The organism is Neochlamydia sp. EPS4, from assembly GCF_000813665.1.
GTDB lineage: Bacteria > Chlamydiota > Chlamydiia > Chlamydiales > Parachlamydiaceae > Neochlamydia.
The window spans coordinates 1-57,671 of record NZ_JSDQ01000028.1; the positions used below are offsets into that span (position 1 = coordinate 1).

Sequence of the window (57,671 nt, forward strand, 5' to 3'; positions counted from 1 at the left end):
TAGGCTTTCTTTTTTGCCATGGCGTTTAATTCCTCTATTGTATGATAAAAAGCTACAAACATGGTTTCCTCCTTTCCAAACCTTTTCTCTCCCTAAATTATCCTCCTTATTTGAATTTAGAAAAAGGCTGTTTGCAATTCTCAACAGCTGCTACTTACGGAGTTCGTTTAAATGGTATAAGGATACGAATTCGTTTGACTTGCTTTTTTAATTTTTTTATATTGCCTCTAATAAATAAAAATGCTGAAAAGTCATTACTACCCAAGGAAATAAAATGCATCCTATCTCTTCGACCTCTATTGAAAGCTTGCCCAATGAATTGCTGCTCCCTATCTTAGAGGCTTGCGCAGCTCCTTCCTTATTTAGCGTCTGTAAAAGATGGCATCATCTGCTGGCCTCTGAAGTGATGCCTTCTCTTTATAAACGAATAGGTAAAGTACATGTTTCTAAAGGGGATATTAACAAGCAGGCTTTTATTTTAGATAGAATTTATAAGCTAGAAAGTAGACTTTCTGAAGGAGAAAAAGCTATGACAATCTTCAAGGAGGCCTTTACTCTAGCTAAATCCCTTGCTCCTGCGGAGCTAGAATTTAAATGGAAAACCCAGGAAAAAAGGTGTTTTACTTTGGCTAACTATGCCTCTTATCTTATAAATATTAATCGTCTGTTAATGTGGAAAGCACTGCCTGGTGGAGCGGCATACTTAAGTCAAGAAAAAATCAAGTATTTACCTTTAGAAAAACAAGGAGAGCTTTTTAGAGATTGGATTGCAGAAAGTTGTGGAAACATCGTGGATTTAGATTTATCTAGAGTAGGCTTAACTTATTTACCCTCAGAAATATGCCAGTTATCTAAGCTGCAAACCCTTGACTTAAATCAAAACCAGCTCACTGCTCTACCTGCAGAAATATGTCTGTTGTCTCAGCTGCGAGCGCTTGTCTTAAGCCAAAACCAACTCACTGCTCTACCTGCAGAAATATGTCAGTTGTCTCAGCTGCAAAGGCTTTACTTAAACCAAAACCAACTCACCAGCCTTCCTGCAGAAATATGCCAGTTATCTCAGCTGCAAATGCTTGAATTAAATCAAAACCAGCTTACCAGCCTTCCTACAGAAATATGCCAGTTATCTCAGCTACAATGGCTTGATTTAAGCCAAAACCAGCTTACCAGCCTTCCTGCAGAAATCGGACAGCTGTCTAATCTGGTACGGCTTCGCTTAAATCAAAATCAGCTCACCAGCCTTCCTGCAGAAATCGGGCAGCTATATCAGCTGCAAGAGCTTGATTTAAGAGAAAACCAGCTCACCAGCCTGCCTGCAGAAATAGGGCAGCTGTCTGAACTGCTATGGCTTTACTTAAACCAAAACCAGCTCACCAGTCTGCCTGTAGAAATCGGGCAGCTGTCTCAGCTTACCAAGCTTGAATTAGCGGAAAATCCTTTGAAAGATATCGCCGAAAAAATAAGGCAGCGTTTTCGATTGTAGAATAACCGTAAGTACTTTTTAAATGTGGGTGGGCTAAAATGAAATAAAAAACTTTTAGCCATCTTATCTTTAAACAAGTAATCCGCTTTCCTTCCCGCAACTAAGTAAGCTTAAGCTAACCTATACATTTATAATGACAAGAAGTTTCTCTCTTTTTCTGCAGATTGCTAGGCTGGGAGAACAGCCTTTGTTGATAGGAAGAAGCTAGGCGTATTGTATTCCATCATTCGTTAGAAGAATTAAAACATCGCACCAAAAAGAGCCATTTTTCTCAAATAAGGCACAGAATCAATCTCATTCTTTTAGCCAAATCAAAATTGCCGCGTCACTTAATCCCTAAAACCTGTGGCTGCTCCTGAACGTTTGGAAGGCCCCCCTTTCCTTAAATCTATCCGGAAAAAAACCGCCGGTGGCAGATAATTAAGGAGCTGTTTTTTATTAATGAGGATACAAATTCGTTTGGCTTGCTTTTTTAATTTTTTTATTTTGTCTTTAAGGAGTAAAAATGATAAAAGGTCATTACTACTCAAGGAGATAAAATGCATCCTATCTCTTCAGCCTCTATTGAAAGTTTGCCCAATGAATTGCTGCTCCCTATCTTAGAGGCCTGCACAGTTCCTTCCTTATTTAGCGTCTGTAAAAGATGGCATCATCTGCTGGCTTCTGAAGTCATGTCTTCTCTTTATAAAAAAATAGCCCAGCTTCACTTCCCCAGGAGAAATGCTACTACCCAGCGAACTCTTATGTTAGCTAAAGTTTATCAACTCAATCCTATACTTACCTCTACTGAAAAAGCTTATCAAGTTTTTACCTTAGCTAAATCTATTTCTCCTTTGGAATTTAAAGAGAAAACAGAAGAAAAAAGAGGCTTAACTCTGGCTAATTACGCTTCTTATCTCTTAAATATTAATCGCCTTTTACTTTGGAAAAAACTTCCTGGTGAGGAAAAATACTTGAGCCGAGAAGAAATCAAGCATTTGCTTCTAGAAAAAAAAGGAGAGCTATTTAAAGGTTGGATTGAAGAAAATTGTAAAAACATCACGGCTTTAGATTTATCTCAAATAAATTTGACTTATTTACCTCCAGAAATATGCCAGCGCGCTTTTAAATTACTCCTTACGTAATTAGACATACGATACAGCACATAAACTTTTCATCCTTTTTGGTTCTAAACACACCTTTCTCCAGAAAGGTATTGCCATCTTTTCTAGTTCTTTATACCCCCGATAAATACGATTAGACCAAAAATGGCTAGGCAAGTAATGCCATAGGTTTTACACAGGATTAAGCTTAAGGACTATAAGGAGGTAGAAAGAGTAGGTGAATATTGGAAGGAACTTTAAGCGTTTTACTAGTATGATAGCTAGCTCGGTCTAAAGTTAGCAAAGCATGGGAAGAAGCAGGCAGCGATTGGCTAACTTGCTTAAGCAAGAATTTCCACTCCTTGGCTATTTAACGCGAGTTATCGGATAAGGAAATAGTGGAAAAAAGGCCTTCACATGGCTTAAAAGTATTTTGTATGAGAAAAAACTTAAAGCTGGAAGGTCAAAATGATTGAAAAAGATATCCATTTATTAATCTCCATTTTTTGCGATGTAGATGATTTTTGTAAACAATTTGAGGTTGAATTGCGTATAATATTGGCTGAAAGCCATCACTGAGCACTCACTGAAAAGAGCAATAGAAGAAATAGAGGGTCGAAATTATCATTAAGTGAAGCGATGACTATTGTCATCATGTTTCATAGAAGTGGCTATAGAACCTTTAAAGATTACTATGTCCGGCAAGTTATTCCCTCTCTAAAAAAATACTTTCCTAATGTCCTTTCCTATCATAAGTTTATCACTTTAATGAAAACATGCTTGTTTCCTATTTTTGTTTATTCACAGGCTTGCTTGGGAGAATGTACAGGCATTTCGCTTGTCGATTCTACTCTATTGACAGTATGCCATACTCGTCGCATCCACTCCCATAGAGTTTTTAAAAAAATAGCAATAAGAGGAAAAACCTCTACAGGGTACTTTTATGGATTCAAACTCCATCTAGTGATTAATGATAGAGGGGAAATTCTTGCTTATATGTTAACGCCAGGAAATGTGGATGATCGTATCCCTGTTCCTAATCTGTCTAAAAACATTTTTGGCAAAATGTTTGCCGATAAGGGATATATATCCCGCCAGTTATTTATCAAGCTCTACGACAAAGGCTTATAAATTATTACCAGGCTTAAAAAAAACATGAAAAACAAGTTAATGTCACTGGTAGATAAGATTTTATTAAGAAAACGGGGCATCATTGAAAGCGTTAACAATAAATTGAAAAACTCTTGTCAAATCGAACATCATCGTCATCACAGCCCTTGGAATTTTTTTGTCAATCTAATCAGCGGAATAGTGGCCTATGCTTACGAGCCCTGTAAGCCCTGCATGCAATTTACTCGCATGGAAAAGCAAAAGTTAATGAGTTGGCTTACAGCTTAAGGCATGATTTGAAGCAGCCTTAGATTGCTTTCTTATCCGATAACTCGCGTTGATTTAAGATAGCTACCCTTAAGGCTAATTCATTTCGCAGAACCTCAGCTTTCTCCAAATTATTATTCGGGCAGTTGAAGATAGCAATCTCCAAGTTGCAAGATATATTGCTTATTGCTAGCACGCACAATCTCCTGATTATTCATATAACTTCACATGAGCGAAAGAAAAAGCTCAGCAATCTTCTTGCCCAGCGGCTAATACAATATCTTTACCATTCTTAAGCTCTTCGCTGACGAACTGAAGTGCCAAGCCATTTTGCTTAACGGCAGCAAGCACAACTTCTTTATTTTCTTTTAGTTCCTGGCTGGCGAACTGAAGTGCCAAGCCATTTTGCTTAACAGCAGCAAGCACAACTTCTTTATCTTCTTTTAACTCCCGGCTTGCGAACTGAAGTGCTAAGCCATTTTGCTTAACAGCAGCAAGCATAATCTCCTTATAATTCTTAAATTCTTCCTGTGTCAGCTCCAAATAATCCATTTGTAGTGCTTCACCTGTTCGTATGCTTGCTATAGTAGCATCCTTTAAGGCGTTTGCAATTTTAAAGGCTAAAGAACTGTAAAGCTTATTCATCTTCATCGATTCATCATAAAATGAAGTTATATTTTCATCTATTTGCTTGCGCCAAGCCATTGTTTGGGTTAATTGCTCAGCTGAGCTAGCTTTTATTTTTTCTAGCATTTCCCTTTCTTCTTTAATACTCAGTGTTCCTTTTTTTAAAGATTGCATAACTAATTTTTGACAATCTCTAGAAGGAGCTTGAATGGCTGTTTCATGAAATACAGATGCAAGGCATGAGGGATTTAAAGCAGGCGGTGGACTTTGAAAATTTGATTGTCCATTAACTACCGGGCTAGGAGATGTAGAGGCGGATGTATAAGAGGTAGGACGAAAGCTGGTGGGTTGAAAAGGACGAGGCTGAAAAGGACGAGGCTGAAAAGGACGAGGTTGAAAAGAGGACGAGGGGCTCCAGGTACGAGCATTCCAACTGCTGCCAGATTGTTGAGGCTCTGAGCTAGATGCTGTCGAACTACTAGTTGCGCCCGATTGTTCGTTATTGGTAGGTTGCATAATATTTCTCCTTTAAAAGTAGGTATTATTTAATGTTAAAAAGGGTAAATTAGCTATATAAGAAAAATTCATTTTTTCTCACAAAGTAAAATTTTTTAAATAAAGGGTTTGTTTTTACTGTTATGTAATTGCTTATATACACTTTCTTTATCATCCCGTAGTCTTATCCCCTTGGCTTATAATCTGCTATATAACTCATAAGCCTCATCCAAAATTAGCTATAAAAAACTTGAAGCTATTTTCGAGTAGATCATCTGTTTTTTATAAAGGTTATTTTAAATTTGAAAATCTATAAAAAAAGTTGGCATTCAATTTTATAACCTTTAATTAAAGGAAATAAAACATCCATAAAAGGAGTCTTATGAAAATAGGTTACTATAAGTTCTAATAAAATTAAATGAAACTATTAATAAAAAATATCAATAAGAAAATAGATTAGGTTAGATGCGGCGTTGTTGCGTAAATGGTAAGAAGTGTATGCGATAAGATTGCTCTTTAACGCTTAAGAGCTATAAAATTAGTTTGCTAAAACAAAAATATAGGCAAGCTATGGAAAAAAAGCTTACTTACCGTATATGTAATTGGTCCGAGTATAACAAAGCTTTAGTGCAAAGAGGAAGCATAACTTTATGGTTCTCGGATGGAACCATTAAAGGATGGAGGGAAAATAAAAGCTTAAGGAAAGAAGGGGCGCCCAAGAATTTACTCCGCTGACGCTATCTTATGCGCGTTGATGATTAGGGCCGTTTATCATTTGCCCTTTCGCACTTTGCGAGGATTTCTCTTGTCTCTGATTACTTTGCTGGCTTTGGGACTGCCTGTTCGTTGTTATACGCGCATTTGCAGACATGCTAAGGAGCTTGGGCAAGAGCTTAAAAAGCTAAGCCGTAAGCGTCCGACAGACATAGTTTTTGACTCCACTGGGGTGAAAGTTTATGGCGAAGGAGAGTGGAAAGTACGCCAGCATGGCAAAGCAGAGGACTTGGAGAAAGATTCACTTATGCGTTTGCCCAGACTCACACGAGATTATCTTGAGTGAGTTAACCTCGAGTAATGAAGCCGATGATTTAATAACGAACCAGATGAGCTCCAAGCTGCCAAAAAGCGTAAAAATCGTTTGTGGAGATGGCGCTTATGATAGACAAGCTTTCTATCGATCATCTTATGTTCGAGGCATAGATCCTGTGGTACCTACCAGAAGAGGAGGAAGGCTAAGCCAAGAGAGGGACAAACCTTAGATGAAAAAAGAAATGATAACTTAAAAGTCATTCAAAGCTTGGGAGGCGATAATGAGGTTAGGCAGCTTTGGAAGAAGCTTTGTGGCTATCATAGAAGATCGCTTGCCGAAACGGCGATGTACCGCTTTAAAAGAAGCTTTGGAGGAGACTTTCGCTCTAGGAAATTAGCCTCAGCAAGCAGAATTATATGCTAAATCTTTGGCTATGAATAGGACGACAAAGCTTGGAATGCCCCAAAGGGCAGTGGGTGCTAACTTAGGGATAGTACTTAACAGACGAGCTATTAGATCATTTACGTAACAAGGCCTGCCAGTTAATGACACATATCCTTATTTAAGCTAGCACTAAAAGAAAATTCACGATTTTTTTAAATAGGTGCGGTAAAGAATTTTTTTAGGTTAAAACAGGTCAGCCTAAGTATCTGCTACAGCTATAGAAGGCTTTTAAACTGTCAGAGCAAATAGGCTAATATCATCATGATAACGCGGGCTGGCTACGTCAAAAGTATGATATTTAATATATCTAGATTGGTTAGCTGATTGTATGTCGTCTTCACGACGCATACTTGTATCGGATACTCTCTTTGTGAATTCTTTGCCCTTATCAATAATTTTATCTTTAAAATTTTCTAATAGATTAGATGGCATGCTGCTTGGGATAATTTCCGTGCATTCTTCTAAAGTTAAATATTCACCAATTCCATCGGAAAAGCCAATAATGGTATCCCCCGGACTAATGGGGGTAGTGTGCACATTAATTGTGCCGCTTCCTAAGCCAAAATCAGGCCTAGAGGTAGCTAAAGAGGTATCAAAGGTTCCATTTGCTTTTTTAATGACAATCATCGTGTCTGCTAGCTCTACGCTGAGTAAATAGTAACTGGAGCCAATTTTAATAGTTTGAGCAAAACTAATAGCGGGATGATAAGAGAGGTCTTCAAAAGTACTGGAATTTTTATGGATAGGCCGCGAATCTGAAGTTAAGGTCCGCGCCAATTGTCCAAGTTGATCTGTTAAGAATTGTTGTGCCGATTCAATTGTTTTGAACTTACGCGTCTCTAGAGCTTGCTCATAAGACTGGGTAAAGTTTCGCAATAACTCTTGTAATACGGGTTGCATATACGGATTATTATGCCCTGCGCCATCTACCACATAACCAAAGCCTAGTCTTCCATTCGAGTAGCTGAAATCCGCATTTCCATCTAATCCATCCTCCCGTGAATGATAAGTCGTTTCTTTTGAAAAGAAGGCATCACTACACATAGGCACATGCTTTTCAAAAGCATTTAAAACAGAATTTGGAACATGAGAGAAAGCGTGGATATAGTTACTATTGTAATGTAAGCATTTTCCAATGAGTTTTTGGTAAAAAAGTATCTGATTTGCAGGAGTTAACTTTTGATTGATTTCCTCGTTATGATGGCTGATGAAATTAGCTATATTATTAAGGTTAAGAGGCCCGCATCCAAACCATGCCGCTATTCTGTGGAAAATGGATGTTTGCCTTAAAGGAACAAATCGTAGTGAATTTTCATTCAAAGTCACCATATATTTTTCAGAAGAATCGTTCAAAAAATTTTCAATATGAGTGGTATCAAAGTTTATACGCATATCTTAGTCCTACAAGAGTAAATATAAACATTTCTTTCTTTATAATTAGGAAGAAAACTTAAAGTTATACACGCACATGTATTAAGTCGTTCTGGTCCTGTTCGTCTAAATAAACTCTCCATCCATAGGCAAGGCTTGCAAAGTCTTCCATTAAAAGTGCAAAACTTTGCGCATTCATTTGTTGTAATAAGCCTAAATAATTCAAATCGACATGATATTGGTTTTCATTGACGGAAAGGAAAGTTTTAATAGAGGCACGACTCCAAGGAGCTTTTCTTGCAATCCCATTCCTTACACTTTTTGGAATAAAATTATCTCCCTTATAAACCCTAGTAGTTAAAAATATTTTCGAAGCCCCATCAAAAACTTTTATTCCTAGCTCATTTTCATTTAACTGGAGATGTAAGACCTGATCGTGATCTAACTTTTGAAAAATCTTTTTTAGATCCTGCTCAATTATCATAAATTTACCCAAACTTTAAAAGATTAAGAAGCAGAAAAATTTACTACTAAGCGATAGAGCTCTTTAATATATTATAATAAATAACACATCTTTATTTCAATTAAACTATACACAAATTAATTTTTTATTAAAAAACTTTTCTTCAGCATTTTTGTTAAAACAAAGCATTCTTCTTTTTTTTCAAAACTTATTAAGTTTTCCCGTGAGATAGAGGAATCTTCTTGCCGTTTTTAAAAATAAAGCATTTAGCTACCTTAGGAGTTAGCAAAGATTTACTAGATTCTTTTATAAAATTTTTGATTTTATAGAAGAAATAATCAGCAACTTGCATGCCATTATTTTATGGTATAGCCCAATCAATAGGTTCTTGTTTTTTGGTGCGCAATATGTCATTGACTTTAGAAAAATGACGGCATCCAAAGAAACCTTGTTGAGCTGCATAAGGCGAGGGATGGGCTGCCATTAAAATGTGATGCTTTTTTTCCTCATGGCTAGCAATGATATGACGACATTTCTCTTGTGCCGACTTTCCCCATAAGATAAAAATTAAATTTTCCTTGCCATTTACTAAATGTTCAATGACCGCATCGGTAAAACGTTCCCAGCCCTTTCCGTGGTGCGACAGGGGCTCCCCTTGCCGAACAGTGAGAGTAGCATTCAATAATAAAACACCTTGTTCAGCCCAATGGATTAAGCATCCATGCTTAGGTATAGGTATTTGGACATCTGCATTAAGCTCCTTAATGATATTTTGCAAAGAGGGGGGAGGACGGACACCTTCAGGAACGCTAAAAGAAAGTCCATGCGCTTGGCGGGGTCCATGATAGGGATCTTGCCCCATAATAACTACTCTGACAGACTCATACGGCGTCATGCGAAAAGCATTAAAGACTAATTCACGTGGAGGAAAAACGTTGAAACCTTGAAATCTTTCTCGTTCTACAAATGCTTCTAATTCTTGTAAATAGGGCTTTTGTAATTCGTCTTTTAAAGCTTTTTGCCAAGACAATCCAAGTTCAAATCCTGTCATAATCTTCTCCTAATTTAAAAGAAATTAACAAACCTTTTCAAATGTCACTAGTAAAACTTATAAAGTTTCTTTCCTCTATGCTTTTGATGCTTATCCTAAGCACTAATCTTTTTGCTAAAAAGTTTTCCCGGCCCTCTATCATCTTTTTAAAAACATTGACGATAAAGGAAGAAGGTCTTTATCATATGGCCTTTTAAAGGATACATATGATGAATATAGCTGAAAACAATTTAATTCGTTTTATCAATATATCAAAGAAAAAAGATGGAATTTTTGCCAACTTTAAAGTAAAAGGATTGAGAGGGGGTACCTCCTTTAGCGCTTCTATTTCTGTAGATATAAGTGCCGCTGAAGTAGACCCAACTGATCCTTTGGAAAAAATTATCGAACATTGTGCTCGTATGGCTGTCAGAGATTTCAAAAAAACTGAAATGCAATTCGAAGGCATGACGGCAAATTAATCATTTCTTATCTGAGTGTAGCGCAGCTTGGCTAGCGCACTTGCATGGGGTGCAAGGGGTCGGAGGTTCGAATCCTCTCACTCAGATTCTTATTCCTCTTTACTAAAAATTTTTGTATTTAGAAGTAATGCAAGCGCATTAAAGCTTTATTTTTAAATTATTTCTTCCTTTATTACGCTGTTTAAGACATTTCATAGATAGGCAGCTTCGCTTAAAGATTTCTTCTTTAACTTTTACTGCAATATGCCTGAGCCCAAGAGGCTTATCAAGCTATAGAAATGATATTATCATTAAAAAGATGAGGCTTTTTGAACCACCCTTCATAGATTTATAAGTTAAAAAAATTACGACCTTGCGTGAAGAGATTCTGCGTATAAAGATTTGATTTTCCCCTTCATGGTAAAGTAGGTAGACTTTTCAAAGCATATAAGAATGCTTATATGGGGAAGATAAAAATTAAAAATTAAGAAGGGAATAAAGAGACATGTGCTACGACTGCAAAGCAGTGTAGATAAGTAAGGGCTTCTTCATATAGCCTTGCTTTATAAGCCTTTAAAACTAGCTTATCGCTACTCAAGAAAGAGCTTTGCACGTTAAAGTGTCAAAAAAGCTTAGTCACCACCCAGCCTTCGGAAAGCTGCCTCTCTACTTAATGAAAGCGATTTTATAAAGTACAAGGCTGCATAAGGAGTAGCTGGAAAGTGTATTATTTATTTTTTCTTAAATTTTGCTACGACTTCTAATTGGTTGGTACCAGGAAAAAATAAATAAGCTTGAGCACAGATAAGTTGCCAGCTCTTTGCTAGTTCTTTACAATCGTGTTTAAAAGAGTTCCAACCACAGCTAATGTAGTGCAGTTCCTGAGGAAATTCATTTTCAAGCAAAGCACTAAGCAAGGAGCGATCTAAGCCCTTACGCGGAGGATCTACAATGACTACATTTGCATGATTTAATAGTTCTGTATGAGAGGAAGAGGAACCTGAAACTAAAGAAATATGAGAAAAACCTTGGTGCTGACGAGCTTTTTCAAAAGAAATTTGGGCCCAAGGGTTAATTTCACAGCATTCAATCTTCTCAGCTTTCTTTGCTAATGAAAAACCTATCACCCCCACGCCAGCGTAGTATTCAACAATTTTTTCCTTAGCTATTAGGCTACTTTTCAAATCATTTAACAACCTTTCAAATACAGCTAAATTGGCTTGGGCGAAGTTGGCTGGATGAAAGCAAACCTTAGCGCCCGCAAGCGTTTCCCACAAGTCTTCTTCGCCTTCTACTAACACCCATTCTTTGCCAAATATTACATTTGTTCTCTGCTGATTCCAGTTAATCCATATTGAATGCCATCCATCGGGATTTAGCTCCCATAAAAGCTTGGCCGCTAAAAGCTCTTCTCTTCCACCAGAAGCATTTAGAACTAAAGAAAGCTGTACACGTCCGCTTGACCTATTAACAACACACTGGACATAACGCAACAGCCCTTCCTGTGTGATTTCATTATAAGGCTTGATTTTATTAGCTTTGATCCATGTTTTTAATTTTTCAACGGCTTGGTTAATTGAAGGATGATGCACTTGGCATAAGGGTATATCTACTACTTGATGGGTTCCATTTTCATAGAGGCCGATAAGAGGGTTTTCAGCAGAGCCTCTCACTGCCAGCTTAGCACGGTAACGCCATTTCACCACTTGCTCAGAATAGTAATTAAAAGGCACGCTGTGTTCAGAAAAAAAGTTCTGAACTTCTTCTAAAAGAGGGGGATGATCGACATCTTTATTGATCGTACAACCTGAACAGATAGCAAAATGAGGACAATGGATATCTTTATAAGTATTCATGAAAAAATTTGTAAAAAGTGTAAACTAGTGGGTCCTTAGAGCTTTTTAATAGCTATTCTCCAAAATTTGATATTCAAATACCTGAAGGGAGAATTAGCTACTTGAGGAAAAAGATTATAAGTCTCTTTAGTAGATTAGAGAAAGAAGATCCATCCATTAAGTCGTTAATTTTTTTTCTCTCCCTTATGGATAAGCCGCGCTCCAATGCCAAAAAAAAATTTTTTAGCTTGGAAAAAAGCAAAAAAATTTAATTTTTAAGAAATAAAGGAAAAAAATTTTCTGTTCATAAGTAGGGTGATTTAGGTTCATGAATTTGTGTATAGGCCTGTCGATAAGCTTAAATTGTTATTAACTGGCCGCTTTTCAACACTCTATCAACAACTTATCAACAGACTTAGAACAGAAGTAAATAGATAGGGTTATCTACATTTCCACACCTTAAGAGGAAGAAGAATAAATTTATTAAGAACTATATTCTTCTTTAGTTTAAAGATGCTTAAAATTATTATTTGCTTTTCTTGTCTACAAGAATAGTCTTGTATTCTTCGTTTTTTTTTATTATACCTTTAAGCTATGAATAATTTTTCGCCTGACTATTTTTTTTGATCTTACTACCTTTGCGCATGCTAGACTTTTTAAGAGTTGTACTTTTGTATGGAACGCTTTGTCTCTTATCCCCTCTTACCTGCAAACTCTTGCGTTAGGAGAAATTGAAGCTCCTGTTCCACAGGGAACTTATTTGGTAAATCCTCATTTAATTTCTATCGGTCACGGTACTATTATTGAACCTGGTGCTTATATTAAAGGTCCTTGTATCATTGGCCAAAATTGTAGTGTGCGTCATGGTGCCTACATTCGAGGCAACTTTATTGCTGGAAATGAATGTGTAATTGGCCATGCTACCGAGGTGAAAAATGCTATCATGTTTGACAAGGCTCAAGCTGGCCATTTTGCTTACCTTGGTGATACCATTTTGGGCTCGCGTGTAAATTTAGGTGCTGGAACAAAATGTGCTAATCTGAGATTAAATCGTCAAAATGTTTCTATCTATTTAGATGGAGACTTCATTGAAACAGACTTAAAAAAATTTGGTGCTATTATAGGCGATGATTCGCAAGTAGGTTGTAATTCTGTAACCAATCCCGGAACTTTATGGGGCAAACAGGTGATCTGTTATCCATGTGTAAATGCAGGAGGATATATAGCTTCCCATCAACTTATTCGCTCATCTCAAAAAGCGATCGTTACTCCACTTTAAAAGTCTTGCTATAAAATTTATTATTAAAATTACTTAAAGCTTACTGTCTATGATTAAAAATGATCCTTTTTCTTACATTTTAGCACCCTACCAGCTCTCTTTCGAATCAAGCTTGCGTCAAGCTATCCCTCTGCTAGGTCCTAAAACAAACTTGCGTGACGTCTGTGAGTATGCCTTAATGAATGGTGGTAAGCGTTTTCGCCCTTTTTTGGTACTAGTAATTGCTAAAGCTTTGAATGCCTCAGTAGATGTATCTTTTGCAGCTCTTGCTGTTGAGTTTTTCCATACCGCTTCTTTATTGGCGGACGATTTGCCCTGTATGGATAACGATGATGTGCGAAGGGATAAGCCTAGTGCTCATAAAGTCTATGGAGAATCTCTCGCATTATTAGCTAGTTATGCTTTAATTGCTTCGGGGTATGAGTTTCTTGCTAAGAATGCAAAAGTACTAAGCTTATCGCGAGCACTTCATTCTGCCCATAGTGATAGAATTTGCCTTCTTGCTCTAGAAAATTGCTCATTTAATACAGGTCTTTTGGGGGCTACAGGGGGGCAATTTTTAGATATCTATCCTCCTGATCTAAAAATAAATACCCTAAAAGAAATTATTCGGATGAAAACGGGCACTTTATTTGAGATTTCTTTTGTCTTAGGATGGTTGTATGGAGGAGGAGCTTTAGATAAACTTACAGATATAAAAAAAGCTGCTTATCATTTTGGCATGGCTTTTCAAATTGCTGATGATTTTGGAGATGTCGAGCAAGATGCTCATCAAGGGAAGTTAATCAACTTGGTAGCCAAGTGTGGTAGAGAAGATGCTTTTAAAATGTTTTTAGAGGAAATAGAGGCGTTTAAAGTGATAAGCCAGCAGCTTAATCTGGATGTCCCTGAGTTAAGCACTTTATGTGACTTGCTTACTTCACAAATCAATTCGGAAAAAGTTGAATAAAGCGCGGAAAATCCCGCGCTAGTTTGTTTAGGTGAAACGTAGAGCTTTTAATCTTCCTTCAGCAAGTTTGCATAGCGCTCATGAGTCGCTTTTAGCTTAACAAGAATAGTTTTTATTTCCTCTGAAGAGATAGAAGCTTCTTTTAAAAAACCTTCCGTAAGCTTAATCGCTTTTTTGGATTCTTTTTTTAATGCTTCGGGTTCTAGGTCATTAGCGATTGACTCTAATAACAGGTCCAAGTTATCCCTTGCCATGAGCGAACTCCTATTCTCTTCATCGCTACTTAAAGGGTTAATGTAGTTGCTTAGAGCTTCTCGTAGAGCTGTTAATTCTTCATGCAGCTTACCTGGTAGAATTTTCATCTCTTCTTCTCTATTAAAATCTCTAAGCTTTTTTTCTTGAGCTTGATTGATAAAATCTGTTTCGGCAATTAAAACATCTGCACAAATATTATTTAACTGATCTACATTAGTTCCAATCTCATTTAGATAGTTTGCATTTTCTGAATTAAACTTGGTGGTATCAATTTTTTCCAATATCTCATTTATTTTCATTGCATGGGTTTTAACCGCTAAGGTTAAAAGATAATTTGCCTGATGAAACGAGTAATTATCTATTTCCTGTTCAGAAGAATTTAATTGGATTTCTACATTAGATTCTTGCATCGCACCTTTAAGTTTTATAACACTAGTGCTAAGCAGTCTTAATGTCTCGGAAAACTTATCATTCCTATATTGCTCGCCAGAAATCCAATGTCCTGTTCTAATGCTCTTTATCAAGCTATTTAAACTATCCTTAATTATGTTCCATGTATGACCTTTCCAGGAGGCGCCTTGCTTAGGCATGCTATTTAAGCTCCCTAGGATTTTATTCATTTCAAGGTCTTTTACTTCTTCTACTCTGCGCATAGGACTACTCATCTCTTTCTCCTTAAATTAATAGATTACTAATAAAAATATATAATTACATTGTATAATAAACTATCAATTATATGATACATTTATTATTAAATGTTTTGTTTAGTTTTGTTTGAGATAAGCTAATTAATTAAATAAGGTAGGGGTTTTAAAATAATAAAAATTAAAAAGATTTGGCAATTGGGATTAATGGCTGTGCCTCGAAATGATGTAACCCTCCTTCTGTCTAAAGTGTAGTCTCCTATTATGCTTTGTCATCTAAGTTAGTACCCGTTGGCCAGGAGGCATTTTAATTTTTGCCAGCTTATTTATAATCGCTGTTCTGAATATATAAGGTTCGTCTCTGACGAGCTAGTCTCCCTGTGCGAGGAGCTTCTGCCGAGAATTTTTTGCCATGTTTTTTAAAGCGAAGGCATTCCTGCTCCAGCAAGCAATCTGCTAGGATAGCAGCAGAGCTTTTTCTAAAGCTGCCTAGCTTTATCGCCTACTCCTAAGCCTTTAACAACTTTTAAAGCATCACTTCTCTTGTTTTTGTTGGGCTTGCCCGTCTTCTGGCTTTAACCTTCCTCGTCCTGAAGGCACTAAAGAGTCTATATACCTCGCCTATAAGATAAAGGGAACGAAGGTTGCTTGTAAGCAGCATCTCCATGAACATTCTTTGGTAGCTTAAAGGATCATCTCGTTAGCCACTCAATCATCCGTTTTGTTGCTATCTGCTGCTGGTAATTTACTTGATAAATAATCTCATGCAGGTCTAGGTAAATAAGTAGCCCTTCGTCTAAATTCTCCATTTGCCATTATCAGGCTGATGCATTTTCCACTCTTTCTTCGCTTTACCCTTAGAAGAATCACAGGCTACATCCTGTTGGACGCTTATGATCTAAATTCTTCCAAGCTATTGTCCAAGCTCTTTAGCGCGCCTACAGATGCAAGTATGGGCTCAGCAAGTAACAAATAGCTCAACGTCGGCAAGGCAATCTATTAAGAAGGACGCATGCGCTTGTAGATGCAAGAAAAGAGCTGACAAGCCCTCTAGGCATTTTAGGTAATAGGTAATCCATGCCATCATTTACATTTTAAGCGCAGACTGTCAATAAACTGATTTGCGATCTTTCCCCTTATAAACCGGTTTATTTTTTAAATAGGGCTGGAAATAGATAATTTACTCGAGCAAATTGTTCGCTTTTAATACTCTTTCAATTACCTCTTTCTGCAATTGAGCATACGATACAACACATCATCCTCTTTTCGTTTAGGCAATCCTTCTCCCCAAAGCTATCGCCATCTTTTATAGCCTTTTGTAATTCTGATGGGCACCATTCAACCATTAACGGCTAAGTAAATTGCGCCACAGTTTTCAATCGGTTCAAGCTTAAGGGCTATATAAGGAGGCTGGAAGAAAAGGTGAATGGTAAGAGGAAGTTTAATGGCTTTGCTAATAGGATAATTGGCTCGGCCTAAAATTAGTAAGCCATGAAGAGAAGATGGTAGCGATTGACACCTCTGCTCAAGAAGAAACCCTATTTTTTGGCTATTTAGGAATTGCAGAATCATTTCTTTGGCTCTCCCTTAACGTAGGTAAACAGCCCTAGCTACATCTATGATTGTTATACTCTCTTTACTTTAACAGCTTCTAGCCATGTTTCTTTTTTGCCATGGCGCTTTAAGAGGTTACAAATATAATTCCTTCTTTTCCCAACTCTTCTATCTCTATCGATCTCTTTTTTATTTGGAGTTAGGAAAAGGCTGTTTGTAATCTCAATAATTACACCTTACGTAGTTTTTCTATACGGATATTAACATTTATTTAGGACGATCGCTTCGCCAGAAATTTGGACAAGCTAGCAAACTCTAATGCAGCTGTAGCCTATAAATAAAGTATTAAGGCAGCTGAAAAAATGGCTAGGGCAATAAGAAAATAATAAAGCTACAGGCTAGAGGATCAATAGGGACGGTTAATGGATGCCTTGGTAAGCCATGAAGCCTGCATTGATGGAGACGAATCAAAAGCTTTGTTTTATTTTTCCAACGTAAAGTCGGTAGGCCAAAGTAAATATTTACCGATAGGATATAGCGCGAAATAGGTAAAGTTAGAAGCAGCCTTACATTCTCTTAACTTAACATTTATATGCTTAAAAAAACTATAGACGCTTGAAAAATTAAGGCAGTATACCCAACCCTCTGAAAGCTGTTCTATCAGCTAAGGAGCTTTCACTTATAAAACATGCGACTGCAGAAGGAGCTTCTTAAGAACGTACTATTAAAAATTGAAGGGGGAAGATTTTATTTGAAAAAGGTGAAATGCAAAAAGGACTTTTGCCAAAGTAGGCAAAAGTCCTAAATGAAAAGGGCCCTAAGCCTTGCGGCTTAAAGATTACAATTAAACTTCCATAAGCTCTGCTAAAGATTCTTCAGATTCGGAGGCTTTACTTGTTTTGGCTGCAATCTTATTATTAAGATGCTCTAATACTAAAGTTTCCAGCTCTTCTAGCAACTTGGTATTATTCTTAAGCTCTTCTCTAACGGCTTCTCTACCTTGCCCTAGACGTTGGCCTTTGTAGCTAAACCACGCACCCTTTTTATCTACAATATTGTATTCAGCTGCCATGTCAATAACTGTTCCGGTGCGAGAAATGCCCTCGTTGAACAGAATATCAAACTCAGCAGTTAAGAAGGGAGGGGCCATTTTATTTTTTGCTACTTTGACTCGTACGCGATTACCAATCTCTACATTTTCATTTCCTTTAATTCCTGCTGTGCGGCGAATATCCAAGCGTACAGAAGAATAAAATTTTAAAGCTCTTCCCCCTGTGGTGGTCTCAGGGTTGCCATACATGACCCCAATCTTCTCACGAATTTGGTTAATAAAAATAGCGCAAGTGTTGCTTTTAGCTAGAGCAGATGTTAGCTTCCGTAAAGCTTGGGACATCATACGTGCTTGCAAACCTACGTGAGTATCGCCGATTTCCCCCTCAAGCTCTGATTTAGGCACTAAGGCTGCTACAGAGTCGATGATAATTACATCGATAGCATTCGAACGAGCTAATGCTTCCGCAATGTTCAAAGCTTCTTCTCCACTATCAGGTTGGGAAATTAATAGATTATCAATATTAACCCCGATCTTAGTCGCATAGCCAGGGTCTAAAGCATGCTCTGCATCAATATAAGCCGCTACACCACCATTACGTTGCGCATTAGCAACTATATGTAATGCTAAAGTAGATTTACCTGAAGATTCAGGCCCATAAATTTCCACTACGCGTCCTCTGGGAACTCCCCCAATGCCTAAAGCTACATCTAAAGAAAGGGCGCCAGTTTTAATTACACTAATTTCTCGCTCGGAAGAGTGTTTGCCGAGCGACATAATGGCACCATCGCCAAATTGCTTTTTAATTTGGCTAACTGCCAAATCGAGTGCTTTTTTACGTTCTGCATCGTTAGCTTGAGCCATAATAATCTCCAATTTTAATAAAAATCCAAAGAAAGAATAATAAATTTATACGAATAGATAAAGAGAAAAAGCATGAATGCTTGGTATGAAAAAATTGATTTGCCCAAGCATTTTTTTAAGTTTTTACTGATTTATTTAATTAAAAGCTATTTTTTTAAGAAGAGAGCGTCTTTCAACGGTAGCTAATTTATACCTTATAAATAAGAAAAAAGCAAGGAAAAATTTAGCTATTCCTGAGGCTTCCCATTATAATAATGAATTTTTCGAATAAAACGGCCCTCTCCATCATAAAGAGTAGCTACTCCTTGGCCATTTAAAATTTCGCTTATCGGATTTTTATCCCCTTTTTTGTAATATTCACCTTTCATAATTAGGTCTCGGTCATATTCTTCGATAAGCATCAAACTTCCATCTTGATACCAAGCTGTAGCTAATCCATTGCGTTTATTATTGACTATTTCTCGCTGACTCTCGATGGTACCATTTTCATACCAGGTTTTTACATACCCATTAATTTTACCTTGATACCAATTGATTAACAATTTGGGGCGCGCCTCTTTTAAGCCTTTTGAAAGGAAATACTCATATTCTTCCCCATTTTTTAACCCATTTTCTATATGATAAAGGCGCTGAAGACGATTGCTTTCATCAAAAATTTTTACTTTACCTTGTAAAACTCCTCCTTGAAATTGCTGTAATTCTTGCACATTTTTTTTATTAAAGATGGCTCGATATCCTTCGCCCTCGATAATTTCAGCTATGAGACTACCTTCTCTATCAAAATATTGGCCAGTAACCAATAGTCCTTGGTCAAAATATTCCTGAGCAGCAATTTTTTTTGGCGGCCAGTAGCGTATAGCTTCACCATGGCGAGCTCCGTTGCAAAAAATGATCGTTTGTAAAAGTTGACCATTATCAAGATAGTATTCTGCTATGCCATTCGCTTGATTCTTGTGAAAAGGAATACGTTTCCATATCCTTCCATTTGGATGATAGTAAATAGAATCTCCTTCTAACAACCCCTTTTCATAAGTTATTTCTGTCTGAATGTTACCATTTTCATCCCACGCGCGTGCGCATCCTTCAAATTGCCAGCTTTTTTCAGCGCTAGATGTTAAATCTGCAATCCCTCCAATAAGAGTAACTTCAAGCTTTAAAGTGCCATCTTTATACCACTCTCGGTAAAACCCATAAGCACGATTGTTGACAGCTTCTAAATATTGCCGAGGCTGTCCATTTTCATAGTAGGTAGTAATATAGGCTGGAGAGCTTCCTTGGCTATCTTTTTGATAGACTCTTAAAACTTTTTGATAAGGTTGAGCTCCTAGAAAATTTACATTTTCGTATTGATTCAAGCGCTCTTTATTGGTAATAGTCTCATTAAGCCCATTGCGGTCAATTAAGTTGATGCTAATCAAAGCTGGCTGTTCATTCCTGAGGCTGGTAGGTATACATCCCTGAGCTATACAGACAAGAAAGATAAGAAGTGGTAGGAGTTTAAGTTGTTTCATAAAGTCTAAAGAAATTCTCTTTTTAATAGTTTTAAATCTAGGCTGAAAGCTTCATTATTTTCGGAAATATTTTTTCTATTAATTTTGAAATCTAAAATAAGAAGTTGAGGGGGATGAGAAGGAGGAGCGTAGGGTCCAATAGGGATAGCTTCAATGCGAGATAAAATTTTTTGGATATCTTCCACATCCACTTCCACAGGATGGACAAGTGTTTCGGTAGTTTCTTGAAAAAGAGGATAGGATTGTACGACCCCTTCGGTAAAGGCTAAGCTATTATTATTGGTTAAATGTTCTAATCTTTTTTTTAAGGCATCATCGAAAGCAAAATTTTTGCTGTTTTCAAGTTTTTGGAGACTTTCAATTTCCGTTTCAAGGAAAACCAAGCTTTCCAAATATTTATCAATATAATGATGATCAGCTTCACGAAAGTGCTGGATAACAGCCATATTGGTGGCTTGCTTCTTTTCACGCATGATAGCTGTGTCATGGGTGCAATGGATAGTCTCTTTCAGGTGATTCAACTTTTCTAATTGTGAATAAAAATGCAGAGCCACAAAAATTAAGGGCAGCAATCCGATGAACAAACCATAAAAGAGAAGTCGCTTACGAGGAATATTTTCTAACATTTTAATTATTATTGTTATCCTTATGAAGAAGAGGAATAAAGAGTTTTATCTTTTAAGTAAAACGATGTTCTATAGCGACCATGGCTGCTATTCCATTTTACTTCTCCTTTAGGATCTACGAAGGAATTGGGCTCGATCAATACATCATGGAATTCGCGTGCTTGCTTGGGTATTGAACTTGTAAACTCAATTTCAACTTTTACCTGATATTTTTCCTGCTTTTTATGGTGTTCTGGTCTTTTAACTAAAGCGTAATGAAAGCTCTCTATTTGAATGGGTGGTAAAGGAAGTTTTTCCCCTTTACATTTTCCTATAAGGACATCTTGTGTGCTTAACCAGGCTAAAACATCGCTTACTTTAGGAACGATCGGTAAAAGGGGAAAAATATCAGGGTTTCTCTGTAAGTTTTTTTCAAGGTAATGGACTCGTTCTAAAAGATCTTTTTCAGAGAGCTCTAAAATGTCTTTAGCTTGGCTATCAGAAGCATTAAATAAAGAGTTATTTCCTTCGTAAGAGCTCTCAAAATTAGCGTAGGGCTTATTCATAACCTGTAAGAGTTCAATATAATCTTGCCTAACCTTATCGAGATGATAAGCAAGATAAGATTGAGTAAATATATATAAAGCTAAAGCTAAAGCGATACATAAGCCTGCATAGGCATATAAAGATTTGGTCAATCTTTTCCAAGGATGAGGATAGGAAAATTCCTGTCTACGAAAATTAATTTTGTCTTTTAGAAGAGGAAGACCCGCTAAAGCTATGCCTAAGGGCGCTGCAAATTCTTGCATTTTATCCACAGTTAATTGAGGAAAAATCTCGGGTTGTGGAAAAATTTGTTGCATTCTTAAATCTGAAGCTAAAGAGGCTCCTAAGTTGGGAATTAAAGAAGTGGAACCAGTAATTAATAATTCTTTAACTTCCTGCCCCCTGGCTTGTTTGGAGAGAGAAAAAACTACACGTTTAATTTCTAGGCGCAAACTTTCCCAAGCTTGGTAAGTAGGAACGGCCTGATTGGCGCCCAGTAAGTTACCGTGAGGGTCAGCAAAATTAATCGAACCATCTTCTCCTTCTATCAAGGCTTCTTTAAGTGGTTGTACACCTCCTAAAATGGACTGAGCAGCTATAAGCTTGGAATCTTGTATAAGTACGGCTGTAGATTGCTGAGTACCAAGATGTATGATACAATAAGGGTTAGGCGAAGACACGCAGGTGATAGCAAAATTGTATAAAGCAGCGGGTAAAGCGGTAATAACCTCGGGTTCTATTCGAAGCTGGGAACAGTGTTGTAGATGTTTTTGGATGTAGTCTTTACGGGCTGCTAAAACAGTTAATAAAGACCCCTCTTCTGAATGGCCAATCTTAAGATAATCTAAGACAGCATGATCTGAAGGATAGGGTAGCAGAGGTTCGGCTTGAAAAGCTAATACTTGTTCTATATCTTTTTCTTTTTTTAATTTTATTTCGAGGTGGCGTATAAGCACTTCGGGGGTATCTAACGCTGTGATTACTAAATCTTTCTGAAGGCTTTTTTGCAAATCAGGGTGCTCTTCATAAATGTAAAGCGGATTTACATTATCAAACTTTCCTGTTATTTCAAAAAGCTTGCTAAAAGTGGGCTTTCCTTTATTGTAGGTTAGTTGAATGCCCCTCAAAACGGTTTTTTCTAGCTCCAGGCCTAATGTAATAGAAGCCTCTGGCTTATCCAACATGCGCTTTTTCCTAAGCTTAAAATATTCCCCAACAAAGGTCCTATTATAGGTTAAAGTTCTTAGACAGAAAAGACTTTTTTTTATATATTAGAGTCCTAATAATTTACTACCCCTTATTTTTTATGTGGCTTATTCCTATTGTTGATCTGCTTTTTCAAATCTATATGCTGATGCTTTTTGGCAGAATTATTTCTTCTTGGGCACCGCAACTCATGCAATATAGATTTATGCAATTTATAGCTTTCTATACAGATCCTTATCTCAATCTTTTTCGAAAAATTATTCCTCCTTTCGGAATGGTGGATATTAGCCCCATTCTTGCTTTTTTTAGCCTAAATCTTCTTAAAGATTTAATTATTTTTTTAATTCGATGAAAGACAGAACATCATTTCTCCAGGTGCCTTTTCAGCTAGGGGCTATTCAGCTTCCTAATAATATCTTCTATGCACCTTTGGCGGGATGCTCTGATTATCCTTTTCGTCAAATGTCAGCTAATTATCATCCGGGATTGATATATTGTGAAATGGTCAAAATGGATGCCCTGGTGCGCTTTGACCAAGGAACCTTTCATATTTTGGATTATGCTCGCCGCATGCATCCTATTGGAGGGCAAATCTGTGGAAGTAAACCAGAAATTGCCGGCCAGGCTGCAAAAATTATTGAAGATTTAGGTTTTGATGTTGTCGACTTAAATTGTGGCTGTCCTGTCGATAAGGTGACTAAGGATGGAAGTGGATCTGGAATGATGAAAAATCCTGCCTTGATTGGAGAGGTTTTAGAAAAAATGGTGGCGGCTGTTAAGATTCCCGTGACTGTCAAGATACGAGCTGGCTGGGATGAAAATCTTATCAATGCTCCTTTGATCACACAAATAGCAGAGCAAGCCGGTGCAAAAGCTATATGTATTCATGGCCGTACACGCCAACAGGGTTACCGAGGAGCGGCCAATTGGGATTGGATTAAGGCATGCAAAGAGGTTGCACAATCGATCAAAATTATTGGAAATGGAGATATATTTGATGCCTTGGCTGCAGAGAAAATATTTGAGCATACCGGCTGCGACGCCATCCTTGTCTCCCGCGGAACTTTAGGCCAACCTTGGATCGTAGAAGATATCATTAGAAAGCTTCAAGGGGAAGAGCCTAGGAGCCGTACTCTAGAAGATTGCCGACAGGCCTTGCTTGAGCATTTCAATTATACGATTAATTATCAACAGACACGCCGTGCTGTAGTAGACATGCGTCGAGTAGGTTGTTGGTATCTAAAAAAATCTGCTGGAACACGAGCTTTTAGGGAACAAATAAGTAGAGCCGAATCAATAGAGCAGGTACAAGATTTGATTTTAAACTTCCCTCTAGGGGAAATGAATGAAAATGAAATTAATGATCAATCTGAAGGTGAGATATCTTGTTAAAAAAATTGGCAATTTTATGAAGATATTATTTAAACTTAAAGATATTCAGCCCACAGAAAGGGACGGGGTTGGCAGCAGCGCTATTTATGATAACCTCTTAAATTATAAAAAATGAATACATTGAATCCTTTCCACGAGCTATTAGAATTACATGCTTTAGTCTCGGGACACGTGCAAGGTGTCGGTTTTCGATCGACTACTCTTCATTATGCCTCTCAACTGGGGCTTACAGGCACCGTGCGTAATCTTAAAGATGGAAGAGTAGAAATTATAGCACAAGGCCCTAAGGAAAAATTAGAAAAATTGCTTTCTCTTATCCAAGCACACTTTGGAAGTAGCTATATAGCATGCTTAGAAGTTAATTATAGCCAGCCTTCTAACTCTTATTCACAATTTCAAATTATCTCCTGAGAAGTTACCCTGAGGCTTATTCTCTCCTTAACCTAGCCCTAAATATTGAGTTATAAATCACAGCTTGCGAAGTTGTAGGTAACTATTCTTAATCCTTAAGAACCTCTAGTTTTTGTTTATTCATGCTAAAGTTCTCTCTATTCTCCAGCTTTGAGGAAAAACATTAGATTCCTTCTGTTAAGAAATACACATGGCATTCCAGCTTTCATAGAGAAGCCTGTCCTACCTAGCATTTTTTTTACTTCAGCTTCCTTACCCTAATTTTAGCCCGTGGCTTTTATCTCTTCTTCTTGATAGCCTTGATCTACCCATACTTTTTCTAAGCATTTGCATTGATTGCAATTAAAAAGTCTTCTTAAGCCTTCTTTATCAGAGAGGCTGGCTGCTGTTAGATGGCAATCTATTAAAAAACCTTTAAATATTTAATGAAAAATGTCTTTCTTTTCCTCTAATTTTTTTCCTCCCTCCATCTTAGCCTTTTAGACTGCCATGGCTTGCATTTTTCATGCTCTGACTATCCCTTAAGTCTGCTGGCGGCCCTTCTTTTTTCCATTGACATTCTTTTCTTCTTGCATGGGTATGTATTCATCTTTTCAAATTTCCCGGTAAGCTTCCGCCTAGGGAAATCATTAAACATAGCTTTCCCGGGAGGAAAGTCATGAGGAAGCTATCTTTATTAGCATCCTGGATGATTTACCTAAAGAATAGCAACTAATATGCCTTGTTTGGAAGGGGCATAAAGTCTTCTTCCATAGAAAACAGCAAAAAATATGCTCGATTCCTTCCCATTCTTGGTCGTTCAAATCTTCAGGATAGCTAAGCATTATGCTTCTTCTGCTTTAAATTTGCTTTTATTTTATCAAAAAAAGGGGCGGGCGCTTTCTTATAGGCGTGGTGATCAACTCTCTCTTGAGGGCATATATTTAAAGCTGTTTTCAAGGAAAGAGAAGCCTTCAAAGGCTAATTTTTTTAAAGGAGTGAATAAACGAAGTTTTTTAAACAAAATTATTAAGAGTTTTTTCTATAGAGGTGGCATTGTTTAGGCTTTTCTCCAGCAAAAAATTTAATATTTATATAAAAAATTATCAAATTTTTATTACCAAAAAGCTTGGAGAGAAAGCTAAAGGTGGGTAAATTATTCCTATAAGATAGCGTACTCTAGAGGCCAATATGCCAATAGGAGACAAGACTAACGCTAATGATAGATCTAACGCATATAAGGTAAGTTTTTTAATATTTGCAGCTTCATTCAACACATCCTGTCGCTTTATAGGCTTTCTTTTCCAAAGCTTCCCTAAACATTTTGTAATAAGGTATAGACTTAAGCTAGCCACAGTGGCAACTAAGCTTGCAACAGCTCCAACTTTTCTCCCTACTTTAAATAAAGCTGTGATTGGGGAACTGATTAATTGAATAAAGCAGTAAACTCTCCCTTTCCAGTTAGCCTGCTTGTAAACTCTGGGTACATTTTGTCCAAAATCCTCTCTAAAAGGCTTTAAGGCCTGGTAGCTTAATAAAAAATCATTCTCTAAGTCCATTAATAAGCCCTTCGCATTTTGTTTATTTAAAATTAGATGTCTTGTAATTAATTAGATTTAAATTTTCCTTAAAATAACTACCTAGGTAATTTAAGCCTTTGAGCCACGCACTTACGCTTTTTGGCATACAAGGCTAATAACTCGTTTCCTCTAGCAAAGGCTATCTTAGAATCTTACCACTTAATCGAATGATTGTTAAGGCCCCTTTAAATTTAGATACTTACTCCAGTTTTATTTGTTTTTTTATTTATTGCAAGGGAAAATTCTTTAGCTTTGTTCTTTATAAGCAACTCATTCTGAAACTTTTCAGGTCTTTTTCTGGTAGCTGCACCGCATCTTAAGAAATTATCAACCTTCTAAAAGTGTTGTATGGAGCTAGAAAAGCTAACATGCGTAAGGATCCTCAACGTGCATTAAACCCCGCTCTTCAAATAAACCTTTTTTTGAAGCTCATTCTTTTAATTCCTATTTCCTTAACTTTCTATGATATATAGAAAAGGAATGCCTTTTATTAATTATAGAGAGCTTGGCTTAAGTGGATAAGCATTGTATCCATTAACGATTTTAAGAGAGCATTTTAGAAATGTCTTTTTTTTCTTTAAACATTTCTAAAATGCATTTAGAAAGGGAATAAGGAGATTCTCAAGGATTTTAATTAGCAATACTAGAATTTTTTTCTTGAGAAGATTCTTCCCCTGTAGCGGTCGGGGATAAACCGTGGCATCCCGATTTAGCATAACATCCACAATGCTTATCTTGAGTGCAAGTACACTGTGAGCACTCGCAGTTATTCATAGCTGGAGCAGCAGTAAGAAAACTAGCTGCTAAAAAAGAAGCACCTAAGAAACTTAGTAAAATTTTCATGTTTTTTTCCTTTTTAAATTATTAATTAATTCTAATTATTATTTTGAACAACTCTAAAGACTCTAATTTTCCCCCAGATCAATCACTGCCCTGCTCCCCATTCATTTTGATTGCGGAAAGGCTCTCGTGATAATGAAGATGTTTCCTCCCTTCTTATGCTATCTCGAATTACTTTATGCTTAAAATTCAATCAAATCGTTTAATCAATATTCTAATCTCTTCAATTTTCTTTTTTTGCTCTTCTTGATTTTGAGAAAGGCAGGCTTCGGTCACGCAGGAGGATAGATGGTTATCCAAGATCCGCCTTTCAATGCTTTTTACAGCCGAACGGATGGCTCTAAGCTGAGTTAAGATTTCCGGGCAATACCTTTCCTCTTTAATCATCTTTTTTATTCCTTCTAACTGCCCGCTTATTCTATTTAAATGCGAGAGTTGATCATGATAAGAGGGGGGCTTGGCTTGTGTATGTTCACCCTTTAAATTTTTCATAAATACTTTTTGTGTTATAAATATATACCCTACCCCCCCAAGGTATCAAAGTAATCAAATCCATGTCAACAAGAATGAATTTTTTTCATCCGCTCTCTTCGATTTTCTTTTAGCCAGACGTTTTTTAATCCAACTATTTCTACCATTTAAAAGAGCCTAAACTAAAAAAAGTTATGCTTGCTTAATGAGCTTAGTGCATCTTATTAATTAATATGCCTGAAAATATCTACTGCTAGATTGAGTTATAGGCAAGGTTTTTTGGACAGCATATAGGGTGGGGGGATATCTAAGATAATTGGCAGAAATTTCTTATATAAAAGTAATGTGTATAAATGTTTATTTGTATCTCTTCATAATTTTTACTGGTTCTCTAGAGGAAAATAGAGAGTGAACACTGTTCCTCTTTTAGGGCGATTATGAACCTCAATTTTTGCTTGATGAAGATCCGCGATTGTTTTTACTACGGCTAGCCCCAAACCCATTCCATTAGATGGCGTGCCAGGAATTCGATAAAATTTTTCAAAAAGCCGAGGAATAAAATTAAGAGGAATGCCTGGCCCTTCATCCGCGACAGAAAGAAGAACAAAGTTTTCCATCTTATGAGAAGAAATTAAAATTTCTTTACCTGGCAGAGAGTAAGCAGCAGCATTAATTAATAAGTTACAAAGAAGAAGTTCTATCAAAGAAAAATCATAATAAATAGGAGGGATATCTTTATCGACTTCAACTTTTATGATATGTTTTTCAAGGTTTTTTTGTAAGCTTGCTACGCTCGCTTCAATCACTTCAGAGAGGCTTAGTAATTTTTTGGAGACTTTGAGAAAGCCTGTGCTTAATTGAGACATAGTCACTATATTCTCTACCATGCGATTTAAATAATTAGAGGATTCTTCAATCTGTTGAATCTTATGCGAACGAAGCTCTGCATTCTTGGCAAGTTCCGCACTTTTTAGTTCACGTGCTGCCCCCCTGATTGAATGTAGGGGTGTCTTAAACTCTAAAGAAAGAGAGCTTAGAATGTTATGTTGAACTTTTTCAATCTGTTTAAGATATTCATTTTTTCTTAACTTTTCTTCTTTAAAGGTTCTTTCCACATAATGAGCTACCTGTTGGCAAATTGTTTGAAGAAGAGTTATTTCTTCTTGTTGTATCACTTTAGGGAAATTAGGTCGAAAAGCTAGAATGCCTACTGTTTCTTTAAATCCTTTTAAGGGTAGGTAAAGATTATTCACGGATGATAATGTATCTGTAGACCATCCTGCCATTTTTGTGTTTTCAAATACCCAGGTAGCCACCGCTTTCTCTTTTTCATCTTTTAGCAAATCGGTCTCGACATGGATCATAAGACCATCATCAACTTTTTTCAGAAAAATTTCGGCTCTTCCGTCTAGCAAGTTATTTAGGCGAGCACAGATAGATAAAAATAATTCTTTATTAAAAGAAGTGGTAGCTAGTTCCTTTACAATTTCATACAGCACTTGTGATTTTTCTTCTCGATGCCTAAGCAGTTGCTCGCGTTTTTTAATGCGGTCAGTAAGGATGCTTAAAACGCAAGTAGCGGCTGCAAAAGATAAAAATAAACCTATTTCCATTTCTCCAAAATAAGGTGAATTAAAAGAAGGTAAAAAGAGCATGGACCAAATCAAAGAAAAAATTGTGGCCGATAAAACAAGCGGACCTTTTCCTAGGAATAGGCTAAAGCCTAAAAAGAAAAAAAAGAAAATAAATCCTACCATTTGGTAGCTTAGGTACAAGGAGCATACTCCCCCTAGCATAGCTATAAGTAGGGTAAAAAAAAGGGCCCATCCATAATCTTTATAGGTGCTTGTAAATTCTACTTTAGCCCAGGGAGATGCATTTAGGGGAACAGAGGCATCATGATGGATTACATGTACATCGATACCGCTAGCCTCTTGATTGAGGATATCAAGAAGATTACTCATTCCCATCAATTTTTTAAACAAGGTGTTCTGTGGACGACCAATAATAATTTGAGTAACGTTTTTTTGTTTGGCCATCCTTTTTAAGGCTATTCCTATAGAAGTATCTGCAGTTGTGATAACTTCTGCTCCGAGTTCTCTAGCGAGAGAGAGATTTTTGGCTAGCTGTTTCTGATCCTTTTCACTTAGCTTCTTCCCATTATCGACATGCAAAGCAATCCAAGGAGCGTCTAGGGTAAAGGCATAACGGCGTGCAAGGCGAATTAAGCGTTGAGAATGAGGGCTGGAGCTAATCGCTACCATTAGGCGTTCAGAAGGTTTCCATAAGCTAGATCTTTCAGCACTAGGCAGTAATCCATGCAGATCGTGATCCACTTTTTCTGCTGTTAGCCGCAGCGCTATCTCTCTTAAAGCCGTTAATCGATCAACTTGGAAAAAATTTTTTGCAGCAATTTCAGATTGAGGCCCTATATAAACTTTCCCTTCTTTAAGGCGCCTTAAAAGTCCCGTAGGAGTGATATCCACTAACTCGATTTGAGAAGCTCTTTCTATAAGGCTATCAGGAACAGTTTCACGGATTACAATGCCTGTAATTTCTTCCACTACATCCTTACGGCTTTCAATATGTTGAACATTTAAGGTGGTGTAAACATCGATTCCTGCTTCAAGGATCTCTATTACATCCTGCCATCGTTTCGTATGGCGCGACCCAGGAACATTGGTATGCGCTAGTTCATCTATAAGAACGATATGAGGCTTGCGTTTGATAATGGTATCTATATCAAGCTCTGTGAAAATGTTTCCTCTATAGCTAATGGATTTTTCAGGAATACTTTCCAAACCATCCGTAAGAGCAGCGGTCTCTTTTCGTCCATGGGTGTTAATGACACCTATGACAATATCTACTCCTTCTAAGCGACGTTGTTGACCGTCCTCTAGCATCGCATAAGTTTTACCTACGCCAGCAGCCATCCCAAAAAAAATTTTAAGTTTTCCTCCTTTACTTTTTTCTTCTTCCCGGTTAATCAACTGAAGTAAAGCTTCTGGATCTGGGCGATCTTCTTCAACCATAGGATGCTTGCCTTTTTTTTACCTTCTATAACTTTAATTTGAGTTTACCACAAACTAATTGTCTTTCCTTCCTCTTTTTAATTCTAGGCTTACTATGCTGCCTCATTAAGGGAGGCAATACACAATTTTATTAACTTAATATAAGAATAAGCTTTTTATTATTTTTCTTTTCCCTTAAAACAGGGCCTGTCCCCCTTTCCTTTGAAGCCAAAATGCGGCTCGGCCAACTTACCATCCTATTGTTTGTAAAGTAGAGATAAATTTAATAAATTTTTTATCTTATTGATGAATGGTAAACTTGGTTAATTAAAAGTTCAACCATTCAAGGCTAGGTCTCCAAGGCAGCTAGATGCTTGAGAAATATAGCAAGCCCTTTGCCTCAACCCATAGGCGCTGCTTATTTCTTTTCCTTTAACCTATGATCAATCATTAGTTCCCTCTTTTTCCCTACTAAAAAAATCACCATTGCTAAATGTTGCCAATTTAACATTCCAGCAAGCTAAAGCAAGGCTTGCATTGTATTATCTAGCCAGCCATCTTCTTACCTTCTGACTAACCTGGATAAACCCCTGAACTAGAAACGCATTATTGCTGTGTAGGCAACATCATGCCTATGTGAGCTGTAACAAAGCATTCAAAAACTGCTAGGGCAGAATTTTCTGCAAACCGCATGCAGATAATCTTTACATCCTTCTTAGGTCTTGTTAGGAAAGAATGATTTTAGAATTAATTATTGTGCCTCTGGTAAATCCTCAAGTTTTCCCTCTTTCACCTTTTCCTTTTTTACAATAAAAAATGATTGGATAGGGCTAACGTGAAACATTCATTAGGACTGGGGTAAATTCGTAGAGTACAAAAAATGGAAATGTTTTTCCCAAGAATCTGTGTTGTGCTTTCTTGCAAGGAGTGAGCAGATAAGGTAAGTAGACGAGCTAAAAAATTTGAGGAATCTTTAAATCGGAAACGAGTAAGGTTCCCATGCTTTTGCTAACTTTCTTGAAAATTTTGCTTGGCTTAAGTACTTTAACTTACGCTAGCTGCCACCAGCCATTTTAAAGAATAGCCTTGTAGTTTAATGTCTAAAAAACTTCCTGAAAGTTATGTAGCAAGGCTATTTTACATTAAGGTTATTTTTTGCTTTAAGTGAGAGGGATAGGAAAAAGAATAGCTAAAAGAAAATGATAAATAAGCCCTTATGAAAGTAAATTTTTATTTTCAATTGCGTTGGATATTAAAATTCAGCTATATATTTATTTTTTAAATATTGAGCTAACTTATATTTTGATCTAAGTTCCATCTTTTCCCGCTATATCTTGTACGGGCAAATATTTTTTTGCCATGGAACTTTTTTAGGGAAAAAATAAAACAGCGCATTTAGCTCATTTCTGTCATTGCAAACCATGCTGCATACTATAGCTGCATTAATAGTTGATCCACCAATAGGCGTCTTTTCCTACCTTTAACTTTCATACCCTCTCCGTATCAGCAGAGCCCTTTTTTCAATAGTTTTGACACTTTGGCTATCGACTATAGCTACACTTAAGTTCTATTAATCTACCCACCCTTTGGCAAAGCGAATGTCTTAAATAAGTGTTAATTTGTTCGAATAAATGGCTCTGTTTTCATCAATAAATTAAAGGATAAACTGATTTCCAAGATGGAAGATCATAAGGAAGATCTGTCCATTAGCAACTTGTCTTCAAGATGTAAAATGTTGGCATTGAGCATCTCTCGTTTAGAGGGCTTAAGTGGCCTGCCAGCTTTTTTTGTATACAATATATTCAAGAACTTGTCATTCTTGATTATTTAATGTGCTAGGATAAGCTTTTTTTGCCATACTAGGCTCCAGCTAAACAGCCTATATTTTAGCTTATTTTAATACCTAAGAGAATGCTATTGATTATTTAAGTTTTTATTATTATTGATAATTAATTTTTATTTCTTGACTTTTAAATATTATAAAAATATAAGAATAGATAATTTTTTTATATTGAATTTGAATAATTAAGTTACATAAATGCAAATTAATAATTTATCTTATTTCCCCCCTACTCTGCTAAATCCTTCTTATTCTTTTTCCTCACCCATTTTGCGCTTACCCGAAGAGCTTCTTACCCTTATTTTTTCCTATCTTTCTACGAAAGATTTAGTTCATGCAGGCATGGTATGTCGCCAGTGGAATAGGATAAAAGAAGACCCTATTCTTTGGACCTCCCTTTATCGTTATGATTTTCCATTTTTTACTTCACCTAATTCGTCATATACTAGGGCTATGTATATTAATAGCTTTGTAACCCAAAACAACTTAAAAGCAGGAAAAATTCAAAAAGAAATTGAGCTACCACCGTATGTAGGGGGGAAAACATTCTTTGATTTTTCTGATAGTGCTGGCTTTCTATTAGTAGAAGTTGCTGACAAAACGCGTCTATGGAATTTAGCCCGCGGTCGGTTTCAGGATTCTCCTACCCAGCTTAAGGGTGACATTTGCTCTTTGTTTTCGCCCGATGGAAGCCTACTAGCGACAGCCTCTTCGGATGGTACTGTTCATCTTTGGAATATCATTACCTCTGCACTTGTCCACAATCTTAAAGGACATACAGGCATGGTGATCCATGCAGTTTTTTCCGGGGATGGAAAGATGCTTGCCATCCTTTCGGATGATAGATTGGTGCACCTTTGGAAAATCTCTACAGGAGAATGCTTACATATCTTTTCCCATAATGAAGAGATCATTCATGCAATTTTTTCACCTGATGGAAGAACTCTTACGGTAGAAGACGATAACAACAAATTACATCTTTGGGACATTGCCAAGGGTCAACCTATCCATGTTTTTAATTATGATGGGGAAATTTATGAAAACGTTTTTTCTCCTCATGGAGAGTTACTCGCTACCATCTTTGAAGAAAAAACTGTACGTGTTTGTAAAGTGCCTACTGGTGAGCTTCTCTATACATTAAACCATGAAGGAGACTTATGGGATTGCTGCTTTTCACCCGATGGAAATTTACTAGCAACGGCTTCACAAGATCATACCGTGCGCCTTTGGGAGGCTGTGAGTGGCAAACTTCTTCATACCTTTAAACACGCTGGGGAAGTCAATAAGGTCGCTTTTACACCTGATGGAAGTAAGCTTGCCGCAGCATGTCAGAAGAATTATGCTATCCTTTGGGACATCTGTTCTGGACAAGCTATCCATTACCTTAAACACGAGAAGGAAGTACAAAGTGTGTTTTTTAGCCCTGATGGTAGTGTCCTTGTAACGACTAATTTCCAAGGACAAGTGAATCTTTGGACAGTAGCAGAAGGGGTACAATTTGCTAATTTAAAAAGCGCCAGCACTATTTATAATGAAATACGCGTGGTTTTTTCTAAAGATGGAAGTATGATTGTTCTTGCAACAGATTCCAATATTCGTATTTTAAGTTTTAATCCTCTTTTTCTTAAGTCTTCGTTTTCATAAACTTAATCTTTATCTAGAACTTAAGCCAGCAGGTAATACGCTTTAAAAAAACTAAGTCTGCATACCTAATCCTCTGAAAGTTGCCTCTCTACTTAATGAGAGCAGTTTTATAAACTATCGGATTACATAAGAAATAGCTTGAAAGCGTATAATAGCTTTTATACGCTAGCTAGATCAGATTAGATGTTTGACAATCTTGCAGCATAGACCTGCGAGAAAAGCTTGACTTGAAAGGTTTATTTATATAATAGCTTCAAGCAAGCAGCTCTAAATTAAGCCTAGTTCGCTAGTCTTCGAATATTTAAAATTTTTATTTTAAATTTATAGAAGGTTTTTTAAGCTCTTTAGCCTCTAGCTAAAACAACTCTATTAACAAAAGTTTTTAAATTAAGTCTAATAGACTTTATCCTTTTAGCTAGAATTATTTTTAGCTAGATAGGTAGTTTTTTTATAAAAATTTTGCATATATTCGCGTAACTTCTCACTGGGAATAAAAATATGCTGGCAAGGAGGGAGGCTATTCAAAAATTGCTGTCCGTATTTTTTTGTAATCAACCGTGTGTCCAAGCATACAATACAACCTCTATCATTTTTGTTACGAATAAGACGACCAAAACCTTGTTTGAATTTCACGATTGCATTAGGTAAAGAATACTCCATAAAAGGGTCGCCCCCTTTAGCTAAAATTGCCTCGGTACGTGCTTGAGTAATAGGTTCGGTAGGTACCTTAAAGGGTAGTTTAACAATAATGACACAGCGAAGTGCCTCTCCTACTACATCGACTCCTTCCCAAAATGAGTCTGTTCCAAATAACACAGATCGATCGGTCTTTTTAAATTTATTAAGCAGGGTTTGACGATTGTCATCGCCTTGTTTAAAAAGAGTATATTTATATTGCTGAAGACGTGCTTGCAGAACTTGGCAACATATTTTAAGCATATTGTATGAAGTAAAAAGCACAAAAGCGTTTCCATGGCTGGCCTGAATGCATTCCCAAATTTTCTCTGCTGCTGCTAAATTAAACCTGCTATCAAGAGGATTAGGAATATCGTTAGGGATAGCTAATAAAGCTTGCTTGCGGTAATCAAAAGGAGAATCATAGATGTTTTCGGTTAGCGTAAGCTTGCTTATGTAAGAAGGAGTAAGCCCTAAGCGTTGCTTGGTAAAAGTAAATTGCTTATTGGTAGCCAAGGTAGCACTGCAAAGAACTACGCTACTAAAGGGTTTGAATAAATACTCGGCTAAAGCTTTTGCAATATCTAATTCGGCATCTGCAATATTTACATTAATCATTGTTTTAAGCAGCTGGGCTTCAATCCACCTTACTTTACTAGGAGGGGGAGCTGTATCTACAAACTGTTGCAGGATAAAACTCGCGTCTGCCAATCGCCCGCAAAGAGCTTCGATTTCATAACGAATACCCTTAGAAACTTCATTAAGAGGCTCTTGACCTAGCGCTTTAAGAGCATTTTCGATGCTACTGATTACTTGTACATACTTTTGTAAGCTAGTAGCTAAAGCGTGAATATGACTTTTAATTTCTCCTACCCATACAGTATGCTTATAATGCTCGGGCAAGAGGCGGAGTTTGTTTTCATTAGAATGTTCTTCATTAGGCCTTATACCAGCTTTTGCTATGCTAATGAAAGCATGAAGCTTATCAAAGCCTTCAGTAATCAGCTTAAGAAGATCGATACGTATGCCTGGAAGATCAATATTGAATTTACTTAAAAGGGAGCTGATTTCTGTTGGGGGCGCTTTAGAATTATAGTGAGCAAGAATTTTTTCTTTAAGTTGAGCTAACTTCCCTTGAGTTTTACCGCCTTTTTCTGCTGCTAAGCGTCCTACCACTCGCAATAGATCTAGCTGATTTACTTTTTGAGCAAAATACTCTGTAGCAATATCTTCAATATGATGAGCTTCATCTAAAATAACTTTGGTATAAATAGGCAAAATGGAAGGGTCTTGATAATTTTTAGATTCAGCACGGCTAGCCAAATCAGCAAAAAGCAAGTGATGATTGACGATTAATAGATGCGCTTCGTTAGCTTCTTTTCGAGCCTTAAAAAAATGGCAGTCTTGATAAAAAGGGCATTGGCTTTTACTGCAAGTATCATTTTCTGCACAGACCTTGTCCCATAAGTGTCCAGAAGGCTCAAAAGTTAAGGAAGACTTAGAACCATCATAGGTCGTATGTGCCCAAGCATCAATACGAGCAAATTCCTCTGCTTCTTGAGGGGCAAGAAGGAGTTGTTCTGCGCGTGTTTCTTCCACTTTTCGCAAGCAAACATAGTTGCGCATCCCTTTTACAAGCACTGCTTTGACAGTGATATTAAGCGCTTGGGCTACGATAGGAATATCTTTTAAAAGAAGTTGCTCTTGTAGGGTGATTGTATGCGTGGAGATAACCGAACGTTCTTTTCTTTGGGCTGCCCAGAGGATAGCAGGAATAAGATAAGCAATGCTTTTACCCGTCCCTGTTCCTGCTTCTATTAAAGCTATTTGATCTTTATTATAAGCTTCAATGATGTTTTGCATCATTTTCTGCTGCTCTTCACGCGATTCAAAACCTTTTATAATTTTACTAAGGTTTCCTTCAGGTTGAAGAATTTTTAAGGCTTTCTGAGCATCAACTCCTTCAATGTTCTTTTCTCTGGGTAATATGCTGCTCATGAAAATTGGGAAGGGTGAAGTAAAAGTAAGATTAATTTAGAATTTGAATTGAACTATATCGCTTTACAAGGATCTTTTCAAGGCCCCTCTACTTTTTTGAAAATAAAGAGTAAATTTATTTTTTAAATGTAAGGATAAGGAGTAAGTTCAGCCTATGGATTAATTTTTAGGGCTACAGGTAAAAAGGGTGCTAAGGAGCCTATTCTATTCCTCTCCTGCCTTTTATGATTACCATTTACTTTTTTGTTGAAGCGATAAAATAACTTTAGCTTTTTCGCTTATAGAAAAGCTGGAAGTTAAAAATCACTCCCTCTATTCAACCTCTAGCAAATCTAAAAAGGCTTTTAACTGTTTAGAGCGGGTAGGATGGCGCATTTTCCTTAAGGCTTTGGCTTCAATTTGCCGAATACGTTCTCTAGTTACATTAAACTCTATGCCTACTTCTTCAAGCGTTTTAGGCTTACCATCTAATAATCCGAAACGTTGAATAAGAACTTTTCTTTCCCGATCCGTTAAGGTAGAGAGCACTTCATTCATCTTATCTTTCAAAATAGAGTATCCTGTGGCTTCTGCTGGTGAATCGGCAGCAGTATCTTCTAGGAAGTCTCCAAATTGACTCTCTCCTCCATCACCTACTTCTGCTTGTAAAGAGATAGGATGCTGAGCAATCTTATAAATCTCACGCACACGCTCAGCAGTGATACCCAGCTCTACAGCAAGTTCTTCAGGATTGGGCTCTCTACCCGTTTCCATCATCAACTTTTTAGCGCCCCGTAAGACCTTGTTAATGGTTTCAATCATATGTACAGGTATGCGGATAGTTCTGGCTTGATCGGCGATAGCACGGGTAACAGCTTGGCGAATCCACCAAGTTGCATAGGTAGAAAATTTATAGCCACGTCGATACTCAAATTTTTCCACGGCTTTCATAAGGCCCATGTTACCTTCCTGAATCAAATCTAAAAAGGAAAGGCCTCTATTCGTATATTTTTTGGCGATAGAAATAACCAAACGTAAATTGGACTCGACCATTTCTCTTTTGGCTTCCTGACTTTTGTCCATCCAACGCTGCAGCATCCGTACGTCTTTTTTAAACTCTTCTAATGTCCTACCTGCGGCAATTTCACGTTTTTTAAGTTTTCGTTTGGCAGAGGCTAGCTTGGCAGCAGCAAATTTATTTCTTTCTGCCCGAGGAGTTAATTCTTGAATTTCTTTTTCTAATTGTAAAAAGCGGTCATAGGCTCTTAAGATAAGTTCGCCAAAGTCTTCAATAATGTTATGCCTAACATGAAAGCGACGTAAGTAAGCTTGAGTACGAATACGACATTTCTCTACTTCTTCTAATAGCGAGGGCTTATTCTCTTTATTTAGGTCAGGATCATCGATTTTTTTAAGAAGCTCTACTAGATGTTGCTCTTCCTGTTTGAGAAGAGCGCATAGTTTAGGTAAAAGATTAAGAAACTCTTGCTTGTTAGGCACTTCTTTTTCTGCCACACACTTGTCAAAACGCTCTTTTCCTTGTAGCAAATATTGAGCAATTGCTATGGTCTCAGCAGTGGAGTAGCCAAAACGCATAATGATGCGTTCGATTTGGATTTGCGCTTTTTCGATTCGTTTGGAAATTTCAACTTCCTCTTCCCGGCTTAAAAGGGGAACAGAGCCCATTTCTTTTAAGTACATTCTTACGGGATCATCAGGAGTGCCTTCAGAACGTTTAGGAAGGCCTTCTAATTCTTTCGCTTCTTTCTTACGCTCCTTTTGGCGCTCAACTTCAGATTGATTAAGGATTTGGACGTCCATGCCACTTAAAAAGATCAACACTTGATCAATCTGCTCGGGCGAATCAAAAGACATGGGAAGAATATCGTTAATTTCCTCGTAGGTGATATACCCTTGCTCTTTAGCAATGGAAACGAGTTCATCCACTTTCTGTTGATGTTGGTGAGAAAAATTGCTTTTAAAGTTATCTTTATTCATGTTGCTTTTATGTAATGGTATTGACGAATTGCAAATTTTTTGTGTAATATGTGTTTAAAAGCCTTATTGAAAGGGTAGCTTTGTCGGCTCATAAAACGTTGAGAAAGTAATATTACAATCAATATTTCCTTAAAAAGGGTATAGGAATATTTAGCTATTATATTGATTTTTGTCAATCTATACCATCTTTTTCTTTTAAATAATGTCCCAGTGAAAAATTAACTTCATACTCGGATAAATGCATTTTGTCAAAAGATTTTTAAGCGAGCGAAAAAGTTATGCACTTTTATGCCTTAGATGAAAAAGAAAATCTGGTGTCTGCTCATCAAGCAGATAAAAGACTGCATTATTATTGTAGGGAATGTCTAGGCCTCGTCAAGTCGCGGGGAGGTCTTTTAAGACAGATGCACTTTTATCATCTAGAGCCTAATCAATCCTGTCGACAAAATGGCAAATCCCTTGTCCATTTACAGGTGCTGCATTATTTACAAAGTTGCTTACCTGATTGTGACTTAGAAAAAGAATTTCCTCTTATCAATCGCATTGCAGATGTGTACTGGGAAAAAGAGGGCTTAATAATAGAAATTCAATGTTCCTCCATCTCTGCTCGTGAAATAGAGGAGCGCAATCAAGATTATGCTAGAATAGGTTATCAAGTTCTTTGGATATTACACGATCGCTTATTCAATCGCCATCGTTTAACAGCCGCTGAGTATTTTCTACAAGACTCCTTACATTATTTTACCAATATCGATTCCGAAGGGGTAGGATATATTTATGACCAATGGGATAGAATAGAAAAAGGCAAGCGTGTATTTACGCTAGGCTTTCGAAAAGTAAATTTTTTCTCTTACCATTCTCATCTTAAAGAATCCTTGGCCTTGGGTAGCTACCCACCTTGGATAAAAAAAAGGCTGGAATCATGGAGAGGATATTTTACAGGCGATTATTTGGACTATTTCTTAACCATGCAAGAATCAGAAAAAGCTGCTTTATTGTCAGCTCTTTCAGTAGATGAGCAATCAGGAATTATGCAAGTAGGAAAAAAACTCCAGCCAGGGGTAAAGAGAGCGTTAAAAAAATTAATCCGTCTAATTAGCTTTTCTTATCGCTTAGGATTAAATTATATCCTTGAGAAATTAGCAAAATAATATTGCTGCGGAGCAATTGCCCTTTATCTTCTAAAATTTATGGTGCAAGTGCTTCGCAAAGGTATTTATAAGGCTTTAGCCGCGCGAGCAGCAAAACGTGCTTTAGTACGATTAGCTTTATTAACTTTATAGACGCCTTTTTTTACACCTTTATCCATTAGGCTGTAAATTTCACTTAAATGCTTATGATTTAACGCCGCATCTTTTTTGGAAAGATTTTCTTCTAGAGTACGTACCGCTGTTCTGACTTGCGATTTAAACACTCTATTAATCTGATTTCTTTTGATGCTTTGAAGATCTCTTTTTAATGCCGACGAACGTTTTTCTTTTTTTTTCTCACTAGGTGCTTGAGCCATTTTCCCTCTTAAATGTTTAATGACATAAATTTATATAAGAAGAAATTATAGGCATTGCTGTATAATTCGTCAAAGCCAAACTGAAATGCTTGGTATTAAAAACATTTATCCTTAATAGCATTAAGCTCAAGAAGTATTGTATGAAACTTACCTTAGACCAAAATCTTTCATTGTTAGACGCTTTAACTCTTTTATCCCCAAATAGTTCTAAAACCACTCTACGCTCCTGGTTAAAAGAGGGACGGGTGTATGTCGATGAAAGTGTAGAAAAAGTCAGTAGCAAGCTGATTAAAAAAAATCAAACAATTACCGTAGGAGCAAGGCCAGATCCTTATATACAAGATTTACGGGTATTATATGAAGATTCTCATTTAATAGTGATTGATAAGCCTTCGGGTTTATTAAGTGTGACTAGCGCTTTTGAAAAAGATAACACCGCGCATGCTCTTTTAAAAAAACATTTTCGTCCGCGTAAGGTCTATGTTGTTCATCGGTTGGATCAAGATACTTCTGGTGTAATGTTATTTGCTTTTTCAGAAAGGGCTTATGAAAAATTAAAAGAAATTTTTGCAGAACATCATATTGTAAGAGAATATATAGCTATTGTAGAAGGCCGTATGGAGCAATCCCAAGGCAAATGGGAATCCTATCTTTATGAGGATGAAAATTATTTTGTACACTCTTCTTTAAATCCAGATCGCGGTCGTTTAGCTATCACGCATTATCAAGTTATAGAAATAAGTAAGCACTATTCGTTAGTAAAATTTACTCTAGAAACAGGAAGAAAAAACCAAATTCGCGTTCAATGTAAAGCTGCAGGCCATCCTGTGCTAGGAGACCTTAAGTATGGTTCTTCGGTTACTCCTGTGCGCAGGCTATGCTTGCATGCTCAAGGGTTAGGCTTTAATCATCCTATCAATGGCAAACAGATGCAATTTAAATCTTCTCTTCCGCAAGCTTTTAAAAAATATTTTAAAAATGCATAAAAATCTGTTGTGGCTTTCCTTTTTATCTTTATCTGCAGGCGTGGTAGGTTGGTTTACTTTTCGAGCGCTTTATTTGACCTGTTTTTACCTAGCTTTTACGGCCTCTGCTCCTGTAGAAAACATTTAATGGGCCATCGAGTCACTAAGCGAAGATCGTGTGGTAGTTAAAGCAGATTATCGCTTTACGGTGAATAATAAAGAATATTACGGAAAAACTTTATTTAAAAATGAGGCTTATCGAAATCCCTGGGCAGCAGAAGAAGCTTTAAAAACATATAAAGGCCGTAAGCAAAGGGTTTGGTATTCCCCTGTACATCCTCAATATTCTTCTTTAGATCAATCTTTCCCCTTTAAAGAAAATATTTATGCAATCATTTTATGGATTCTATTGCTTTATTTTTTTAGGATAGGATGGTATGTAGCCAAGCATACATGAGCACTTATGTGGCTAATATATAAGAAAAAGGTACTCATAAAAATTATTAGCCTCCAACAAAAGATTTCAGGGGGCACTAGCTTTTTCCCTTCCCTCATTATATAGAGAAACTTTTTAATAAACTTTAGCCGCAGGCTTCTAATTTTTATAAGATTTAATTATAAGCTAGTTGATCTTGGCAGAGCTCATAAAGGCCTTGCCTTGTAGCCAAGCGCTAATGCTAGCCTTTCTTCCTCTTGAGATTGGCTATGAATAAATGTAAAAAAGTTATATCTGCATTAAATCTCTTCAAAAAATTTAAAGATGTATCTTATTTTGTTTTTAAGGGAAATAATGTAAAAAATTAATGTTGAGGTTTAAACTTATTAATCCTTCTGGCAAGATATCCTCTTAATATTTAATAAATTGAATTTATGTATAAATCCTATAGCTCACGTTACACCATCCTACTGATCATTATTGCCTTCTACCTTTTGCCTATAATGCTTTTGAGTAGCTATGGGAGGCTGTATATGCCCGTGCAAAAAGGATGGAATTTACTGGCTTTTGGAATATTCTGTAGTAGTATAGGGCTCCTAGGAATTTTTTGGATGATGTGCCGTTTAAGCCATAAAGCCGAGCATGGTACAAGGGATACTCATTTATCTGCTCTAGAGGCTTCAGAGTTTTCCCCTAAGCAGTCCAATATTGTTGAGCTGGACATGACTCAAGCCAAAGCACTAGAAGACCTTCAAGAACAGCATAATGAATTACATGAACATGTACTGGCTGTTCAGAAAGATTTAGAGGCAAAAACTAAAGAATTGCTGGAAAGAGAACAGAATAATCAGCATTTACAAGAAAAGCTTAGTGCTTCTGCAGCAGAGTATGAAATGAGCAAGCAGGCTTATGAATCCGCTTTAGACCAGCAAAAATTGCTTTTAGTCGATTCTCAAAAAACAATCACTGAGCAGCGCGAATGCATTGATAAAAAATTGCAGCAAATTGCTCAGCTAGAGATTAAAGTGTCGGATTTGACGTATGAAATTAAAACCTTGATTCAGTTAGCAGAAATTGAAAATCAAAGCATGCCTATTTACTCGAGTCTGCCTTTAGAGCAGGCAGGCTCTATCTATCCTCCTCTTTCTGATATATTTGAAGAAGAAATTTCCTGTCTTCCCGAAAAAAAAGTTCGAAATAGCATTCAAGCCAATATACAATTAAAACGCTGCATTGACATTGCCCAAAAAATTACAGGAGCAAGTCATTACTATAACACTTCTTCACGCTTTAAAGATTTGGCTGTCGATAATTATACTCTAGATTTAAGACGCCTCTTTGATAGTTTACGAGCAGAAAATGCCAGCGCAATTATTTTTTATTCTCAAAAAGAAAATAAAATTTTATTTGTTAATAATCAATGCAGGAGCTTGCTAGGCTGGAGTCCAGATAAATTTGTTCAGAGCTTTAATGAAATTGTAGAGCCGAGCAAAGATATTTGGAGGCAGGGTATTGCCAGTTTAGCTATTAAAAATGACAATCATATCAGCCTGAAGATGAAATCTAAAGCAGGAGCACAGGTAGAGGTTCATGCTCTATTAGGCATCATCCCTACTGGCATTTTTCGCTATCATGTGCTAGGCGTCTTATACTCTTCCTTATCTTAAATAAAAAGGGCAATAAATTCTCTTATAAGTAAAGAAGTTTAATTTTTTTGTCGAGGGAAGATTAATTTTTTTAAAGTCATTTATGTTATATATCATTGCAGGTCGCTATAAAAACAGGAAAATTCAGTCTCCTAAACATACTCTCACCCGGCCCACCACCAATAAGCTACGGGGAGCTCTCTTTAATATTTGTCAAACTTATATAGAAGACGCTTCTTTTTTAGATCTTTTTTGTGGATCAGGGGCGATGGGGCTAGAAGCTATAAGCAGAGGGGCGGCTCAAGCAGCCTTTGTAGATGAAGCTAAAGCAAGCCTCCAATGTGTGCGTGAGAATATACAATCTTTAGGGGTGGAAAAGCAAGTCCGCCCTTTATGGGGAGAGGCTAGGGCTGTGTTAAAAAAGCTAGCCAAGCAAGGAGAGCAGTTTGATATCATTTATATTGACCCTCCTTACGAAACTAAGGGTTTATCAGAAGAGATCATCAGCATGATAGATGAAAGTAACCTGTTAAAGGTTGAAGGAATGTTATTTATTGAAGAAAGCAAAGCACTGCTAATAGATAAAGAGAAATGGCTTACCTTGCAATTAGAAAGTGCGCGAAAGATGGGGCGTACCCAACTTTTGCAGTTTAAAAAGATTAGCTGGTCTCAACCCCTCCCCTTGCTTTAAGAAAAGTTTTTTTTCTAGGATAATGTAAAAAATAAATTTTACCCAACCACAGCTGTATCTACAGTTGAATTAGCTTTTTTCTTTTAGTTAGGCAATTTTGCTCTTTTTTTATTTCTTAAAATTGCTTCCTATCTCAATTAAAAATAGCATGTACTCCACATATTTTTTGACTTTACTTCCCCTAAAATATTAAACTCATTCATTAACTCGAGGTAAAGAACGCATGCATTTAAAAATTTTGACAATTTTTTTTCTTTTAAGTACTTCATTATGTTGGGCCAAAGATAATTTTGTTGCCGATTTGACAGTTAAAATTCCCATGCGAGATGGTTATGAATTACCCGCAGATATTTATTTTCCCGCGGAGGGAAGGGAAAAAAAAGCTCCTTGTATCTTATTAAGATGCCCGGCGGGTCGCAAAGCAATGCCTTGGGTGGGATATACCTCCCTCACCCATTTTGGCTATGTAGTCGTCATGCAGGATACCCGGAATGCATTAGATATCAATGGGAAGACGGCTCCTTTTATTACCGATGGCTGGGGAGCTTTACAAGATGGGTATGATACAGTTGAGTGGTTAGCAAAAAGTCCTTATACGAATGGAAAGATTGGGACCCTAGGCTTTTCAGCCGTAGGCTGCACTCAACTGCTACTAGCACCTTCTGCACCTCCATCTCTTAAATGTCAGTATATTGGAATTGCCGCAGGTAGCTTATACCATCACGCCATTTTTCCAGGTGGACAGCTTCATAAAAATCAGGTAGAAGGATGGCTGGGATATTATTCTAAAGATACAGGGGTTTTAAGCTTTGTAAGCTCTCAGCCTTTTTATAATGCATTTTGGGAGGAGTTAGACTCAATCAAGGTGGCACAGAAAGTGAGAGTGCCAGGATTTTTATATGGAGGGTGGTATGACACCTTTTTGCAAGGGACCATCGATGCTTTCGTCTCTCGGCAGAATCATGGAGGAAAAGGCGCTTTAGGAAAGCAGAAATTGTTGATAGGGCCGTGGACTCATTGGTGGCCTATCTCCTCTAAGCTAGGTGATTTTCCTGTTCCTCCTCAAGGATTTTCTCCCTCTTATGATATGTCTCCTCAACGTTGGTTTGATTATCATCTTAAAGGTATAGAAAATGGTGTAGATCAATTGCCTCCCGTTACCTATTACGTGATGGGTCCTTTTGATGGCTCGCCTTCGAAAGGAAACGTATGGAAAACTGCTGAGAATTGGCCCATACCTGCTAAAAATAAAGCTTTTTATTTGGGGCAAAGCCATAAATTAATGACCGAGATAACAAAAGAAAAAAGGGGAGTCTATTCCTTTAATGCTGACCCTAAAAATCCTGTTCCTACAATAGGAGGGCGTAATCTCTTTCTAGATTGTGGCCCTAGAGATCAGCGAGCGATTGAAAGTCGTTCCGATGTACTGGTATTTACTACTGAACCCTTAGAAGAAGACCTGGAAGTCACTGGCCATTTATTAGCTAAATTATATGTAACTTCCAATGCTTCTGACACCGATTTCGTCGTACGTTTAAGTGATGTCTACCCGGATGGGCGTAGCATTTTAATTTCCGATGGAATCCATCGAACAGCCATTCAATCTCCTCAACAAAAAAGATGGGCTTCTTGGCAAAAGCCTTATGAGATTGAAATTGATTTAGCTTCTACGAGTATGGTTTTTGCCAAAGGACATTGTATAAGAGTCTCAATTTGCGGTTCAAACTTTCCTCGCTATGAAGTTAATCACAACGTGGGTTTATTAGAAATGGCTTCTGGGCGGTGTGCTATAGCCCGCAATAAAATCTATACCGGCCCGGCTTATCCTTCACGCCTTATTTTACCCCTAGTTGAATAATGCTTACTTTATTTAATAAGGAAAAAAGCTTGCTAATTATAAATTAGCAAGCTAAACAAGCTTTATTTTTAAACTCTTAGATGCGCTTGAAGGAGAGCTTTATGGATGAACTCTGCTCTTTTATGGACGATTTCTTCTTGAGGGAGATGTGTTTTCTCATGAAATTCTGCTAACAAATGGGATCTTCGACAATTAAAGAATAGTTGATTGATGGATTGGCGGGAGATACCTTCTACCCAGCCCATTTCAATTCCTAATTTAATGAGGCTGATAGCGTTGAGAGCTTCAATAGCATCAATTTGATAAGAATGGGTCAAAATACCAAAGGCACGACTGATTTTATCCTTAATATAAGGATCACTACTGGCTCGAATTTGATTTCTAGCAGTGTTTTCTTCGACAACCATTTTAGTGGCAAAGGCATTTAAATTAGAAATAATCGATTCCTCGGTAACGCCTAGGGTATAGTTATTTTGCACGACTAGCAAATCACCAATAATTTCTTTGGGAGAGCCTCGAAGGCCAAAGCAAGCAATGCTTTCCTCTTTATTTTTTTCTACTATTTCCTCCATTTTTCCCGTATGAACAAGAGCGGGAAGTTGAAGATAGATAGAAACAAGCAAAGCTGTTCCGCAGCTACCTATATCTGCAGTAAGAAAGCCATATTTAGCATTATAGGCAAAAGAAATGTTCTGGCCGATAGTGGTTTCAATTTTCAGAAGTTTATTCCAGGCTTTTTCTAGTTCGCCTTTACATTCGATAAGCTGCAAGTGGAGGTGATTGCGGATATTAAAAGAAGCTAAAAATTGTCCCGAAGCGTCAATGATGAAAGCTTCTCCTAAATGAGCCTGGATGAAATTATCATTAGACCAAAAATGTTCTCCTAGAAATTCTTTCTCAAAAGGTTCCATTTCTTCCGCCCGAATAAGAGTGGCTGTCTCGAGTAGATCTAAAGATAGAATTTCTTTGCTTAAAACTGAAACCACCTGCTTACGTCGCTCTGTACTAAGTTTGCCGGGGAAATTGAATTTCTCAAGATTTCGATGCAGATGAAGAATGGAAGCTAGCCAAATGTCATTATCATTGTTTTGCCAAAGCTTTTTCTGGTTAATAATAACATTAGATCTATCATTGTTGGCCATTACTTTTCTCCACATTTTCCTCTGTCAAAGCTCTAATTTGATCACGCAGCCATGCAGCCTGTTCATAATCTTCTCTCTTTATTGTCTCATTGAGGGCTTCGTTAAGCGCTAGTAGACGTAAAGAAGGGCTGATTTCTCTAACCTCACCGGGGCTGCGCCCTATATGAAGAGGAAAAACTTTTTTATTAGCTTTTACGCGAGGAGGAACTTTATCGAGAATGAGGAGTTCTTGTAAGATAATGTCATCAAAAACTTCGTAGCAATTGCTACATCCTAAAGAGGCTCCTACGCGTAATGCTTCTAAAGAGGTATTGCATTCTCCACAAGCCAAGCTTGTTTCCCCGACCATATGGCCCATTTCTTTTTCACTTGTTTGGCCATGGAGCTTACGTCGCAAGATAGGGCAGTCTGAGCACATGCTGGTTTGTGAGACAGTATTTCCGATGAGCTCCGTATACCAAATGGCCACAGGTTTTTTGCATTCTGTGCATTCAATGGGGCGTTCAGGAACTTGCTCTTCAAAAAATTCAAAGGCCTTTTTAACCATAATCGATCTTTTGATAGATGTTATATATTTACACCTACTATAGAAAATGTGAGCAAAAAAGTATAAATTTATTTTCGTAGGTAAAGTGTTTTTTTGCTTATTTGTTTCTGGCACCCATTAGAGGGCGTTTTTATCTATAGCCGACAGGATTCTAGTAGAGGCTTAAGCTTACCATTAGCTTGCAAAGAGCTTAAGGTTTTATCTCTTCATTTGTAAAAATTAATTTTTAGTGAGTTTTTAAATGCTAGGAGCATAAACCTATTCTAATATTCTCTACAGTTAGGTTTGATCCATTTATAGGAGGGAGGGGCGCTTAATAACAAAAGGTAGGCAGATGGGGACTTTAATTAGATGCGAGCTAAATATAAACCATGAAAAATGGAAAAGCAGATGCTTTGTAAGCTTAAGAGGCCTATTTAAAGGGTAAAGCATTTCTAAAGGCAAAAAAAAGATGGATCTGATTTACGGGTATTTGGCTTGATAAATGCTTAACTTAAATTAGCAAGATTAAAAAGTTAAAATTACCTTAAAGCTTGAGATGAAGTGTAACATAGACATTGCTTAAAAGCTTGAGACTTGATGGACTCGAACCATCGACCCTCTCATTAAAAGTGAGATGCTCTACCGACTGAGCTAAAGTCTCGTGCAATTGACCCCAAGGGGATTCGAACCCCTGTTATCGGAATGAAAATCCGGTGTCCTAGGCCAGGCTAGACGATGGGGCCTGACTAGCACCTTATAAGATTGAGAAATCTATAAGGTATTTTTCTTCAAGTTTCCTTAAAGAGGCCTAATGTTACAGGATTTTGACTTTTATAAGCAATAACTAAATGGTGATAATTTCTTTTCTTTTTTTCTGCTAGCTCGTCAGCTTCTTTGCAAAACTTATCGGTCAACTCTTGGACATTTTTCTCATTCTTTTTCAGCCCATCTTCAGTAAGCTCACCAGCTGTCTTCTGTTTTTTAGCAGCTTCATTAAATTCTCGGCGTATATTACGAATACTAATTTTTGCTTCTTCTTTCTTTTTATGGCATTGCTTGACCATCTCTTTGCGCATATTTTCATCCATAGGAGGAATCTTAATGCGGATAGAATTAGCATCCACGATAGGCATAAAGCCTAGATTAGCTTTTTCAATGGATTTGCCAATTGCATTTGTTGTAGAAGGATCAAAAGGAGTAATTAAAAGTGTACGTGCTTCAGGGGCCGTCACATTAGCAACTTCTTTGATACGCATGCTAGAGCCATAAATTTCTACAAAAATGCTATCTAACATACCCGCATTGGCACGATTGGTGCGTATAGATTTTAAATCATTTTTCAAATGTTCAATCGCCACTAACATTTTAGATTTTGCTTGTTCAAGAATATTCATTATACAACTCCATTTTTCCTATGTTCAGACTGTCTCTTCAAAGACTTTTCTTAACTAATTAATGTTCCATTTTCCGTTTTCGATAATATTTGTTTTAAAGATTCTTTTCCAAGAGCTTCCATGCTAAACACAAAAATAGGAAGCTGATTATTCATGCAAAGAGCGATGGAAGTTGTATCCATAACTTCTAGCTTTTCTGCAAGATATTGAGAGTAAGACAAAGTCATATATTTTTTTGCTTGAGGAAATTTTAAAGGGTCTTGAGTGTAGACACCTTTGACTTTGGTAGCCTTAAGCAAGACATCAGCTTGTATTTCGCAAGCACGTAGGGCAGCAGCGCTGTCCGTAGTGAAATAAGGATTACCGGTGCCACCTACGAAAAGGACGATATGGCCAGCAGCAAGGTAATCGTTAGTGCGGTTCCAGTTATAGCTTTCGGCCACTTTAGGGCATTCAAGGGCGCTTATTAGCTTAGTTGTACAGCCAATAGAGGTTAAGGCTTGCTGTAGGGCTATACCATTCATGAGGGTAGCTAACATGCCCATTTGATCTGCAGCAGAGCGAGGGATTTTTGAGTCTTTTAATTGAAGACCTCGAAAAAGATTTCCTCCTCCAATGACCAAAGCTAATTCAAAACCTTCTTGCTTTATATTTTTTAGCGCGCTAGCTAACTGCTGCGTAGTAGGAAAATGGATGCCAAAAGGTTGCTCACCTAAGAGGGTTTCTCCAGAAAGTTTTAACAAGATTCGCTTGGCGTTAGATAGATTTGTCATCACTCTTCTCATCCTACAAAAAAGGTATAGATTAAACAAAAAATACATTCTAGAAAACCTTAATTGCTACGTGTCTTTAAATAGGATTTAAGGTCAGCGCCATTAAAGCTGGCTTGCAACTTCCTGAGCAATGAATTGAAAATTTACTTCAAGGGATTTTAGGCAACTTAAGGCGCGACTTTCAATCTGGGTTTAAAAGTAGGTGAGGAATGAAAAGGATAAAAAATTTAAAATATATTTAAGAAACAATTGAGGATTTACTTTTATAAGAAATTAAGATTGCTGCGAAGAATTAGAAGAGTAGCTCTCATAGATTTTGATATGCATAATTTTCCAATCGCCTTCTTGATTAGCCAGATCAAATTCAATGTAAAATTTTTGATTAGCTGGCGAGCCTTTTAACAAGATTTGGTAAGTAGCTTGATCTTTGGCTACATTAGTAAAGGAAACATTATTTCTGGTGAGTTGAATAGTTAAAACTTTTCCATAAAGGTCTTGGGTGAAAAGTCGAAAATAGTTGAAAGAAGAGGCTTTTTGAAACTCTTTACTTGTACTTAGAAAATAAGCGTCATTAATATTTCTTTGTTGAATGCGTTCAAGAAAGATTTGTATAGCCTGGACTACAGCTAATTCCTCCTGCTCCGTGGGAGGCTGTAAAGATAAACGTTTTTCAAAAAAATCTATAACAGACTCTTCGGCAGCTAATGATAAAGATAGAGTGGTAAATAAAATAAATAAGTATTTCAATGCATGCCCTTAAGAAAAAGGTTTAAATAAGCCATAATTTTCCATTAGGCTTTCTGCCTTTTTATAATGCGTACGTTTTAATTCTTCATACACACGTAGTCCCTGCGCATTGAACCCTTGTTGGAAGTAAAGGAGACCCAGTTTATAAAAAGTTTCTCGATCACCAGGGTTTAATTTTAAGATGGTTTCATATTCTTTAATTTCTTCTTTAGGCATTTGTAAATCCCGATAGCTATAAGCTAATTGCGCATGAACCCAAGGGTCGTTGGGCGCATAATCATTAAGGACCTTAAATTCTTCAATAGCTCGTTCTGCAATTGCACGGAATTTTTCTTCCATCTGAAAGGAATAGCGCTCTACAGGCATCCAACGTTCTTCATCATAGCCCTCTAACTTACGTGGATCTACGTAAAGCCCGGAAAGCATAACATAAGCATTGGCAAGCGAGGCATGGACTTCCAAGCTGGTCGGCTCGCACTTGACAAGCTTGATATTTTCTTCTACGGAAGTTAACAAGAGAAGTTCTTTAAAGCGATGGACATCTTGCCAATGCCACCAGCAGCTAAATTTTTCTATAAAAGAATGTAAAGATTTTAGCCATTGAGGGAAGGCGTAGAAATTATACTCTTTGCCGTGAAGGTTATTAGCCAATTTGCAACATGCATTGGCTAAAGCAATATGATGCTCTGGGCAGCCTTCTTGATAATTCAAAAGGCTTTTGCAAGCAGCCAAATAACGTTGAATGATCTCTTTATGCTGCTCAGGCTTCTTAGTCTGGTAATAAACTTTCAAAATGAAATAAGAAAAAAAAGTAAGAAATACTCCAGCTAAACACATAGCCAGTAAAGCGGATTGTGTCAATAAGCTAAAAAAGGTAACCATTAAGATACATTCAATCCCACCTAATATCAAAAAAATTAAGTGTAAGATCACATAAGATCGCATCATCCCCTCAAACTGAGGAATAATAGAAGCAATGATAGGGTTGATGTGGTCGTTATAAAAGAAGGTATTAGCTTGAAAGTAAGTTTCTCCTTCAATGCGGGAGGATGACATGGTAACACTCTTGATAAAGCTTCAGGAAGACCTTTTATAAGGTTTGCCCTAAATTTAAACAAGGTTTTTTATGTTTGCACCCCGTTTTTGTTAGCTGTGAGAGCCTTAATTCTATAATTCATTAGGTAATTTTAAGGAAATGATGAGCCACGCGATGGATAGCTTATGAAAGATGGGTAGTTTATGAAAAAAGTAATCAGCTAGAGGAAGGCAGTATAAACCCGGGAGATGCTTTTTCTTTAGCCGGTCGTTTGGTGATCTACCCTAACGCTAGACTTTTTTAATTCTTCTTGATAGAAAAGACTTAAGCCTAGCAAATTAAGGGCCGAAGAGATGAAAAAAGCTAAGCCTAGTTCTTCTCCTAAGAGAGCCCAGCCGAATAGAGCAGAAAACATTGAAGTGGAAAAGCCTGCAAAAGACATAAAAGTAGCAGAAAAACGCTTCATCAGCCAGCCATAAAGATTATAGCAGATAAGATTTGAAACAAGTAACAACCAAGCCGCACAAATAAAGAAGGGGACAAGGTTATTGAGATTAACAGGTACTGGCTTCCAATCTTCTACTAACATCGAGTGAAAAAGGGTAATGATCCCACCTATCAGCATGCTCATTCCATTGGCAAATAAAGGCGAGTAAAGATTTTCATTAACGAGCTGACGTAAAAGAATCCATCCATAAACACTTGTTGTAGCTGCAATGATTACAGCTAACTCTGCCCAAGAAAACATAAAGAAATGGCCCGCTTTTTGCTCTGCAGATGTTTCACTGAGTAACATGGGAAGTATGCCTACAAATCCAATCATTAATCCTATCCATTTTTTTATCGACATTTTTTCCGTGAAAATAAAATAGGAAAATAAAGCAGAAATAAAGGGAGAAAGGCTATAGATAAAACATGTTTTAAAAGAGGTTAAATATTTAAGACCCCAAAATTCGAGTACATTGGTAATATAAATATTAAAGAAAGCCAGGCGTAAGATACGGCCAAAGCTGTGCCAGTTCATGGAGATGCGGGCGCCCTTGCGGTAAAATTCATAGGCTAAAAGAAGTATACCTGCTACTAGCATGCGTGATCCAATCAGAAAAAAAGGCTGGGCATATTCTAGAGCGACTTTGCCGACTGTGAAAACGCTAGCAAAAAGGGCAAAAAGTACAAATACAAAAAACATCAATAGATCTCTTTTAAATTATTTATAGGATATAGCAAAAAGCAAAAAGATTCAATTAAGAAGGAGCAAAAGCTTGGCGGGCACATTAATTTCCATGTTTAAATTTTTTTTGGGGGGATCGGTATAATTAATTTATGCCTTCTCACTCCATTCTGTGGCGTGTAGGTTAAAACTTAAATGCGCTAATTTGAGTAAATAAAGAGGGTGAAGGGGGTGGAGCTTTAATGCTTTACTCCAGGCTTGAATGGCATCGCTGAAATGATTTTGCTCTTCCTCTATACAAGCCAGCCACCTCCATGCTTCTTCATCGTGAGGAGCAATTTGTAAAACTTGCCTCAAATGATAAAGAGCAGAGCCAAAATCTTTCTCAGTTTTATTAATTATCGCTAATTGCTTATAGGCTTCCACATAGTAAGGATTTAAATCAATTGCTTTTGAGAAAGCTTGTTTGGCACTTCGATTAAGTTTTAAATGAGTTAAAACTTGACCTTGAAGATACCAAGCCTCTGGAAGGTAAGAGTGCTTTTCATTAATTTTCTTAAGAATTTCGTGTGCTAATAGAAGTTTCTCCGATCTATCATCGCAGCTATCCGCGGAATAATTGAAACAAAAAACAAGCTCTTTAGCTGAAAGCAGCTGAAGGGAGATACTTTGAGGGTATAACTGTAGCTGATGTTCTAATAGCTGTTGTCTTTTATTGAGAGATTTATTTTCCTTAAGGTCTATGTCAAAATTCTGAGGAAGTGAAGATAAAGCAAGGTGATCTATTTCAAATTGCCTAAAATGCATAGAGGCAAGATCAGGTCTTCCTAGGAGGGTAAGTGCTTGGCCATATAATCGATGAACACTCAGATCTTGCCGACAATTTAAAGCAAATAGCTCTTTAAAACAAGAAACGCTATCAGGATATAGACCAATTTCAAAATAAATTTGACCTAAAAGCAATAAAGCTTTTTCTCGTGGCGAGCCCTGAGCGTTTTGTAAGGCTTCATGTAGATCTTTAATAGATTCAGGGTAATTTTTTAATGTATAAGCAAGCTGGGCCCTTTCTAAAAGAAGATCAGGAAGGGGATTTTTAACTTCACGAAAATAACTTAAGGCTTGGGCTAAATCTTTTTTGACATAAAGAAAATAGCGGGCAGCAAAATCGTAGGCATTAAAACTATACAAATGCTTTTTAAGGATATTATAAGCCGTAGAGCCCCTTTCTTCAAGAAAATCAAAGGAACTGTGCTTTAAAAAGGTAGCAAATAGCTCTTCGGCTTGCTCTCTTTGATCCTGGGCAAGATAAGATTGGATAATCATTCCTTGAACGGCAGGAATTTGTTGCCTAGAAGGAGTCAGCTGAGAATACAAGTTAATCACTTGCGGCCAATCTTGTTTTTGAAAGGCGGCAATATAAAATCCTAGGAGGACTTCATCATGGAATCCATCATTCTTAGCTCTTTGAATTTGCGTCAGCCAGCTAATGCTTGGTTCGGGCTGAGATACTAGTAAATAGCCTAAACCTAGACGCAGCTTATTATCATCAGATAAAGGCTGATGATCGGAGAGAAATCTCAGAAAAGAGGCGCTTTCCTTCTCTCCCGTAATGAGCATAGAAATGGCCAGAGGCTCTAAGATAGAAAAATCTAGACTGTTTAAATGCTTAGCATGTTCGACCACCTCAAAATATTTCCCTTCTTGATAAGCAGCCAAAGCGGCTATACGGCGAGCTGCTTGATTGCAAGGAGTAACTTTAAGCACTCCTAAAGCTTTATCGGCAGCTAAGGTAAACTGCTTTTTTTTGTACAAGTATTGTGCATCTGCTATTTGATTAGCGATTTCTGCTGCCTCCAGAACGGGCAGAGAATTAAAATTAAATTGTTGTACAGCTTGTTGAATAAAGGCAAACTGGTGAATATTATCTTGAAGAACTGCCTGCCGATATATTTTAATGACTGCACGTTCAATATCTTGCTGGAACTCTTTTAGCTCTTCTTCGAAGGGTAAGGAGGTGGCTAATTTTATAAGATCGATGGCTTTTTGAGGTTCATTTTTAAGCGACCAAAGACATTCGGCTTTTTGCAATAGCTGCCGAGCTAAAGTATAGCGCTGGAAAGCCCTTTTTTCTAAAGCCTGCCATAGGCCAAGATAGGAGTAAATTTCTTTAAAAATTTCAGAATCATCCTCAAGCAATCCTAAGATTTTAGATGTTAAAGCATTGATGAGTGTTGGCAGGCATGAGGAATCAGAAGAGAGAAGCTTTTGGCTGAGAATCCAACCCTCTTTCCAGTAATGAAGGCGGCCCTTTATTATCGCTTCTTGCATAGAGGCTGTTAATTGTGAGGCCAATAGCTGATTAAAATTGCCTTCATGCAAATGGTCTGCTATTCCTTGGATAAAGTGTGAAGCTTCCTCAATATTTCCTGTAAGGGTCATCTCAGTAAATCTTTGAGCAAATCGCTTACTTATTTCCTCTAATTGAGTAGAAGCCTGCATTCTTTCTAACGTCTGAAGATAAAGCGGTAAGTTTATAAATGTGGAGCCTTCAATTTCTTGCAAAAGCTGTTCTTTAAAGGAATGAGCAAGGGAGCTTTTTTCTTGAATGTAATAAACATTCTCTTCGGGCAGCAATTGGAGATAGTCAGCAGCTTTTTGAAAAGCAAAAGGGCGTGCAGGTGGGAGCAATGTCTCGGCTTCTTTCCTGTAGCTTAAGGCTAATAGAAGGTTAGCATCATGCTTGGTAGCCGCTGGAGAGGTAAAAAGCATTTCTTTCAAAGCTTGGCGGGCTTCCTCCAATTGGCCTAGCTCAATTTGAGCGTATAAACAATTAAGCCTCACTTTATCTTCTGGAAGATGATGTTGAAAACTTGCTTCCATCCATTTAGATAGCCAGGGTCTAGATTGGCTAGCTTGCCAATGGGTAAGGGCTTGAGGATAATCTTTAAGCAGATAAAAATAGTTGCCTTTAAAGAAAAGGAACCAAGGATGATCAGCATTAGTATACAAAAGGCATTGATCAAGCGCTTGGTGTAAGGTTTCTGGATCTTTTTGTAAAAAAGCATTCAAGGCTAAATTTAATGATAATTCGAAAGCGGTGTTGCTTCTTTTATTAGCCGGATGCTGCAGAGCCTCTAAAAAATAAGGTTGTGATTTTTCTGCTCCTAATTTCTCACGAGTTATATACCCTTCATATAAATAAAAATCTGCTAATGAAATAGGATGATCGCCATGTAAGAGATGGCGGCGTGCTTCATCGTATTGTTGGCTAGCAAAATACTCATAAGTTTGGTCAAGAGTGCTTCTTGAATCAAAAGCAAACCCTATAAAGAGAGCAATAAACAGCAAGCTAAAACAAAACGAAAGAGTAAAAATTTTAAAATAGGACATTAGAGTCAACCTTAAAAATCTTCTATACTAAACTTTGTAAAAAATTTTTTAATGAAAGAAAAAACCATTAAAAAAAGTATTTTAAAATTTGGTGAAATAAAAATCCAGCCTATGTTAAAATAAATTATAAAAAGAATTTACCTTGAGATAAGGCGTATCATGCAAAAATCAAAAATTGTCCTGCTTGAAGATGAGGAAGATATAGCTGCATTGATTAAATTACAAGCAGATATTTCTGGATATAAATTGCATACAGAAACTGATGGTCTGAATGGATTAAGGGCCATTGAAAAAGAAAAACCGGATTTAGTTATTTTGGATATTATGCTTCCTGGCTTAAGTGGTCTAGATGTTTGCCGAAAAATGAAAACTCATCCCGAATTAAAAGATATCCCTGTCATTATGATTTCTGCAAAAAGTGAGGAATTAGATGTAGTGTTAGGGCTGGAATTAGGGGCCGATGATTATGTTGCAAAGCCTTTTTCCCCTAAAGTTTTATTTTCACGCGTTCGAGCTGTACTACGACGTGGCAAAGATCTCCCTGAAAAAGCTTTAAAAACTATTGCATTTGGTAATTTTACGATGGAAGTAGAGCGTTATCTAGTAAGAAAAAACGATAAATCTATATCTTTGACCCTGTCAGAGTTTGGGATTTTAAAGCGCTTGGTAACAAATATGGGTAAGGTTTTAACACGTAACCAATTGCTTGACGATATTCAAAATAGTGACGCTTTTGTGGTGGATAGAAATATTGATGTGCACATTGCTTCTCTTCGTAAAAAATTAGGCCCCAACTTTCAGTGGATTGAGACGGTCCGTGGAGTGGGCTATCGTTTCTTAGAAGAGGAAGAATAATAAATAGGAATGCTTTTCTATAGGCCAAGTAAAAAAATCACCTCATCATCGAACTCCCAAACAGGATTAATTTCGAGCTAGCTTCTTATAACCCTGTTCTTTTTTTAAGCTTAATTTTTTATAATGGTCCTCATTAATACATAGGCTCGTAAGAATATAAATATACGCTTTAAAAGTGCTCCTTCTATGTTTTGAGAAGGAAATTACCTTTTCAACAGCTTCCTCGCTAGTTACAGGCCTAGTGTTTATTACATGATTGGATAAGAAGCTTGACCAGAACTTCTATTATTTACTCAACCTTAAACCCTTAACTAAGATTGGTAAGCTTATTTTCTTTAAGCTTTTTCAGTCGCTCCAAATCTATTTTAGCATAAGCGATACGTTGAAGAGAGAGCTGAACTTTTCCTGGAAGATTTTTTTTATAACGCGAGACATATTTACATTGAGTGATGCAAACTTCTCCTTCTTGGCGCTCTTTAGCTTTGCTGTAGAAAAGAGCTGCATGAATGGCATCTAGTAGAGATTCTTCATCGGGTTTAAGATGCTTACCCAGATGTAAAATGACATGTGATCCAGGGACATCTCTAGCATGTAGCCAATAATCTGAGCCATGGGCATAACTAAAGGTTAATTTATCGTTAGCATGGGCGTTCTTACCCACCCATATCTTTAACCCTGCTTGAGTAACAAATTCGTGATAAGGTAAAGATAAAGTCTTCTTGGCTAGTTTGTTCTTTATTATTTTTTTAGATAGCCCTTCATGTATCTGGCAAAAACTTTCAAGCTCTTGCTTGGTTTCTATCTGTTGCACCTGTTCTAGCATTAAAGATAACTTTTCTACGGCTTGATGGGCCTGCTTTAACTGAGCGGAGAGGGGATCAATTGCTTTCTTTAATTTTTTACTTTTTTGAAAGCGCTTAGAGACTTCTTCTGAGGGCGGCAAGGTAGGATCTAAGTTTAAAATGATTTCTCCATTATCTTTCAACCAATCATTGACACTGACCTGCCTTAAACCCTTAGTTATCTTATATAGATTGGCTTGAAGAAGGGAAGCTTCATGGTGTGCTTGTTCCCAAAGAAGGGCTTTCTCTAGCTCTTCAGAAAATTTAGCTTCGGCTTTCTGGGCTTTATTTAATTTATTTTTTAGCTCGGCAACTAGCGTATTTCTTTTTTTAAGAAATTCAGCTTCTAACTCTTTATGTTTGTAGATAGCTTCAACTGAAGCACTAGTAGTATCTTCAGGAGAGCCGAGTGATAGAAGAGGAGGCAGAGTTTTAGGAGGAATATAAGAAGTATGGATAGTAGGATGTAAAGAAACTAAGATACTACATTGGCTATCCACAAGATAGCAATTGGGTTTTTTAGGAATAAGCTCGCTGATAAGAGTTTGGGTGAACTCGCCTTTTTTAAAAACCATCCGTAAAATTCTATCTTCATTGACAAGTTCACAGCTTTTTAAATACCACCCCCGTAGGTACTGAGTCAGCTTTTTAGAAAAAAATGAAGAAGTATCTTGGCCAGAGTATTGGGTAAGATGAAAACGTAAAAAGG

General features: G+C 37.1%; 44 protein-coding genes, 3 tRNA genes and 3 pseudogenes (1 of these 50 running past the window's edge). 20 read left to right on the plus strand and 30 right to left on the minus strand.

Features of this window, described 5'->3' with window-relative positions:
• Positions 1–274: 274 nt before the first annotated feature.
• Positions 275–1,483, plus strand: a complete 1,209-nt coding sequence (locus DB42_RS01975; RefSeq protein WP_202965062.1) for a leucine-rich repeat domain-containing protein — start codon at positions 275–277, stop codon at positions 1,481–1,483.
• Between the two features lie 539 nt (positions 1,484–2,022).
• The gene (locus DB42_RS01985; RefSeq protein WP_044881508.1) at positions 2,023–2,607 is read left to right on the plus strand and encodes an F-box protein; all 585 of its coding nucleotides are present in this window, start codon (positions 2,023–2,025) and stop codon (positions 2,605–2,607) included.
• A gap of 166 nt (positions 2,608–2,773) precedes the next feature.
• On the opposite strand, the gene DB42_RS11135 is transcribed toward DB42_RS01985, so the two are convergent.
• Positions 2,774–2,935 carry a transposase gene (locus DB42_RS11135; protein WP_368665336.1) on the minus strand — a complete coding sequence of 54 codons (162 nt, stop codon included), beginning with the start codon at positions 2,933–2,935 and terminating at the stop codon, positions 2,774–2,776.
• Positions 2,936–3,033: 98 nt separating this feature from the next.
• Here DB42_RS11135 and DB42_RS10785 point away from each other — a divergent pair.
• Positions 3,034–3,963 (plus strand): annotated as a pseudogene (locus tag DB42_RS10785) (IS982 family transposase).
• Between the two features lie 225 nt (positions 3,964–4,188).
• Here DB42_RS10785 and DB42_RS11520 read toward each other — a convergent pair.
• Positions 4,189–5,085 (minus strand): DUF4116 domain-containing protein, encoded by an 897-nt coding sequence (locus DB42_RS11520; protein WP_044881509.1) that lies wholly within the window; start codon positions 5,083–5,085, stop codon positions 4,189–4,191.
• Positions 5,086–5,776: 691 nt separating this feature from the next.
• On the opposite strand from DB42_RS11520, the pseudogene DB42_RS02005 reads away from it, so the two are divergent.
• Both DB42_RS02005 and DB42_RS11805 read left to right on the plus strand, forming a co-directional pair.
• Positions 5,777–6,124: pseudogene (locus DB42_RS02005) on the plus strand (transposase); the annotation flags it as partial.
• The gene (locus DB42_RS11805) at positions 6,051–6,323 is read left to right on the plus strand and encodes a transposase (protein ID WP_162180741.1); all 273 of its coding nucleotides are present in this window, start codon (positions 6,051–6,053) and stop codon (positions 6,321–6,323) included. The pseudogene DB42_RS02005 and the gene DB42_RS11805, both read left to right, overlap by 74 nt.
• 443 nt (positions 6,324–6,766) lie before the next feature.
• On the opposite strand, the gene DB42_RS02010 is transcribed toward DB42_RS11805, so the two are convergent.
• From DB42_RS02010 to ung, 3 genes are all read right to left on the minus strand, one after another.
• Positions 6,767–7,930: a hypothetical protein gene (locus tag DB42_RS02010; protein WP_044881511.1), complete on the minus strand. Its 1,164-nt coding sequence runs from the start codon at positions 7,928–7,930 to the stop codon at positions 6,767–6,769.
• 64 nt (positions 7,931–7,994) lie between these two features.
• On the minus strand, positions 7,995–8,393 hold the full coding sequence (locus DB42_RS02015) for a hypothetical protein (RefSeq protein ID WP_052435910.1): 399 nt from the start codon (positions 8,391–8,393) through the stop codon (positions 7,995–7,997).
• 340 nt (positions 8,394–8,733) lie between these two features.
• The gene (ung, locus tag DB42_RS02020) at positions 8,734–9,423 is read right to left on the minus strand and encodes a uracil-DNA glycosylase (RefSeq protein ID WP_042241157.1); all 690 of its coding nucleotides are present in this window, start codon (positions 9,421–9,423) and stop codon (positions 8,734–8,736) included.
• A 206-nt stretch (positions 9,424–9,629) separates the two neighbouring features.
• On the opposite strand from ung, the gene DB42_RS02025 reads away from it, so the two are divergent.
• Entirely contained in the window at positions 9,630–9,884 is a 255-nt protein-coding gene (locus tag DB42_RS02025) for a hypothetical protein (RefSeq protein ID WP_039386540.1), read from the plus strand.
• Between the two features lie 11 nt (positions 9,885–9,895).
• Positions 9,896–9,970 (plus strand) — tRNA-Pro (locus DB42_RS02030).
• A 624-nt stretch (positions 9,971–10,594) separates the two neighbouring features.
• On the opposite strand, the gene DB42_RS02035 is transcribed toward DB42_RS02030, so the two are convergent.
• Complete coding sequence (locus tag DB42_RS02035; RefSeq protein ID WP_044881512.1) at positions 10,595–11,719, minus strand: methyltransferase; 1,125 nt, start codon at positions 11,717–11,719, stop codon at positions 10,595–10,597.
• Between the two features lie 664 nt (positions 11,720–12,383).
• Between DB42_RS02035 and DB42_RS02040 the strand changes: the two genes are divergently transcribed.
• The gene (locus tag DB42_RS02040) at positions 12,384–12,977 is read left to right on the plus strand and encodes a UDP-N-acetylglucosamine diphosphorylase (protein ID WP_238578972.1); all 594 of its coding nucleotides are present in this window, start codon (positions 12,384–12,386) and stop codon (positions 12,975–12,977) included.
• A gap of 49 nt (positions 12,978–13,026) precedes the next feature.
• Positions 13,027–13,926, plus strand: a complete 900-nt coding sequence (locus DB42_RS02045; RefSeq protein WP_044881514.1) for a polyprenyl synthetase family protein — start codon at positions 13,027–13,029, stop codon at positions 13,924–13,926.
• A 47-nt stretch (positions 13,927–13,973) separates the two neighbouring features.
• On the opposite strand, the gene DB42_RS02050 is transcribed toward DB42_RS02045, so the two are convergent.
• From DB42_RS02050 to DB42_RS02075, 6 genes are all read right to left on the minus strand, one after another.
• A complete protein-coding gene (locus tag DB42_RS02050) occupies positions 13,974–14,846 on the minus strand; it encodes a hypothetical protein (RefSeq protein WP_044881515.1) in 873 nt (290 codons plus the stop codon).
• 1,317 nt (positions 14,847–16,163) lie between these two features.
• On the minus strand, positions 16,164–16,397 hold the full coding sequence (locus DB42_RS02055; protein ID WP_044881516.1) for a hypothetical protein: 234 nt from the start codon (positions 16,395–16,397) through the stop codon (positions 16,164–16,166).
• A gap of 826 nt (positions 16,398–17,223) precedes the next feature.
• Positions 17,224–18,294 carry a recombinase RecA gene (recA, locus tag DB42_RS02060; protein ID WP_044881517.1) on the minus strand — a complete coding sequence of 357 codons (1,071 nt, stop codon included), beginning with the start codon at positions 18,292–18,294 and terminating at the stop codon, positions 17,224–17,226.
• Positions 18,295–18,521: 227 nt separating this feature from the next.
• Positions 18,522–19,805 carry a toxin-antitoxin system YwqK family antitoxin gene (locus DB42_RS02065; RefSeq protein ID WP_044881518.1) on the minus strand — a complete coding sequence of 428 codons (1,284 nt, stop codon included), beginning with the start codon at positions 19,803–19,805 and terminating at the stop codon, positions 18,522–18,524.
• Between the two features lie 5 nt (positions 19,806–19,810).
• Positions 19,811–20,431 (minus strand): hypothetical protein, encoded by a 621-nt coding sequence (locus DB42_RS02070; protein ID WP_044881519.1) that lies wholly within the window; start codon positions 20,429–20,431, stop codon positions 19,811–19,813.
• 20 nt (positions 20,432–20,451) lie between these two features.
• Positions 20,452–22,140 carry a pilus assembly protein PilM gene (locus DB42_RS02075; RefSeq protein WP_044881520.1) on the minus strand — a complete coding sequence of 563 codons (1,689 nt, stop codon included), beginning with the start codon at positions 22,138–22,140 and terminating at the stop codon, positions 20,452–20,454.
• 122 nt (positions 22,141–22,262) lie between these two features.
• Here DB42_RS02075 and DB42_RS02080 point away from each other — a divergent pair, with 122 nt between their 5' ends.
• From DB42_RS02080 to DB42_RS02090, 3 genes are all read left to right on the plus strand, one after another.
• Positions 22,263–22,514: a YggT family protein gene (locus tag DB42_RS02080; RefSeq protein ID WP_039386519.1), complete on the plus strand. Its 252-nt coding sequence runs from the start codon at positions 22,263–22,265 to the stop codon at positions 22,512–22,514.
• On the plus strand, positions 22,511–23,554 hold the full coding sequence (gene dusB, locus DB42_RS02085) for a tRNA dihydrouridine synthase DusB (protein ID WP_044881521.1): 1,044 nt from the start codon (positions 22,511–22,513) through the stop codon (positions 23,552–23,554). The genes DB42_RS02080 and dusB overlap by 4 nt, the downstream gene beginning before the upstream one ends.
• Positions 23,555–23,665: 111 nt before the next feature.
• On the plus strand, positions 23,666–23,965 hold the full coding sequence (locus tag DB42_RS02090) for an acylphosphatase (RefSeq protein WP_044881522.1): 300 nt from the start codon (positions 23,666–23,668) through the stop codon (positions 23,963–23,965).
• A gap of 2,189 nt (positions 23,966–26,154) precedes the next feature.
• Here DB42_RS02090 and DB42_RS02105 read toward each other — a convergent pair.
• The 3 genes from DB42_RS02105 to DB42_RS02115 all read right to left on the minus strand — a co-directional run bounded on the left by DB42_RS02105 (position 26,155) and on the right by DB42_RS02115 (position 29,867).
• Positions 26,155–26,367 (minus strand): hypothetical protein, encoded by a 213-nt coding sequence (locus tag DB42_RS02105; protein WP_044881525.1) that lies wholly within the window; start codon positions 26,365–26,367, stop codon positions 26,155–26,157.
• Positions 26,368–26,553: 186 nt separating this feature from the next.
• Positions 26,554–26,856 (minus strand): metal-sensitive transcriptional regulator, encoded by a 303-nt coding sequence (locus DB42_RS02110; RefSeq protein WP_044881526.1) that lies wholly within the window; start codon positions 26,854–26,856, stop codon positions 26,554–26,556.
• Positions 26,857–27,215: 359 nt separating this feature from the next.
• Positions 27,216–29,867: an ATP-binding protein gene (locus tag DB42_RS02115; protein ID WP_044881527.1), complete on the minus strand. Its 2,652-nt coding sequence runs from the start codon at positions 29,865–29,867 to the stop codon at positions 27,216–27,218.
• Positions 29,868–31,884: 2,017 nt separating this feature from the next.
• On the opposite strand from DB42_RS02115, the gene DB42_RS02120 reads away from it, so the two are divergent.
• Positions 31,885–33,330: an F-box/WD40 repeat-containing protein gene (locus DB42_RS02120; RefSeq protein WP_044881528.1), complete on the plus strand. Its 1,446-nt coding sequence runs from the start codon at positions 31,885–31,887 to the stop codon at positions 33,328–33,330.
• Between the two features lie 411 nt (positions 33,331–33,741).
• Here DB42_RS02120 and DB42_RS02125 read toward each other — a convergent pair whose 3' ends face one another.
• Positions 33,742–36,003, minus strand: a complete 2,262-nt coding sequence (locus DB42_RS02125) for an ATP-dependent DNA helicase (protein ID WP_044881529.1) — start codon at positions 36,001–36,003, stop codon at positions 33,742–33,744.
• 312 nt (positions 36,004–36,315) lie between these two features.
• The gene (locus DB42_RS02130; protein WP_042238503.1) at positions 36,316–37,980 is read right to left on the minus strand and encodes an RNA polymerase sigma factor; all 1,665 of its coding nucleotides are present in this window, start codon (positions 37,978–37,980) and stop codon (positions 36,316–36,318) included.
• Between the two features lie 278 nt (positions 37,981–38,258).
• On the opposite strand from DB42_RS02130, the gene DB42_RS02135 reads away from it, so the two are divergent.
• Positions 38,259–39,131 (plus strand): competence protein CoiA, encoded by an 873-nt coding sequence (locus DB42_RS02135; protein WP_052435912.1) that lies wholly within the window; start codon positions 38,259–38,261, stop codon positions 39,129–39,131.
• A gap of 65 nt (positions 39,132–39,196) precedes the next feature.
• Here DB42_RS02135 and rpsT read toward each other — a convergent pair whose 3' ends face one another.
• Entirely contained in the window at positions 39,197–39,487 is a 291-nt protein-coding gene (gene rpsT / locus DB42_RS02140; RefSeq protein WP_044881530.1) for a 30S ribosomal protein S20, read from the minus strand.
• Between the two features lie 140 nt (positions 39,488–39,627).
• Between rpsT and DB42_RS02145 the strand changes: the two genes are divergently transcribed.
• From DB42_RS02145 to DB42_RS02165, 5 genes are all read left to right on the plus strand, one after another.
• Complete coding sequence (locus tag DB42_RS02145; RefSeq protein ID WP_044881531.1) at positions 39,628–40,473, plus strand: RluA family pseudouridine synthase; 846 nt, start codon at positions 39,628–39,630, stop codon at positions 40,471–40,473.
• 157 nt (positions 40,474–40,630) lie between these two features.
• Positions 40,631–40,909 carry a hypothetical protein gene (locus DB42_RS02150; protein ID WP_044881532.1) on the plus strand — a complete coding sequence of 93 codons (279 nt, stop codon included), beginning with the start codon at positions 40,631–40,633 and terminating at the stop codon, positions 40,907–40,909.
• 413 nt (positions 40,910–41,322) lie between these two features.
• On the plus strand, positions 41,323–42,555 hold the full coding sequence (locus tag DB42_RS02155) for a hypothetical protein (RefSeq protein ID WP_155117382.1): 1,233 nt from the start codon (positions 41,323–41,325) through the stop codon (positions 42,553–42,555).
• A gap of 82 nt (positions 42,556–42,637) precedes the next feature.
• A complete protein-coding gene (gene rsmD, locus DB42_RS02160) occupies positions 42,638–43,225 on the plus strand; it encodes a 16S rRNA (guanine(966)-N(2))-methyltransferase RsmD (RefSeq protein WP_044881534.1) in 588 nt (195 codons plus the stop codon).
• 223 nt (positions 43,226–43,448) lie between these two features.
• The gene (locus DB42_RS02165; RefSeq protein WP_044881535.1) at positions 43,449–45,083 is read left to right on the plus strand and encodes a CocE/NonD family hydrolase; all 1,635 of its coding nucleotides are present in this window, start codon (positions 43,449–43,451) and stop codon (positions 45,081–45,083) included.
• A 68-nt stretch (positions 45,084–45,151) separates the two neighbouring features.
• On the opposite strand, the gene DB42_RS02170 is transcribed toward DB42_RS02165, so the two are convergent.
• From DB42_RS02170 to DB42_RS02215, 10 genes are all read right to left on the minus strand, one after another.
• The gene (locus DB42_RS02170) at positions 45,152–46,225 is read right to left on the minus strand and encodes a protein arginine kinase (protein ID WP_044881536.1); all 1,074 of its coding nucleotides are present in this window, start codon (positions 46,223–46,225) and stop codon (positions 45,152–45,154) included.
• Positions 46,212–46,772 carry a UvrB/UvrC motif-containing protein gene (locus DB42_RS02175; RefSeq protein ID WP_044881537.1) on the minus strand — a complete coding sequence of 187 codons (561 nt, stop codon included), beginning with the start codon at positions 46,770–46,772 and terminating at the stop codon, positions 46,212–46,214. Before DB42_RS02175 ends, DB42_RS02170 begins: the two co-directional genes overlap by 14 nt.
• Before the next feature lie 570 nt (positions 46,773–47,342).
• Positions 47,343–47,415, minus strand: a tRNA-Lys gene (locus DB42_RS02180).
• A gap of 7 nt (positions 47,416–47,422) precedes the next feature.
• Positions 47,423–47,497: transfer RNA gene (locus tag DB42_RS02185), tRNA-Glu, on the minus strand.
• A 45-nt stretch (positions 47,498–47,542) separates the two neighbouring features.
• Positions 47,543–48,148: a ribosome recycling factor gene (gene frr / locus DB42_RS02190; RefSeq protein ID WP_080502677.1), complete on the minus strand. Its 606-nt coding sequence runs from the start codon at positions 48,146–48,148 to the stop codon at positions 47,543–47,545.
• Positions 48,149–48,198: 50 nt separating this feature from the next.
• Positions 48,199–48,921 (minus strand): UMP kinase, encoded by a 723-nt coding sequence (gene pyrH / locus DB42_RS02195; RefSeq protein WP_042239303.1) that lies wholly within the window; start codon positions 48,919–48,921, stop codon positions 48,199–48,201.
• Between the two features lie 273 nt (positions 48,922–49,194).
• The gene (locus tag DB42_RS02200; RefSeq protein WP_044881538.1) at positions 49,195–49,668 is read right to left on the minus strand and encodes a hypothetical protein; all 474 of its coding nucleotides are present in this window, start codon (positions 49,666–49,668) and stop codon (positions 49,195–49,197) included.
• 9 nt (positions 49,669–49,677) lie between these two features.
• Positions 49,678–50,724 (minus strand): M48 family metallopeptidase, encoded by a 1,047-nt coding sequence (locus tag DB42_RS02205; RefSeq protein WP_044881539.1) that lies wholly within the window; start codon positions 50,722–50,724, stop codon positions 49,678–49,680.
• 239 nt (positions 50,725–50,963) lie between these two features.
• Positions 50,964–51,893 carry a DMT family transporter gene (locus DB42_RS02210; protein ID WP_044881540.1) on the minus strand — a complete coding sequence of 310 codons (930 nt, stop codon included), beginning with the start codon at positions 51,891–51,893 and terminating at the stop codon, positions 50,964–50,966.
• A gap of 132 nt (positions 51,894–52,025) precedes the next feature.
• The gene (locus DB42_RS02215; protein WP_044881541.1) at positions 52,026–55,265 is read right to left on the minus strand and encodes a DUF1347 family protein; all 3,240 of its coding nucleotides are present in this window, start codon (positions 55,263–55,265) and stop codon (positions 52,026–52,028) included.
• Between the two features lie 159 nt (positions 55,266–55,424).
• Between DB42_RS02215 and DB42_RS02220 the strand changes: the two genes are divergently transcribed.
• Positions 55,425–56,120, plus strand: a complete 696-nt coding sequence (locus DB42_RS02220) for a response regulator (protein ID WP_039386475.1) — start codon at positions 55,425–55,427, stop codon at positions 56,118–56,120.
• A gap of 307 nt (positions 56,121–56,427) precedes the next feature.
• On the opposite strand, the gene DB42_RS02225 is transcribed toward DB42_RS02220, so the two are convergent.
• On the minus strand, positions 56,428–57,462 hold the full coding sequence (locus DB42_RS02225) for an NFACT RNA binding domain-containing protein (protein ID WP_255359351.1): 1,035 nt from the start codon (positions 57,460–57,462) through the stop codon (positions 56,428–56,430).
• Positions 57,439–57,671 (minus strand): annotated as a pseudogene (locus DB42_RS11680) (NFACT family protein) (its annotated part continues 58 nt past the right edge of the window); the annotation flags it as partial. The pseudogene DB42_RS11680 and the gene DB42_RS02225, both read right to left, overlap by 24 nt.

What these genes read in the sequence shown, in the direction of transcription:
- DB42_RS02035 (WP_044881512.1), bottom strand. Translation starts at nt 11,719, where the DNA reads ATGAATACTTATAAAGATATCCATTGTCCTCATTTTGCTATCTGTTCA.
- DB42_RS02010 (WP_044881511.1), bottom strand. Translation starts at nt 7,930, where the DNA reads ATGCGTATAAACTTTGATACCACTCATATTGAAAATTTTTTGAACGAT.
- DB42_RS02015 (WP_052435910.1), bottom strand. Translation starts at nt 8,393, where the DNA reads ATGATAATTGAGCAGGATCTAAAAAAGATTTTTCAAAAGTTAGATCAC.
- DB42_RS02070 (WP_044881519.1), bottom strand. Translation starts at nt 20,431, where the DNA reads ATGTTAGAAAATATTCCTCGTAAGCGACTTCTCTTTTATGGTTTGTTC.
- DB42_RS02155 (WP_155117382.1), top strand. Translation starts at nt 41,323, where the DNA reads ATGTATAAATCCTATAGCTCACGTTACACCATCCTACTGATCATTATT.
- DB42_RS02130 (WP_042238503.1), bottom strand. Translation starts at nt 37,980, where the DNA reads ATGAATAAAGATAACTTTAAAAGCAATTTTTCTCACCAACATCAACAG.
- DB42_RS02115 (WP_044881527.1), bottom strand. Translation starts at nt 29,867, where the DNA reads ATGGTTGAAGAAGATCGCCCAGATCCAGAAGCTTTACTTCAGTTGATT.
- DB42_RS02210 (WP_044881540.1), bottom strand. Translation starts at nt 51,893, where the DNA reads ATGTTTTTTGTATTTGTACTTTTTGCCCTTTTTGCTAGCGTTTTCACA.
- DB42_RS01975 (WP_202965062.1), top strand. Translation starts at nt 275, where the DNA reads ATGCATCCTATCTCTTCGACCTCTATTGAAAGCTTGCCCAATGAATTG.
- dusB (WP_044881521.1), top strand. Translation starts at nt 22,511, where the DNA reads ATGAAAGACAGAACATCATTTCTCCAGGTGCCTTTTCAGCTAGGGGCT.
- recA (WP_044881517.1), bottom strand. Translation starts at nt 18,294, where the DNA reads ATGGCTCAAGCTAACGATGCAGAACGTAAAAAAGCACTCGATTTGGCA.
- DB42_RS02055 (WP_044881516.1), bottom strand. Translation starts at nt 16,397, where the DNA reads ATGATTCTGCAATTCCTAAATAGCCAAAAAATAGGGTTTCTTCTTGAG.
- pyrH (WP_042239303.1), bottom strand. Translation starts at nt 48,921, where the DNA reads ATGACAAATCTATCTAACGCCAAGCGAATCTTGTTAAAACTTTCTGGA.
- DB42_RS02105 (WP_044881525.1), bottom strand. Translation starts at nt 26,367, where the DNA reads ATGAAAATTTTACTAAGTTTCTTAGGTGCTTCTTTTTTAGCAGCTAGT.
- DB42_RS02120 (WP_044881528.1), top strand. Translation starts at nt 31,885, where the DNA reads ATGCAAATTAATAATTTATCTTATTTCCCCCCTACTCTGCTAAATCCT.
- DB42_RS02165 (WP_044881535.1), top strand. Translation starts at nt 43,449, where the DNA reads ATGCATTTAAAAATTTTGACAATTTTTTTTCTTTTAAGTACTTCATTA.
- DB42_RS02065 (WP_044881518.1), bottom strand. Translation starts at nt 19,805, where the DNA reads ATGAAACAACTTAAACTCCTACCACTTCTTATCTTTCTTGTCTGTATA.
- DB42_RS02050 (WP_044881515.1), bottom strand. Translation starts at nt 14,846, where the DNA reads ATGAGTAGTCCTATGCGCAGAGTAGAAGAAGTAAAAGACCTTGAAATG.
- DB42_RS02125 (WP_044881529.1), bottom strand. Translation starts at nt 36,003, where the DNA reads ATGAGCAGCATATTACCCAGAGAAAAGAACATTGAAGGAGTTGATGCT.
- DB42_RS11520 (WP_044881509.1), bottom strand. Translation starts at nt 5,085, where the DNA reads ATGCAACCTACCAATAACGAACAATCGGGCGCAACTAGTAGTTCGACA.
- DB42_RS02145 (WP_044881531.1), top strand. Translation starts at nt 39,628, where the DNA reads ATGAAACTTACCTTAGACCAAAATCTTTCATTGTTAGACGCTTTAACT.
- DB42_RS02170 (WP_044881536.1), bottom strand. Translation starts at nt 46,225, where the DNA reads ATGGCCAACAATGATAGATCTAATGTTATTATTAACCAGAAAAAGCTT.
- frr (WP_080502677.1), bottom strand. Translation starts at nt 48,148, where the DNA reads ATGAATATTCTTGAACAAGCAAAATCTAAAATGTTAGTGGCGATTGAA.
- rpsT (WP_044881530.1), bottom strand. Translation starts at nt 39,487, where the DNA reads ATGGCTCAAGCACCTAGTGAGAAAAAAAAAGAAAAACGTTCGTCGGCA.
- DB42_RS02025 (WP_039386540.1), top strand. Translation starts at nt 9,630, where the DNA reads ATGATGAATATAGCTGAAAACAATTTAATTCGTTTTATCAATATATCA.
- DB42_RS02090 (WP_044881522.1), top strand. Translation starts at nt 23,666, where the DNA reads ATGAATACATTGAATCCTTTCCACGAGCTATTAGAATTACATGCTTTA.
- DB42_RS02135 (WP_052435912.1), top strand. Translation starts at nt 38,259, where the DNA reads ATGCACTTTTATGCCTTAGATGAAAAAGAAAATCTGGTGTCTGCTCAT.
- ung (WP_042241157.1), bottom strand. Translation starts at nt 9,423, where the DNA reads ATGACAGGATTTGAACTTGGATTGTCTTGGCAAAAAGCTTTAAAAGAC.
- DB42_RS02215 (WP_044881541.1), bottom strand. Translation starts at nt 55,265, where the DNA reads ATGTCCTATTTTAAAATTTTTACTCTTTCGTTTTGTTTTAGCTTGCTG.
- DB42_RS11805 (WP_162180741.1), top strand. Translation starts at nt 6,051, where the DNA reads ATGGCAAAGCAGAGGACTTGGAGAAAGATTCACTTATGCGTTTGCCCA.
- DB42_RS02075 (WP_044881520.1), bottom strand. Translation starts at nt 22,140, where the DNA reads ATGTTGGATAAGCCAGAGGCTTCTATTACATTAGGCCTGGAGCTAGAA.
- DB42_RS02080 (WP_039386519.1), top strand. Translation starts at nt 22,263, where the DNA reads ATGTGGCTTATTCCTATTGTTGATCTGCTTTTTCAAATCTATATGCTG.
- DB42_RS01985 (WP_044881508.1), top strand. Translation starts at nt 2,023, where the DNA reads ATGCATCCTATCTCTTCAGCCTCTATTGAAAGTTTGCCCAATGAATTG.
- DB42_RS02205 (WP_044881539.1), bottom strand. Translation starts at nt 50,724, where the DNA reads ATGTCATCCTCCCGCATTGAAGGAGAAACTTACTTTCAAGCTAATACC.
- DB42_RS02110 (WP_044881526.1), bottom strand. Translation starts at nt 26,856, where the DNA reads ATGAAAAATTTAAAGGGTGAACATACACAAGCCAAGCCCCCCTCTTAT.
- DB42_RS02220 (WP_039386475.1), top strand. Translation starts at nt 55,425, where the DNA reads ATGCAAAAATCAAAAATTGTCCTGCTTGAAGATGAGGAAGATATAGCT.
- DB42_RS02175 (WP_044881537.1), bottom strand. Translation starts at nt 46,772, where the DNA reads ATGGTTAAAAAGGCCTTTGAATTTTTTGAAGAGCAAGTTCCTGAACGC.
- rsmD (WP_044881534.1), top strand. Translation starts at nt 42,638, where the DNA reads ATGTTATATATCATTGCAGGTCGCTATAAAAACAGGAAAATTCAGTCT.
- DB42_RS02045 (WP_044881514.1), top strand. Translation starts at nt 13,027, where the DNA reads ATGATTAAAAATGATCCTTTTTCTTACATTTTAGCACCCTACCAGCTC.